The sequence below is a fragment of the uncultured Tateyamaria sp. genome, from assembly GCF_947487805.1.
In the GTDB taxonomy this organism is placed as follows: Bacteria; Pseudomonadota; Alphaproteobacteria; order Rhodobacterales; family Rhodobacteraceae; genus Tateyamaria.
In genome coordinates this window covers 166111-221630 of the sequence record NZ_CANKXW010000006.1, presented here as the reverse complement: position 1 = coordinate 221630, position 55520 = coordinate 166111, and the positions used below count along the sequence as shown (strand labels likewise).

Sequence of the window (55520 nt, the reverse complement as noted above, 5' to 3'; positions counted from 1 at the left end):
TGCGGTGCACGTGTGTCATCGGCGGCGGCGTTGCCCGTCGATGCACCACGTCGTCAAAGCATTGCAAATGCGCCTTGGCCTCGGCCACGGCAGGATCGTTGCGCAGGATCACCTGCACGTCGGACCATGTCTGGTGCGCGGGACGGTCATGGTCGGGCGTGTCAAACCGGCGGTCGTTCAGGTCAAGACCGCCGATATAAAGCGTGTCGTCATCGATCACGGCCAGCTTCTGGTGATGGGTCACGGTGTGCAGCGCGGGCAAGCGCTGGTCGAGACCAGGCGCTTCGATGCGCGCGGCGGGTTTCAAACCGGCGCGGGCGGCCTGTGCACGGCGCAGGCTTTCCGGCAGGAAGGCCAGCCATGGCAAGGCACCGGGTGTTGCAGGATGCAGCGCGGGTCGTACCTTGACATGATCCTGCGGCACCCCCGAAACCTCGACCAGAGCGGCGGCGATCTTGAGCGTCGACCACGTCTTGCGATGCAAGGCGGTGGCATAGACCGGATCAAAGTCGCTGATCGTCAGATCCAGTGTCACGCCGCGGCGCAACACGTGGTCCAGCAGGTCAAACCAGGTGTCGCCGATGGCGCGGGCCGCATCGCTGACCAGGCGCGTGCGCATGTCAAAGATGCGAAAGCCGCCGATCACCGATGTTTTCGCCTCAAGCACGGCCTGCTCGAATGCGGCAAAGGCCTCGTTGGCGGCAACAAAGACTTCGAAATCAGGCCGGCTCATGTGCACCCTGCCTTTCGGTTGCCGCATCATCGGCAAAACCCTGAATGCTGAACCGCAAGCGCAGGGCAAACGCGCCATCGGCGTCGGTGGTCTCTGCCTCGCCTTCGAGCTGGCGACAGAATGCGATCATAAGCTTGGTGCCCAGCCCGGTGCTTTCCACCTCGTCGTCTATCGGATCGATCAGTGGCGTGCCGGTGCTGTTTTCAATGCTCAGTGTTGCGGTCCCTGCCCCGTCATGTGTTGCAGTCACCTTGATATACGGTGTCTCGTCCCCATTGCGCCCGACATATTTGACGGCATTTGTCAGCGCCTCGGCGGCCCACATGGAAAGCGGCACCGCCTGGTCGGGATAGAGCAGGAAAGACGCGAGATCCTTGCGTATCTCGAGCGTCTTGCCGGGCAGGATCGCCGAGGATTCCGCCACCACGGCGTCCAGCAATTCGCGGGCATCGACTTGGGACGTGTCGGTATGCGCATAGAGCGACCGGTGCAGCGTGGCGAGGCCGCGCACCCGGCGTTGCAGCCCGCCCAGCATCTCGCGGGTTTCGGCACTGCGGGCTGTCCGGGATTGCAGGTTCATGATCGAGGCGATCATTTGCAGGTTGTTCTTCACCCGGTGATGCACCTCGCGCAGCAGGACTTCCTTGTCATGCAGGTCGGTGAGCTGACGCGCTTCGGCCTCGGTGATCAGCAACGTCATCCGGTTGAATGCGCGTTGTGCATCCTCGAATTCGTTTGGCGCGTCTTCGAGGACAAGCCCCTCGGTATTTCGTTCGCCCAGTGCGAACTGGCGCATGGCGGAGCGCAACGCCTTGAGATGGCGCAGCACAAGGCGATCGAGCCCGAAATAGGCCACAAGCATACTGGCGGCCCACATGATGACCGCGAAAAGCGCAGGCAACGCGGCCTGCACCCACAAGGCGCGTTCAAAGATCCCGGTATTGGGCCAGCTTCCGACGACAACATAGCTGTCTTCGACCGCGGACGTGACGGAAAAGATCCGCGGAGCATCTGATTTGGAGAACCCGGAGAACGTTGTTCCTGCCCGTGCAAACATGTCTTCGGGTGCGACGTCGCGTGGCAGGTGGTCGGCGGCGTCGCCGTCCAGACCAGAGATGTCGAACGCCACGCCGGATGTGCTGATCGCAACCAGCGACAGCCCTTCGACGTCGTGAGCGATGGTCCCGCGCAGGGCGTCCTGCGGCATAGACAGGGACACAAACCCCTCAAACGCGCCATCATCGCGAACGGGAACGTTCACGATGATCACAGGCGTTCCACTGACTGCGCCGGAATTGTTCACCTCGACGAAAATGGCGTCCCGTTCGATCGCTTCGGTAAAGTTCGGATAGTCAGAAAAATCGACCACCGCGTCGCCGCTGCTGCTGCACGACATAATGCCCGAGCGGGGAATGTACCCGGCAAAGGCAATCGTGTCGTCGGATTTCAGGAAATCCGCCATTGCCGAACGGCAGGTATCCGTATCTGCAACTCGCGCCATGGCCCCCAGACCAAAGCCCGCCCCCACGACGCGCTGGATCAGCCCGCGCTGGTCAACAGCCGCTGCCGCCGTGGTGTCGAGCATCATCTGTTGTGTGATCGTGCGCGTTTCCTCGACCACGCGAAACGTCTGCCACATGGCGATCAGGCCCAAGGGGAACAGGGCCAGCAGCATCAACAGCAACAGGCGGACCCGCAAACTGCCAAGGGGCGGCCCGGTCATTACGCAATACTCTGGTTCATGGTGACGATGCCCTGCGTCACTGCCTCTGTTGCTTCCATGGCTTCATCGTCGGAAATATCCATCAATTCGACCAGCTTTGCGCGGCCACGGTTGACCCGGCTCTTGATCGTGCCGACGGCGACGCCGCAGGTTTCTGCCGCTTCTTCGTAGGAAAAGCCGCCAGCCCCCACCAGCACCAATGCCTCGCGCTGTTCTTCGGGCAACAGTCCAAAGGCCGCGTTGAAATCGCGCATCTGCAAACGCCCGTCGTGATCGGGCTTTTGCGCCAGACCTGCGGACAGCTCGCCCTCGGTGTCCTCGACCTCGCGTTTGCGCTTGCGGTGGTGCGAATAATAAGTGTTGCGCAGGATGGTGAAGAGCCACGCCCGCATGTTTGTCCCGGCCTGAAAGGATCCGATATTGGTCCACGCCTTGACCAGCGCGTCCTGCACGATGTCATCGGCCAGCGCCGAATTGCGCGTCAGGCTCATGGCAAAGGCGCGCATCGCGCCCAGATGTGTGACAATTTCCTCTTTGGGATCAGTTGTCATTGGCACCGTCCTTTTTCGATCCAGCGGCGTCTTTTTCCCGCAGCTGTTCCAAAAGGTCGGTGAAGCGCGTCGGCAACTCCTGGTTGGCGACATCTTCGTAGGCCCGCTTGAGATTCTCGTCGATCTCTTTGGAGACTCTTGATGTTCGATCCGGTCGGCTCATTTATCTACCTGCCACTGTAAAATTTGCATGCACTACGGAACTAAATGATCTCGATGCGCATTGGTTCCACAGATTGGTGAAAAAAATACGGGAGTGACAGGGGATGTCGCAAACAAATGAAACGACTTTGGCGGACAAGATCGGGGCGAACCTGCCTTATCTGCGAAGGTATGCGCGTGCTTTGACCGGAAGTCAGGACCGTGGCGATGCCTATGCGGCCACGACGCTGGAGGCGATTCTGGTCGAACCCGACCAGTTCTCGCTGGACAGCGCGCCCAAGGTCGCACTGTTCAAGGTGTTTCACTCCATCTGGTCCACGAGCGGTGCCACATTCGAGGCAAGCGAAGACGGAGCAACCGGTCAGGCGCAGCGTCATCTGGCCGCTCTGACCGATGACACGCGCGAGGTTCTTCTGCTGCGCACGCTCGAGGAGTTCAGCGCACAAGATGTGGCCGAGATCATGGGACGTTCGCCCGAGGACATCGATGCCTTGCTGAACATCGCCTATGAGGAAATGGCCAAATCGGTCAGCGGCAGCGTCATGATCATCGAGGACGAGGCGATCATCGCCGTCGATCTCGAACATATCGCAACCGAGATGGGTCACCGCGTCACCGGCGTGGCCCGCACCGAAGCGGCGGCGCTGAGGCTCTTTGACACCGAACGTCCCGATCTGATCCTGTCCGACATCCAGCTGGCGGACGGCTCCAGCGGTATCGATGCCGTAAACCGCATCACCGAAAAGGCAGGCGACATCCCCGTGATCTTTATCACTGCCTTCCCCGAACGTCTTTTGACAGGCGAGGGTCCCGAGCCAGCGTTCCTGATCTCCAAGCCCTATACCGAAGATCAGGTGCGCTCTGCGGTCAGTCAGGCGATGTTCTTTGCGTCCTCGGCAGTTCTCAAGGCCTGAAACAAAAAGCCCCGCGCCTGATACCAGACGCGGGGCCACTTTTTACCCAAGTACTTGTTAAATCCTCAGCTGGTCTTGACCAGCGCGCGCAGCATCCACGCTGCTTTCTCGTGAAATGCGCTCCGTTCTGTTGCCATGTCTTCGGTGACGGGGTCCTTGCGCTTTTCCGCCATCTCGATCAGCGCGTGAAAGCGGTGGGCCAGGCGTTCGTGATCCTTGGCCAGATCGGCCACCATGTCTTCGGTTGTCAGCGCGCCGCTTTTGTCCTCGATGCTGGAGCGGCCCACGATGTCGGCCATTGCCGTCGGCGCCAGGTGACCCAGCGCACGGATGCGCTCCGCCAGTTCATCGGCGGCCTTGAACATGTTTTCGTAATGGCCTTCGGTCAGGTTGTGAACCGAGTAGAACAGCGGCCCTTCGACGTTCCAGTGATAGGCGTGGGACTTGAACACCAGGCGGTAGGTGTCGGCAAGCATGTCAGCCAGACCTTCGGCCATCGCTTCGGTGTCGCGAACACCGGTGGAGACGGAATCTTCGCTGGGAACAACGTTCAGAGCGTTCGACATGAGACATTTCCTTTCTGTCTGTTGCGGTTGGAGGGGAAACCCGTCAGGCCGCCGCATTGTTCCCCGGTCGCACAATTTCCCGGCCCGGCATGTGCCCGACCGTCTCGTAATCCACCGGCACGGACAAAAGGGTCGGTCCCTCCGCGCCTTGTGCCGCGGCCAGCAGATCGGGCAGATCCCCAAGCCCCTGCACCGCCGCATGTGTCCAGCCAAAGGCCCGCGCCAGCCGGTCCCATTCTGGATTGCCAAAGGGGAAATCGGGGCCGCCCGCGCCCTGATGCGCATCGATCAATCCCAGCCCGCCGTCCACCCAGACCATCACGGTCAGGCGCAGGCCAAGGCGGGTGATTGTCTCCATCTCCTGCACGTTCATCATCACGTCACCGTCGCCACATACGGCCAGCACGCGGCCCTCCTCTTGCAGGCGCGCGGCGGCCAGAGCACCGGGCAGGGCCAGACCCATACCGGCCAACCCATTGGGCACGATGAGTTGCCCGGCGCGGCGCGGCTGGACATGACGCGCGATCCACAGTTTGTGCAGGCCGACCCCGGACAACACCGTGTCCTCAGGACGCAGCGCATCGGTAATGACACGGCAGATGTCGGCGGGAGCAATTGGGCCCTTGTCCGCTTCGGTCAGGCGGCGTGACAGGGCGCGACGCATACCTTCGCGCGCGGCGGCGAATGCCGGGCCTTCGTCCCATTTGCGACCTGCAAGCTGCGCGTGCAGATCCGTCAGGGTCGGGGCGATATCCCCTATGGCTTCGGCGGCGATGGACAGGCCGGTATCGGCGCGGGGGGTCGTGTCGTCCAGCACACAGACCGGGACCTCGCCCTGCGTCGTCAGCGCCAGCGGCGGGTATTCCACCGCATCAAACCCCACCAGCACCACCAGATCAGCAGCGCGCAGGGCCAGATCGACCCAGTCCTCCTCGCTCTGACCTACGGTGAACAACGTGTTGGGATGATCCGCGGGCAACACCCCCTTGGCCATGAAGGTCGTGGCCAGCGGGATCCCGGTCTCTTCGGCAAAGCGGCGCAGCGCATCCGCCGCACCCGCGCGCACCACCCCTGCCCCGGCGATCAAAACGGGCCGCTTGGCCGCTGCCAACTGGTCGGCCACGTCCGCGATGTCTGCCGCCCCGGCGCGCAGCTGCGGTGGTTGGCGCACGGGCAGTGGCACTGCCGCAGTCTCCGCACCGGCCACGTCCTCGGGCAGGCACAGATGCACGGCACCCGGTCGACCCTCCAGCGCCAGCCGCATGGCTTCTGCAATACTTGGGGGAATGTCATCGGGCATCAGGATCGTGCGGCTCAGCTTGGTGATCGGGGCAAAGAGCGCTTCGAGATCGATCATCTGATGGCTCATCCGGCCAAGGCGATCTCGCGCGCCCTGCCCGGTTATGGCGATCAGCGGCACGTGATCCAGCTGGGCATCCGCCACCCCGGTGACCAGGTTCGTGGCCCCAGGGCCCAGCGTCGACAGGCAGACGCCGGGCTGCCCGGTCAACCGTCCGTGCACCGATGCCATGAAGGCGGCCCCCTGTTCGTTGCGGCACAGGACAAAGTCGATGGGTGACGCGGTAATCGCCTCCATCAAGGCGGTGGTTTCCTCACCCGGAACGCCGAAAACGGTGCGGATACCGGCCTTGACCAGGCAATCAACAAGACACTGCGCCCCACTGCGCACCGCGCGATCCGTCATCCGCGACCCTCCATGATGTTGGCCAACCAGCCATACGGCACAAAAAATCGGCCGGAACCTGCATCACAGGGTCCGGCCGACATTGGTTTTATCTTCCGCATCAGGACCGTCCACGGATCAGCCGTGCGATGACTGTCACCACGAACAGGATGAGGAACAGGACAAACAGGACCTGCGCAACACCTGCGGAGGCCGAGGCGATGCCGCCAAATCCAAAGATCGCGGCGATCAGTGCAACGGCCAAGAACAAGAGTGACCAACTTAACATGTGGCTTCCTTTCATTTGGCTTCGGTGGTTCAACGCGACGCTTCCGAGAATGTTCCGGCATCGATTGGGAACAATTTGACGCGGGCAGCGTTGGTCCAGCAACGAAACGAGACAGGAGATATCCAATGTCCAATACAACGACATCGAGCCCCGAAGCTGTGAAGAATGGCCACGACACGACGCTGTCTCAGGCCAAGGCCAAGGTCGCCGACCTCGCCGACAAGGCACGCAACGAAGCCGAGGTGATCCAGGAAACCGTCAAGGAGGTGGCCTGGGACAGCGCGGCCCGTGTGCAGCAAACTGCTGAACGCGTACAGGACCACGCCCAGTCTGCGGGGGCACAAGCTGCCGATGCCGTGCGTCGCAATCCCGGCCTTGCTGTGGCAGGTGCGCTGGGTCTGGGTGTGCTTGTGGGTCTGGCCATGGCGCGCAAGAGCTAACGGGTCAGAAGTCCAAGCGTCCGCAGCGCCTGATCAAGGTCTGTATCAATAAACGGGCGGGACAGGCTTACGACCTGCCCTGCCCGTTTCTTGCTCCCGTCACCGTTAATCACGATGACCGGGCACCCGATATGTTCGCACATGTCGATCGCCGCCGAGGTTTCGGGATCAGACTGGTTGATCAGCAGCACCGCCAGCGTGAACGGATTCGTTCGCGACCTCAGGCGTTCGACCGCGATGTGCGGCGTCTTGACCACTACCGGTTCGGGCCAGCCATGGGCGACCAGATGTTCGGCGACATCCATCACTTCGACCGAGTTCGATCCAGCGATCAATGCCCTTCCATGGGACAGGTCACGGGGGTTCATGTGATGAAACGGGCCAACATCATCCCATAATCGCACATTCCCGAACGGCGCGAATTAATCTATGACATAGCGAATGGAAAAAATGTCCACGAATTGTACCAACTGCCCGCTTCGCAAAATGGACGCCTTTCTCGACATGACAGGGTCCGAAGTTGCCTTTATGGAAAGGTTCAAGACCGGAGAGCTGGAAGCCCAGCCCGGCACCGAGATCATGGCACAGGGGCAATCCTCGACGCACTTGTTTACATGCCTCAAGGGCATGGGGCTGCGATACAAGACACTCGAAGACGGGCGGCGGCAGGTTGTGGGGTTTGTCCTGCCGGGCGATTTCATCGGCCTTCAGGCTGGCGTCATGTCCGAGATGGAACATTCCGTCGAAGCATCGACATCGATGCGGCTGTGTACCTTCAACCGGTCGGATCTGTGGTCCTTGTTCACCAGCCATCCGTCTCGCGCCTATGACCTGACCCGCATCGCCGCGTTGGAAGAAGTGTTTCTTGGCGAGGCTCTGGCGGTTGTCGGCCAGCTGGATGCGCGGGCCAAGGTGTCCTGGGCACTGCACCGCTTCTATTCGCGCCTTGCGTCGGTCAACATGGTCAAGGAGGGGCATGTCCGCTTGCCCTACCGCCAGCAGGACCTGGCCGATGCGCTCGGTCTGTCGCTCGTGCATACGAACAAGACGCTGGCCCGCCTGCGCGAGGATCAGATCGCCACATGGACCGATGAACAGCTGACCATCCACGACATGAACCGGCTGGCCAAGCTGGCGCGCGTCGACTCGTCGGATCTGCCGCGCCGCCCGCTGATCTGAGCCGGTCCCTGATCAGTTGAAACGCCCGCCTTTCTGGATGACTTCGATTTTGTAGCCATCCGGATCGGTGGCAAAAAAGAACCGCGCCACGAGATCACCGCCGGGGGCAAAATCGACGAGGTTGCCGACTTCCATGCCCTTGGCCGACATGTCAGCGTGCTGCGCATCGGCGCTCTCGACGACCACCGCGAGGTGCCCATAGCCGTCGCCCAGATCGTAGGGCGCCGTGCGGTCCTTGTTCCGCGTCAGTTCCAGCTCGAACCCCGTTCGGGCGTTCGACAGATAGGTCAGCCGGAAGCCGTCAAAGTCCAACTGGTCGGCGACGTCCAAATCGAACGCCGCCTTGTACCAGTCGATGGACCGTGCATCGTCCAGAACCCGGATGCAGGAATGCACCATCTTTGCCATTATCTGCTCCTACCTTCCCAGCCGTTCCGAAACGTCATTTGCGAAGTCTTCGTAGCGGCGCAGCGATTTGACCTCGACCTGCACGTGGTGGCCCATCTTCTGCATGATCGGCAGATCAAACAGGATCCGGTCCAAGTCATCGGGGGTTTCGACCTCGATGATGGCGAGAACCTTGCGCTCGCCCACCACTTTCCACAGATCGCGCACCACGCCTGCCGACTTGGCACCAAGCGCGGCTTCGGCCTCTTCTGCCCAGATGCCCAACAGGCCCTGCTGCTGCATCGTGCTGTCATATTCGACGGTGAAATCCAGACGGTACAACATGGCGCCTACCGTCCGCTGATCGCAGGGGCGAGCGCAGGGAACCGCACAATCCGGTAGGTGCCCAGCGACGCATCCTCGCCACCATTCAGGACCGGCGAGCGGTGAAGCTCGTTGATCGTGGCATAGACATAGCCATCCGCACCCATCGAAAACCCATCGGGCCACGGCAGATCTTCGTCCGACTGGAACAGCACTTCATATGTGCCGTCCGGCTTGGTCACGCCGATGGCGTTGTCGGTCATGGCGGTGATGTACACATTGCCGCCCGTATCCACTGTGGACCCGTCCGAAATCACCTTGTCGCCATAGCGTTCGACCTTTCCGGCAAGCGCTGCATCATCAAGGCGTTCGTCCAGCAGGTCCGCGGTGCGCACGCGGTACATGGATGTGGCCGTCATCGGCGCAAAATAGACCCACGTGTTGGTCGGATCGATGGTGATCGGGTTGATCCCGATCTTGGCCGGATTGCCGCCCAACAGCACTTCCTTGCCGTCGATGATCATGGGCGTGTCCTCGGGCACGGTAAAGGCGCTGCCCTCCAACACCCGGCGGGCGCGGCCCGTGTCCATGTCGATCACGATGATCGCCGAATTGGCCCCGTCACCGGTGTCAGAGATGTAGATCGCGCCATGTTCCCGATCGACCGCCAGATCGTTCAGGAATGACGTGGCCCGTGCTGCGGGCTGGCCCACATAATAAATCGCGTGCAGTTTTTCGGCTTTTGTGTCCCAGCCGACGACGCGCCCGGTTTGCCCTTCGCCCTGCCCGTCCAGCATCCACAGGATGCCCTCGCGATCCGCACGCAGGCCCAGCACACCACGCAGCCCGTCGCCATCCTCGCTGGGCGCGCGCGCCCAATCCTCGGTCGGATAGGGTTTGGTGGACCCGTCCTGCATCACCTCGACCACGCGCAATTCGGGGCCGTAGAATTCATGCACCGACATGAACATGCGCCCGTCCGGGCCAATGGCTAGGTTGCCGGGCGGCATCTCCTTTGGGAACTCCAGATAGACCTCGGGGCTTTGCGCCAGGGCCGCGCCAGACAGCGTCAGCGCTGTCGTGATGGCAAGCAATGTGCGTGTCATGATGTCTCCTCCACTTGACGCGGATAGAGGTAATCGATTGAAAAATTCAGGTATATCTGCTCAATTGCAAATGTATCATTCGAAAATTTCAAACGTTTGATGGGCGCATGTACAGCATCGATGACTTGAAGACCTTTGTCGCCATTGCCGAAACCGGCGGTGTCACGGCCGGCGCGCGCCGTGGGGGCGTGTCGCCTGCAACCGCCACGCACCGGGTCAAGAAACTGGAAACCGCGCTCAACCTGACGCTGTTTCACCGCAGCAACCGCGCCATGCGCCTGACGGGCGAAGGTCAGGTGTTTTTTGAACGGGTGCAGGTGATCCTGTCCGATCTGGCCCTCGCGGAACGCGACGCGGGCAGCGGCACGGCACAGTTAACGGGCACCCTGCGCGTGACCATGTCGCCCTGGATCCTGTCGCGCTTCGTGATGCCGGCCCTGCCCGCCTTTCAGGCCGCCCATCCCGGGCTGACGCTGGATTTCCTGGCCGTCGACCGCTTCGTATCGCTGGCCGCCGAAGGGCAGGATTGCGCGATCCGCGTGGGCAAGCTGATCGACAGTGCCCTGGTCGCCGCCAAACTCTGCGACAATGATCGTGTGATCTGCGCCGCACCGGAGCTGCTCAACCGCGCAGGCCACCCTAGGACCATCGCGGACGTTCTGGTGCAGCCATGGGTCTGCCTGCCATGGCAAACCCGCATCGCCTTTGCTGAACAGGGCAGCCGCAAACACGAAGCCACCGTTGCTTCCCGCGTGCTCGTCTCCAACTCCGACATGCTGACCGAAGCCGCGGTCAGCGGTCTCGGCTTTGCCGTCAAATCCCGGCTCGCGATCGAGGCGGAACTGACCGAAGGCCGCCTGATCGAGGTCCTGCCCGGTGCACTCTGGCAGCCGGAGGCGCCCATTTCCCTCGTCTATGCGCCCGAGGCCCGCTATGGCCAGAAGGCGCAGATCTTTGGGCAACTGGCACGGCAGGTCTTTGCCCGGCGCAACCGCTGATCGGACATGTCATGGCGCTTGCCCGACAGGCCCCGCGCTGGCACAGTCACAGGGAAACACCGCCCAAGGACACCACCCATGGCCCTTACCACCACCGCCGCCCAGATGGTCGCCGAGGCCCGCGCCCGCATCGCAGAGGTCGAAACCGCCGATGCCATTGCCATGGTGGACGACCCGGATGTGGTGATCGTGGACATCCGCGACATCCGCGAACGCCAGCGCAGCGGCTACATCCCCGGATCCGTTCACGCGCCGCGTGGCATGATCGAATTCTGGGTCGATCCCGACAGCCCCTATTTCAAGGAGGTGTTCGGACAGCCGGGCAAAACCTACCTCTTTCACTGCGCGTCCGGCTGGCGCTCGGCCCTGACAGTCGCAACCCTGCAAGACATGGGCTTTGACGCCGCCCACCTGCGCGAAGGGTTTTCGACCTGGGCGGATCAGGGCGGACCCGTAGAAAAGGAGACCGACACATGACACCCGATATGACACAGCACCCCATCGTCACCCCGTTCTTCGACAAACGCTCCAACACGATCTCCTACGTGGTGCAGGAACCCGACGGTTCGGGCTGCGCGGTGATCGATGCGGTGATGGACATCGACTATGCCGCGGGCGCGCTGAATTTCGACGGGGCGGACCAGATGATCGCCCATATTCGCGCCAATGACTTGCGGCTCGACTGGATTATCGAAACCCATGTGCACGCCGACCACCTCTCCGGCGCGCCCTATATCCAGCAGGCGCTGGGGGGCAGGATCGGCATCGGCGCCAAGATCACCGAGGTGCAGGACACATTCGGCAAGGTCTTCAACGAAGGCACCGAATTCCAGCGCGACGGCAGCCAGTTCGACGCACTCTTTACCGAAGGCGACAGTTATGAGGTGGGCGCGATGACCTGCTTTGCCATGCACACGCCGGGCCACACGCCCGCCTGCATGGTGCACGTGATGGGCGACGCGGCCTTTGTGGGTGACACGCTCTTCATGCCCGATGGCGGCTCGGCACGCGCCGATTTCCCCGGCGGAGATGCGGGCGAACTCTATGACAGCATCATGCGCGTGCTGTCACTGCCCGATGACATGCGCCTCTTCATCTGCCACGACTATGGCCCCGGCGGGCGCGCCATCGCCTGGGAAACCACCGTCGCCGAACAACGCGCCGCCAACATCCACGTGGGCGCGGGCAAGACCCGCGAGGATTTCATCAAGTTCCGCACCGAACGCGACGCACAGCTTGCCATGCCATCCCTCATCATCCCTGCGCTCCAGGTCAACATGCGCGCCGGCGAAATCCCCCGCGACGACGCGGGCGACATGGCGCTCAAGGTGCCATTGGGCAAGCTCTAGGTCTTCATTGTTCCGGCAAATATGCCCCCCGGAGGGCCGATCCGCCGCACGCGCGCCCTTGCCATTCGCAGCACCACGCCCGACAGTTGCGGCATGAGCCTCGCAACACGCATCGACACCGCCCGTGACGACCTGATCGCGCTGACCCAGGCGCTGATCCGCATCCCCACCCTGAACCCGCCGGGGCGGTACTATCACGACATCTGCGCGCTCGTGGGCGACCGGCTGGGCAAACACGGCTTCGAGGTGCAGATGATCCGCGCCCACGGCACGCCGGGCGACAGCGACACCTATCCGCGCTGGAACGTGGTGGCCCGGCGCGACGGCAAAACACCGGGCGACTGCGTGCATTTCAACAGTCACCACGACGTGGTCGAGGTCGGCCAGGGCTGGACCCGCGACCCGTTCGGCGCCGAGATCGACGGCGACAAGATCTATGGCCGTGGCGCCTGCGACATGAAAGGGGGCCTCGCCGCCTCCATCATCGCCGCCGAAGCCTTCGCCGCCGAACATCCCGCCTTCTCCGGTGCCGTTGAAATCAGCGCCACGGCGGACGAGGAATCGGGCGGCTATGGCGGCGTGGCCTATCTGGCGGAACAGGGATATTTCGACCCCAAACGCGTGCAGCACGTCATCATCCCCGAACCGCTGAACAAGGACCGGATCTGCCTTGGCCATCGCGGCGGCTGGTGGGCCGAGATCGAGACCAAGGGCGAGATCGCCCACGGCTCCATGCCTTTCCTGGGCGACTGCGCCGTGCGCCACATGGGGGCCGTGCTGGACACGTTCGAACGCGATCTGTTCCCGGCCATGGCCGCCCGCCACACCGAGATGCCCGTGGTCCCCGAAGGCGCACGGCACTCCACGATGAACATCAACTCCATCCACGGCGGCCAGCCGGAACAGGCCGAGGATTACAACGGCCTGCCCGCCCATTGCGTGCCCGACAGCTGCCGCATCGTGATCGACCGCCGCTTTCTGGTCGAGGAAAACGTGGACCAGGTCCGCGCCGAGGTCGTCGACCTGCTCGAAGGGCTCAAATCCTCGCGCGACCGGTTCGACTACGAGATGCGCGAGTTGAACGTGGTCCTGCCGTCCATGACCGACAAAACCGCCCCCGTGGTCGAAACCGTGCACGCCGCGATCGAGGCCGTGCTGGGCGTGGCGCCCACCTATGTCGCGTCTCCCGGATCCTACGATCAGAAACACATCGACCGCATCGGCAAGCTGCGCAACTGCATCGCCTACGGCCCGGGCGAGCTGGAACTGGCGCACAAACCCGATGAATGGATCGGTATCACCGATATGCTGGACAGCGCCAAGGTCATGGGTGCCGCCCTCGAAACGCTGCTATTGCCGCGCTAGCGCAGGCACACCGACCCCCGACCCTGTTCTCGAGCGCCGCCTGTGGACGGCCGCCATGCGCTTCACGCGGCCCCTTTGGGCCCGAGGGAACGTCCTAGGTTGCGGCCGCCTGATGTTCGGGCTGGTGTAGGCCGACGACCGCCAGAACCGTCAGGCCAAGCACAACGTAGTACCAGAAATCCAAGCCGGAAAAGCCCAGAACAATGGGCACGGCGACAAAGGCAACTCCGACAAGACCGTCAACGACAAGGTGCAGGCTGTAGGGAAGAACGCGAACGACGCCCAAATGATGATCTGTCAGGACGGTCAGCACAAAGGCCGCAACCCCGGTCACAACTGACAGCCAGAAGGCCAGGGGCCCGCTGGTGCCCAATCCGAAAAGGAAAGGCATGGCGATCAGGCCAAGGGCAACAGGATAGTCAAGATATGCGTGGATGGTCTTGGTAATGAAACGTGGGGGCATGGTTTTCCTTCCTCTGATTTGCGCTGGTTTTCAGCGTCGATAGAGGAAGGCTATCTCGAGCATTGCGACCGATACATGCTCAAGAACCCGAAAAAACGTGCAGATCGTTCAGGACTTCGAATGAGCAGCGTAATTCGTCTTTCGAAATTCTGCGGGAGTCAGCCCTGTTTCCTTTTTGAACGCGCGGGTGAAGGCGGAATCCGAGGCGTAGCCCGCGCTTTCCGCGGCATCCGTCAAGGACGTCCCCGCCTGTCGCAGAACTTTTTTGGCGATCTCCATCCGCCACGTCGTCACGTATTCCATCGGCGACATCAGCATCAGCTTTTGAAACTGAACTGCAAAACCCGTGCGCGACATTCCGGCTGCACTGGCAAGGGACTCGACTGTCCACCGCGCTGCAGGGGCTTTGTGAAAGGCATCTATGGCGCGGCTCAAATTCTTGTCCGCGAACGCGCCCAAAGCGAACTCCTGCGCATCATCACTTTCGATATAGCTGCGAATGGCCTGCGCCAGGATCGCTTCGGACATCTTCAGGGCGATCAGATCGCCTCCCATCTTTCGCCCGCCCGCCTCTTCGCCGATGACCCGCAGCGTGGCTTCCATCCATCGCCCGGCGCTTTCGCCGTAATTCTTGAGATGAATGAACGGCGGCAGACGCTCCATCAGGATATGCCGTGAACCGGGCTCAAACGAAAAATGGCCGCAGATAAGTTGGGTTTCGCTTTGCTGTTCGTCGCCACCGTAGACAAGCACACCGGACCCATCAAATCCGGACTGCGCCAGAACGACGTCAAGCGGCATGACCGTGTGTTCGGGTTCATGTCCACAATAAAGATCATGGGATGCGCCATGTGGAACGATGACAAGGTCGCCTTGCGCAAGTGAAATGGGGTCCGAGACGCCATCAACGCGCACCAGGCAACTGCCTCGGTGCGCAAAGTGGAACCGGGCGACATTTTCATAATTGGGAACAGCGACGCCCCAGGGTTTTGTGAAAGACGTGCGAAAGTACAACGTCCCTCGCATCGACATGTTCGTAAGAATATCACTCAGAAGATCAAGCATGGTCCTACTTTAGACCCCAAACTGCGTCTGTACATATATCTGAACGATCTGCACGAAACTTGGAACGTTCACGCATGTATCCGATGCAGAGCCCGGGATTATCCATAGTGCATCGAAACACAACCCGGAGTTCCCGAAATGAGAAAACTGATTTCCGCCCTTGCCCTGACAGTGGCCCTGACCGGCACACAGGCAACCGCACAAGACGTTGCTGACATGAGCGATCTTGAATATGCGCACATCGCCTATACTGCCGACAACATCGACATCCGGTATGCGCATCTGGCCCTCGCGCTGTCGACAAATCCCGACATCCACGCCTTCGCCAATACCATGATCCGCGATCATACGGCGGTGAACGAGGCGGCTTTGGGGTTGTTGGACAAACTTGGGGCCAGTGCGCAGGACAATGCATTCAGCCAGACCCTGAACGCAAATGCAGAAGAAATCATCGACGGCTTCGTCAAGCTGCGCGGCGCGGAATTCGATGCCGCTTATGCCGCCAACGAATTGGCCTATCATCAGGCGGTGAATGATCTTGTTGAAAATACGATGATCCCCAACATCGACAATGCCGAGGTCAAGGCCCTGTTCGAGCAAGGTCTCGAAATCTTCAAAGCGCACGAGGGCCACGCCGAGATGATGGTCGAGGCGTTGAACTGATGGGACAAACCCTTTCACGCCGCGACGTGATTGGTGGGGCGGCTGCATCTGCAGCCGTCCTGATCACCACTCCGCTTCGCGCCGCCGCGCCTGTGGTGCACGACGTCGCCATCAAGTCGTTCGCATACGAACCGGCAGTAGTGAGGGTTCATGTGGGTGACATGATCCGCTGGACCAACCATGATGTTGCCCCGCATACCGCCTCCGCAGACGAATTTGGTTGGGATACCGGGGAAATCGTCAAAGGCGGCACAGGCAAAATCACCGTCACCGAAGACATGAAAAAATCGTATTTCTGCGCCTTCCATCCGCACATGAGGGGCTCAATCGAGATTTTGTGACCCCCCAACGACAGGAGACCCCCAACGAATGCGAACTTTCTTGGCACGCTCTTCCTTGATGGATACGGGGCGTGAACGGATCCGGGTCGCCGACGATCAGAGCGTGAAAGAGATATCGGGTCCGAAAGGTCACCAAAGCCGACACCCGTGTGAAGTGCTGCGTCCGGCCGCGCCCGCCCACAGCGGACGTCCGCAGTATTCCGCTCAAATGAACTCGGGGGCATCAGCAGACCACCGCGCCCCGGACAGAAAGGGGCGGGCCGCCCCTCAGGCCGCGGTCGCGAGGGCCAGCCCTTCGACAATAGCCGTCATCGCGGCACCGCGATGGATCCGCGCTTGCGGCACCTGCCGCGCCACCGCGGCCTCCACCACCTGCATCAGGCTCGATCCCCCGACCGCGATCACGCAGCTGACCGCGGCGGGTTCCACGCCACCCAGCCGCAGGGTCTCTGCCGCCTCGGCCCCGATCCGGTCTGCCATGCGGGCCAGCGTCGCCGCCATCGCCACCGGATAAAGCGGCAGGCGCAGGCCCCGCTCGACCGCGCCCAGATCGATCTCGGGCACCGCCACCGCCCCGTCATTGGCCGCGATCTTGGCCGCCTCCACCGCAAAGGCCACGTCATGGCCCAGCTCGTCCTCCAGCACCCGGACCAACCGATCCAGCTTGTCCCGCTCCACCGCGTATTGCGCCAACTCGCGGGCCGCACGGCGGCTGTCGGGGGCATAAAGGAACGGGATCTTCTGCCACGTCGCCAGATCCGCAAACAGCGCATTGGGCGCCACATGGGTCTGATCGCCAAAGGCATGGCGGATCCGCGTGCCCATGCCGAAACCGGGCATCACATGTTCAAGGCTCAGCGCGCGGTCGAAATCCGTGCCACCCAGCCGCAGACCATGGCTGGCCACGATGTCGATCTGACCCGCCGTGCCCTGCCGGAACAGGGTGAAATCGGACGTGCCCCCGCCAATGTCGACAACCAGCCCCAGATCACCGGGGCTGAGCACGTCGCGGCTGGCCAGGGCGGCGGCCTCGGGTTCGGGCATGAAATCCACCGCGTCGAATCCCGCCGCCAAATAGCATTCGGTCAGATCCACCAGCGCCTGCGCATTGCGCGCCGCATCGCCCGAATGGAACAGAACGGGGCGCCCGGACAGCGCCCGGTCGAACCGTGCGCCGGTCGCCGCCTCGGCCCGCGCTTTCAGCGTGGCCAGAAACCGCGCGATGATGGTGATGAAATCGATCCGCTCGTTCAGGATCATCCGGCTCTCGCGCATCAGCGAGGTGCCCAGCAGGGATTTGAGCGCGCGCATGTACCGCCCCTCGTCCCCGCCGATCAGCGCGGCATTGGCGGGCCGGCCATAGACCGCGCGCCGGGTGTCGAAATCAAAGAACACTGCCGTGGGCAGCGTCGTCTGCCCGGGCTCCAGCGGGATCAGATGCGCGGCCCCGTCACGGGCAATTCCCACGGCCGAATTCGACGTGCCGAAATCCACTCCCAAAACTGCCATCCTGCCCGCCTTCCGCTGCGAAAGGGGGCCGACGTACCCGAGGGAACCCGCGCATTCAAGGCAGTTACGCTGGTCAAGCCGCAGAGATTTGTCTAGCCTTTCGCCCAAGCAACAAAGGGAGACCCCCATGACCCATTTCCGCACCCTCTGCCTCGGCACGGCCACGGCCGCCCTGCTGGCAGGCACCGCCATCGCCCAGACCGACATCACCGTCGCGATGCAGCTTGAGCCGCCGCACCTCGATCCGACCTCTGCCGCTGCCGGGGCCATCGATTCCGTGCTTTATTCCAACGTGTTCGAGGGGCTGACCCGGTTCATGGGCGACGGTTCGGTCGTGCCGGGGCTGGCCTCCAGCTGGGAAATCTCGGATGACGGGCTGACATATACATTCACCCTGCGGGATGGCGTGACCTTCCACGATGGCACCACGATGGACGCCGAGGACGTGAAATTCACCCTCGACCGCATCCTCGCCGATGACAGCGCCAACGCGCAAAAGGCGCTCTATGCCGCGATCAGCACCGTCGAGGTGGTGGACGCGCAAACCGTGCGCCTGACCCTGTCCGAGCCCAATGGCAACATGCTCTTCAACCTCGCCTGGGGTGATGCCGTGATCGTGGCCCCCGAAAGCATCGAGAACATCAAACAGCAGCCCATCGGCACCGGCCCGTTCAAATTCGACAGCTGGACCCAGGGCGACAGCATCCAGATCAGCCAATATGACGGCTATTGGGGTGACGCACCTGCCCTGACGCAGGCGACGTTCAAGTTCATCTCGGACCCGACGGCGGCCTTTGCCGCGATGATGGCCGAGGATGTGGACGTCTTCACCGGCTTCCCTGCGCCGGAAAACCTGCCGCAATTCGACGCCGATCCGCGGTTTCAGGTGCTCGTCGGCTCGACCGAGGGCGAGACGATCCTGTCCACCAACAACAAGCAGCCGCCCTTTGACGATGTCCGCGTACGGCAGGCCGTGGCCCATGCCATCGACCGGCAGGCGATCATCGACGGGGCCATGTTCGGCTATGGCACACCCATCGGTACCCACTTTGCGCCGCACAACCCGGCCTATGTGGACCTGACGGGCGGATCGTCCTTTGACCCCGACAAGGCCCGCGCGCTGCTGGCCGAGGCCGGCATGGCCGACGGGTTCGAAACCACCCTGCACCTGCCGCCCCCGTCCTATGCCCGCCGCGGCGGAGAGATCATTGCGGCCCAGCTGGCCGAGGTCGGCATCAAGGCCGAGATCATCAATGTCGAATGGGCGCAGTGGCTGGAAACAGTGTTCCGTGGCAAGAACTTTGGCCTCACCATCGTGTCGCATACCGAACCGATGGATATCGGCATCTACGCGAATCCGGACTACTACTTCCAGTACGACAACCCCGCGTTTCAGGAGCTGATCACCACGCTGAACAGCACGACAGACCCCGACACGCGCACCAACCTGATGGCCAAGGCGCAGGAGATCATCGCCGGTGACGCGGTGAACGGATACCTGTTCCAGCTGGCGCAACTGTCCGTGGCCAAGGCCGGTGTGCAGGGTCTGTGGACCAACGCGCCGACGCAGGCTACTGACCTGACCGGCGTGAGCTGGGCGGAATGATCCTGCACCGGGCGGGCAGCCGCCCGAGCCTGCGCGCCAATCCGGAGTATTTCACCGGGGAGGTCTGGCAGGATCCGATCATATCGGCCCCTGCGCCGGGGCGGCTCAATGCACTGAGCGTGCATTTTGCACCCGGCGCGCGCACGGCCTGGCACACGCATCCGCTGGGCCAGACACTGCATGTGACCCAGGGGGCCGGGCTGGTCTGTTTGCGCGGGGAGGCCCCGCAGCCGATCCGCGCGGGCGACACGGTATGGATCCCTGCGGGGGTCGAACACTGGCATGGGGCAGGCCCCGAGACAGCGATGACCCACATCGCCATGCAGGAGATGCAGGACGGGTCGGCGGCCACCTGGTTGGAGCATGTGAGCGACGCCAATTACGGTGGATAGTGCGGAGGGGGGCCAGCCCCCGCCCTGCGGGCTCCCCCGGAGTTTATTTGGCAAGATGACAGGGATCAGAGCTGCGACAGGTGTGATCTGATCTCGTCCCGGACGGGGCCTGTTCGGGCTGTATCGGCGAGGGTGGTGAACCAGTGGTCGGGTGGGTTCTTGCCACGCCGGTTGCCGTCAAAGCGCAGGGCGCGCAGCACGGCTTCGGCCTCTGGCGTGACGCGGTCGGGGATGGTGTGGCCGTTGAGCGTGGCCCAAATCCCGGTCCAGAGCCGCCCCACCGACCACGGATTGTAGCCGCCTCCGCCCAGCACCAGCAGGCGCGGGGCCATGCCGATCAGGGCGCGGGCGATGGCCCAGTGGGCCTGATTGGACAGGGACAGGTGGGCCTGGGGGTCTTCCTCCACCCCGTCGGCGCCGCATTGCAGGACAATCGCATCCGGGCGGAACGCGGCCACGCGCGGCAGGATCAGATCCTCGCGGATCAGCGCCATTTCATCATCGTTCAGCCCGCGCGGCACGGGCAGGTTCATCAGCGTATCTGTCGCACCCAACGCACCGGTGCGCGGCCACAGCCCGTCCTCGTGCACCGAGATCATCAGCACGTCCGGATCGGTGGCAAAGGCGACCTCGACCCCGTCGGGATGATGCGCGTCGATGTCGATATAGGCCACGCGCGCGGCCCCGTTGCGGCGCAGCGACAGGATCGCCAGCACCGGGTCGTTGAAATAGCAGAACCCCCCCGCCCGGTCCGGCATCCCGTGATGGGTGCCACCCGCCGGGTGGTAGACGATGCCGCCATCGCGCAGCAGTTCCCCGGCCAGCAGCGACCCGCCTGCCGCGGTGGCCGGGCGGCGGTACATCTCGGGAAAGACGGGGTTGTTGGGCGTGCCAAGCGCGTGGCGGGCGCGGACGGCATCGCTCACCTCTTGGGCGGCTTCGGCGGCGTGCAGGGCCGCAACATATTCCGGTGTATGCCAGATGGTCAGCGCGTGGGGTTTGACCGGTGGGCTGGGCACATAGACCTTGCCCGGCAACCAGCCCATCGCGCGGCTCAGGTCGATCACGGTAGACACCCGCGGCACCCGCAAGGGGTGCCACGTGCCATAGCTTGATCCGCGATAGATGTCGGATCCGATGAACAGGGGCCGTTCCATGCCCCTGTTGTAGCGGTTGGCGCGCGGCTGGCGAGGGGTCAGGCCGCCGCAGCCCCCATTGCCTCGGCCTGCTGCAACCAGCGGTCCAGCTTTTCCGGCTTGGCCAGCTTGACCGACCCAAGCTGGACCACCCGGCGCGGTTTGACGCCCACAAACTTCATCACCTGATTGCGCATCACCCGACGGCCCGGACTGCGATAGAGCAGCGTGTCGATCCAAGGCGGCGTGTCAGAGGTGATGATCGCATCCCCCGTGCGCCCGGTCAGCAGCTTGTCCCAGGCCACGCCCCGTGCCTTGTATTTGTAGGCAAAGCCCGATTGCAGGCCCGCATCCATCACCGCCTTGGCCTGTGCGGGCATGGCCCCCCACCAGTAAGGGTGCACGATCATCACGTGTTCGGCCCAGCGGATATTGTCCTGCCACGCCACCACATCCGGGGACAGCGTGGCCCCGTCGGCATAGCCGGTTTCGGTCTGCATCTCGGCCAGATGCATGATGCGCACCTCGGCGCCCCGCGCCCGCGCGCCGATGGCATAGCGTTCGGCCAAGGCCGCGTTCAGTGATCCGGGTTTCGGGTGTGCCACCCAGATGAAAATACGTTTGGTCATATGAGGTCTCCTGAAGCCAAGTCGCTTGACACAGTGTCAATTGACAGTTTGTCAAGTAAGTGGTACTTTACAGCATGTCAAGCACAACAATCGATACCCCGACAAAAATCCTGACCGCCACGCTGGCCCTTCTGGAACGGCCCGGTGCCAAATTGCCGACGATGTCCGACATTGCGCGCGCCAGCGGTGTCAGCCGGCAGGCGGTCTATCTGCACTTTCCGGGCCGCACCGACCTGCTGATCGCGGCGACGCGGTTCCAGGACATGCAGAACGACGTCAACGCCGCGCTCACCGCCAGCCGCAGCGCCACGTCGGGCACCGAACGGCTCGATGCTTTCGTGACCGCCTGGGGGAACTACATCCCCAAGATCTATGGCGTGGCGCGCGCCATCCTTGCGGTCGTCGACACGGACGCAGAGGCCGCCGCTGCGTGGAACACCCGCATGGCCGACATGCGCGAAGGCTGTGCCGCTGCGGTGCAAGCGCTGGCGCACGAAGGCACCCTGCCCGCAAACGTCGATCCGGAACAGGCGACCGACTTGCTGTGGACAATCCTGTCGGTGCGCACGTGGGAGAACCTGACGCAGACCTGCGGCTGGGATCAGGCCTGTTACATCGACACCGTGCGCGGGCTGGCACTGGCCGCGCTGGCGCAGGATGTCGGCGCGCTCACAGACGTGCTTGCCTGTCCCGACCCCCCCGCCTAACGTCGGCGCACCATGCTGCGCTATGCCCTCAAACGCCTGACCTCCCTGCTGATCAGCCTCGCTATCGCGTCGCTCGTGATCTTTGCGGTGATCGAGGTGGCGCCGGGCGATCCAGCGTCCTTTATGTTGGGGGTGAACGCCCAAGAGGACACGCTCGCCGCCCTGCGCGCCGAGCTGGGTCTGGATCAGAGCAAGGTGCAGCGGTATCTCGCCTGGGTCAGTGGCATGGTGCAGGGTGATTTCGGCACTTCGTACCAGTACCGCACGCCCGTGTCCGACATGATTGCCCAACGGCTCTGGGTGTCGCTGCCTCTGGCGCTCTATGCGCTGGCGCTGTCGACGCTGATCGCCTTTCCCGCCGGGATCTATGCCGCGTCGCGCCGGGGCAAGGCAGGGGATGTGGGCGTCATGGGGGCCACGCAGATCGGCATCGCCATCCCCAATTTCTGGTTCGCGATGATGCTGGTGCTGGTATTTGCCATCAACCTGCGTTGGTTCAGCGCGGGCGGTTTCGCCGGGTGGGACAAGGGCGTGTTCGCCGCGCTCAAATCCCTGACCCTGCCCGCCATCGCACTGGCCCTGCCGCAGGCGGCGATCCTCGCGCGCGTCATGCGGTCGTCGCTGCTCGATATCATGGGCGAAGATTTCATGCGCACCGCACGGGCCAAGGGGTTGACCCGCGCACAGGCCCTGCGCCGCCACGGGCTGCGCAATGCGCTGATCCCGGTGCTGACCATCCTCGGCCTGCAATTTTCGTTCCTGCTGGCGGGGGGGATCATCATCGAACAGGTGTTCTACCTGCCCGGCCTCGGACGGCTGATTTTTCAGAGCATCTCGGCCCGTGACCTGATCGTGGTGGAATCGGTGACGATGCTGCTGGTCTTTGCCGTCATCGTGGTGAATTTCGCCGTCGATCTGGCCTATGCCGCCGTCGATCCGCGCCTGCGGGGTCGGACATGAGCCGCGCGCTGTGGCTGGGCGGGGCGCTGTCGGCGCTGGTGCTGGTGGCGGCGGGCCTGTCCTTCTTTTGGACGCCGTTCGACCACAGCGCGATGAACATCCCCGACAAGCTGCAAACACCGGGCGCCACCCACTGGTTCGGCACCGACCACTTTGGCCGCGACCTGTTTTCGATGATCATGGTGGGCGCGCGCACCTCTATCGCCGTGGCGCTGGTCGCAGTGGGGATCGGCATCGGGCTGGGCGTGCCGCTGGGCCTCTGGGCCGCCGCGCGTCAGGGCGGCTGGGCGGACGAGGTCATCATGCGCGGCAACGACCTGATCTTTGCGTTCCCCAGCCTCGTCATTGCCATCCTGATCACCGCCATCTTCGGCGCGGGCGCGGTCAACGCGATCATCGCCATCGGCATTTTCAACATCCCCGTCTTTGCCCGTGTGACGCGCGGCGGGGCGCTGCCGCTCTGGGCGCGGGAGTTCATCCTCGCCGCGCGCGTGTCGGGCAAGGGGGCCGCCCGGATCAGCGTCGAACACATCCTGCCAAACATCGCCAACCTCCTGATCGTGCAGGCCACGATCCAGTTCTCTTTGGGCATCCTGGCTGAGGCGGCCCTGTCCTATGTCGGCCTCGGCGCGCAGCCCCCCACCCCCAGTTGGGGCCGTATGCTCGCCGACGCGCAAACGCTGGTCAGCATCGCACCGCATATGGCGCTGGTGCCGGGCGTTGCGATCATCCTCACCGTGCTGGGGCTGAACCTGCTGGGCGACGGGCTGCGCGACGCGCTCGACCCCAAACTGCGGGTGGCGCGCGCATGACCCTGCTGCGGATCGATGCCCTGAATGTGCAGATAGGCGGCACCCCGATCCTGCGCGACGTGTCGCTCAGCGTTAGCGCGGGCGAGGTCGTGGCCGTCACCGGCGAAAGCGGCTCGGGCAAGTCCATGACCGCCCTGTCGGTGATGCAGCTTTTGCCCGACGGCGCGCAGGCCACGGGGTCGGTCACACTGGATGGCCACGACCTCTTGCAACTGGACGAGCCAACGCTCTGCACCCTGCGCGGCAATACGGTCGGCATGGTGTTTCAGGAACCCATGACCGCGCTCAACCCGGTGATGACCATCGGCGCGCAGGTGGCCGAAACCCTGCGCCTGCACCGCCCCGACCTGAACGCCGACGCCCAGGCCCGCGCCGTGCTCGACCGCGTCGAGCTGCACGATATCCCCATGGCCCGTTTCCCGCACGAGCTGTCCGGCGGCCAGCGCCAGCGCGTCGTCATCGCCATCGCCATTGCCTGCGGGCCCAAACTCCTGATCGCAGATGAACCGACCACCGCGCTGGATGTGACGACTCAGGCGCAGATCCTCGCCCTACTGAAACGCCTCGCCGCCGAGGACGGCATGGGCCTTTTGATGATCACCCACGACCTCGCCGTCGTGGCGCAAATGGCCGACCGCATCACCGTCATGCGCCACGGCGAGGTGGTAGAGGACGGCACCACCGCCCCCCTGCTGACCAACCCCGCGCATGACTACACCCGCGCCCTGCTCGCCGCCTCGACCCACCGCGTCGTCCTGCCAGAGGCGTCGTCCGACGCACCGCTCCTCCGGGTCGACAGCGTCGTGCGCGACTACGCCCTGCCCCGCACCCGCCTCTTTGCGCCCCCGCGCCACCACCGCGCCGTGGATGGGGTCAGCTTTGACATCCCCCGCGGCGGACGCATCGGCCTTGTCGGCGAAAGCGGCTGCGGCAAATCCACCCTCACCCGCGCCATCCTCGGGCTGGAACCGGTGCAGGCAGGGTCCATCACACTGGACGGCACCCCCGTCACCGACCCCGGCGTGCGGCGCAAGATGCAGGTGGTGTTCCAGGACCCCTACGGCAGCTTCAACCCCCGCCACCGGGTGTCGCGCCTGATCACCGAACCCTTCCACCTGCTGCCCGAACCGCCCCCCGACCGCGCCGACCGCATCGCCACCGCGCTGACGGATGTGGGCCTGTCACCCGGCGACGCGGACAAGTACCCGCACCAGTTCTCCGGCGGCCAGCGCCAGCGCCTCGCCATCGCCCGCGCCCTGATCATCCGCCCCGAGCTTGTGATCTTTGACGAGGCGGTCAGCGCGCTCGACGTGTCCGTGCGCGCCCAGATCCTCGACCTGATCGCAGGGCTGTGTAAGCAGTACAACCTCACCTATCTCTTTATCTCCCACGACCTCAGCGTGGTGCGCACGATCACCGACCGTGTGCTGGTGATGCAGGCGGGCAAGATCGTCGAGGACCGCCCGACCGAGACCGTGTTCACCGCCCCCACACACCCCTACACCCGCACCCTGATCGACGCAGCCCCCACCCTGCCCCAACTGGAAATGACCCCATGACAGACGCCCTCTGGTTCGACCCGTCACTGATGCTGATCGGCGGGGAATGGCGCGCCGCCCAAGCGACCCTGCCCCTCACCAACCCCTCCGACGGCAGCCCGCTGGCGCAGATCGCGCGCGGACAGGCGAACGACATCGACGCCGCCGTGACCGCCGCCCATGCCGCGCGCGCGGGCGACTGGGGCCGCATGACCGCCACCGAACGGGGCCGCATCCTCACTGACATCGGCCGTGCCGTCCTGGCCCGCGTCGATGACCTGGCCGAGATCGAGGCGCACGACGTCGGCAAACCGCTGACCCAGGCGCGCGCCGACGCCGTGGCGCTGGCCCGCTACATGGAATTTTACGGCGGCGCGGCGGACAAGATCACCGGCCAGACCATCCCCTACCTCGACGGCTACACCGTCTATACCCTGCGCGAACCGCACGGGGTGACAGGCCATATCGTGCCGTGGAACTACCCCATGCAGATCATCGGGCGCAGCGTGGGTGCAGCCCTTGCCATGGGCAACGCCTGTGTCCTCAAACCGGCGGAAGAGGCCTGCCTGACAGCCCTCGCCTTTGCCCATATCTGCCGTGATGCGGGCCTGCCCAATGGCGCGCTGAACGTGGTGCCGGGGCTGGGGGCCGAGGCAGGGGCCGCGCTGGCCGGTCACCCCCGCGTCCAGCACATCAGCTTTACCGGATCGGTTCGCACCGGCGCGCTGGTCCAGCAGGCGGCCGGGGCCAACGTGGTGCCCGTCACGCTGGAACTGGGCGGCAAATCCCCGCAGATCGTGTTCGACGACGCCGACCTTGATGCCGCCCTGCCCTTCCTCGTGAACGCAGGCATCCAGAACGCGGGCCAGACCTGCTCCGCCTCCTCCCGCATCCTCGTCCAGCGCGGCGCTTATGACGCGGTGCGCGAACGCATGGCCGACGCCTACACTGCCCTGTCCGTGGGCCCCGCCATGGATGACCTGCGCGTGGGCCCCCTGATCTCGACCCGGCAACAGCAGATCGTGAACGACTTCCTTTCCCAAGGCGCGGACCTGACCATCGCCGCGCAGGGCCACCTGCAAAATGCGCCGGAACACGGGGCCTATGTCGTCCCGACCCTCTTTGCCGACGTGCCCCCGGGTCACGTGCTGGCACGGGACGAAATCTTTGGCCCCGTGCAGGTGCTGATTCCCTTCGACACCGAGGACGAGGCCATCGCCATCGCCAACAGCACCGATTATGGCCTCGTGGCCAGCGTCTGGACGGCCCACGGCGCGCGGCAAATGCGGCTGGCCCGCGCCCTGCACGCAGGTCAGGTGTTCATCAACAACTACGGCGCGGGTGGCGGGGTCGAACTGCCCTTTGGCGGGGTCGGCAAATCCGGCCATGGCCGCGAAAAAGGGTTCGAGGCGCTCTTCGGCTTTTCGACCCTGAAAACCGTTGCCGCCCATCATGGCTGAGATCGTGCCGCTGACATGGCCCACCGACGGCGACCGTGTCCTGCACCTGTGCCTGCGCGCCCGCGACTATATCGCACTGGAAACCGGGACCGGGCCGGACATAGCCTATGTCGAAGAGGCAATGACCGACGCGCCCCCCATCGTCCCGCCTAACCAGATCTGGATCTGGGGCGCGCAGGCGGGCGGCACGCTCACTGGCATCGCCACCTGCCTCAAGGGGTACTATGCGCCCGACGACTGGTATCTCGGCCTGTTGCTGCTGGACCCTGCTGCGCGCGGTCGCGGCCTTGGCGCGCAAATGGTCGCGCACGTGTCGGACCAGGCCCGCGCCGATGGCGGCACCTGCCTGCGCATCTCCGTGCTTGACGCCAACCCACGCGGTCGGGCCTTCTGGGTCCGGCAGGGCTTTGCCCACGAAAAATCCACAACCGCAGGCGACGGACAGCTGCGGCACGTGCACAGATACGACTTGAGGGACGACACAGAATGATTTTCGAAAACCGGTTCAAAGGGCGCAGCGCCGTCGTGACAGGCGGGGCCGCCGGCCTCGGCGCAGGCATCGCGGGCCGCATCGTCGCCGAAGGAGGCACGGCCGAGGTCTGGGACATCAACCCCGACGCGCTCGCAGCCATCGACACCCCCGGCATGACCACCCGCCAGATCGACGTCACCGACGCCACCGCCGTGGCCGACGCAATGGCCCAGACCAACCCGGATATCCTCGTCTGCTCCGCCGGGATCACCGGGCCCAACACCACCACATGGGACTACCCGGTCGAAGACTGGCTGGCCGTGCACAACCTCAACGTCAATGCGGTCTTCTACTGCTGCCGCGCCGCCGCGCCGCTGATGGCCGCCAAGGGCTGGGGCCGGATCGTCAACATCGCCTCCATCGCAGGCAAGGAAGGCAACCCAAACGCCCCCGCCTATTCGTCCTCCAAGGCCGCCGTGATCGGTCTGACCAAATCGCTGGGCAAGGAACTGGCCACCACCGGCGTGACCTGCAACGCCATCGCCCCCGCCGCGGTGCGCACCGCGATCTTTGACCAAATGACGCAGGAACATATCGACTTTATGCAATCCAAGATCCCCATGGGCCGGTTCGGCACGGTCGAGGAGATTGCCGCCATGGCCTGCTGGCTGGCCTCCGACGAGGCGAGCTTTTCCACCGGTTTCTGCTTTGACCAATCAGGCGGCCGCGCGACGGCCTGACACATAGCGCTGGAAACGACCATGCCGCACAGACCCGCCTCCCCCCGTCCGCTTCTCGTGGCCCTGTGCCTGCTTGCTGCGACGCCCACCCACGCGCAGGACATCGAACTGGACTGGCCCGCGATGGAGCTTGGCTTTTTCCAGCAGGCGCAGGACGATGGCCCGCCCGTCGCCGGATTGACCGTCTATGTGCCCACCAACCGCCTCGCCACCGAAGCGGATTTCCAAGCGCTTGTCCCTGCGTTCTGCGCCTCCAACGTCAAGCCGCTGCTCGAATTCGCCGCCACGATCGACGACGCGCCGGACGTGTCGCTCCTGAAACTGCAACTGGATTTTTACGGCCCCAAGGTCGGGGGCCAGGACACCTACATCGCGCGCTCCGCCATTATCGACCTCGAAAACGGCGCCTGCGCGCCCTAAACCTGCGCCGGACCAAGGCGCAAACTGATGGTCGACTTTTGACCCGAACGGACGTTCAATGGCCGGACACCAAACGGCGGTAAAGGGGGATCCAATGCAACTCGAAGGCAAAACCGCACTGGTCACCGGGGCCGCATCCGGCTTTGGCGATGGCATCGCCCGCGCATTCGCCGCCGCAGGCGCGCGCGTCATGGTGGCCGACCTGAACGGCGACGGCGCACAGGTCGTGGCGGATGACATCGGCGGCCATGCGGTGCAGGTCGACGTGGCCAATGGTGCCTCCGTCCAGGCCATGGCCGACGCCACGCTTGCCGCCTTCGGGCACCTCGATATCCTCGTGAACAACGCGGGCATCACGCACTTACCCCAAGCCCTTGAGGACGTGACCGAAGACGACTTTGACCGCGTCCTCGCGGTGAATGCCAAGTCCGTCTACCTCACCGCCCGCGCGCTGGTCCCGCACTTCAAATCCCGCAACACGGGCGCAATCCTCAACGTCGCCTCCACCGCAGGCGTGTCGCCCCGCCCCCGGCTCAACTGGTACAACGCGTCCAAAGGCTGGATGATCACCGCGACCAAGGCCATGGCGGTCGAACTGGCCCCCCACGGCATCCGCGTGAACGCCATCAACCCGGTGGCGGGCGAAACCCCCCTGCTTAAATCGTTCATGGGCGAGGACACCCCCGAAATCCGCGAGAAATTCCTCTCCACCATCCCCCTGGGCCGCTTCTCCACCCCGCAGGACATGGGCGCGGCCGCCACCTTCCTCTGCTCCGACGCCGCCTCGATGATCACGGGCGTGGCGATGGAAATCGACGGCGGGCGGTGCATCTGAACAAACGGGTCCAGTTTTCCATTCCCTTCCCGGTCGCAGGCCCTTTCTCCCAACAATCGAACAAGGGAAATCAAACGCGATTTTGCGCGAATTGCATATGGATTGACGGATACTGCGCAAACCTCTCTTATACTCGGCAGTAAAAAAGAGGTTTTCATGACCGGCAATTTGCCCGAATATCTCGTACAAGGCGAGCAAGCGCGCCTGTTTCCAGTGCTTTCAACGACCTCCAAAGAAGGTCGGACGACATCAATCGTGCTTGCATGCATGGCGAAAGTATCAGAACTCGCAACCGCGCTTTTGGCCAGCATCGATCAAAAAGTCGGGGTCCGTTCACAAATCGACACTTACACGGAAGTGGTGTGCAAAAACCAAACCGAGAAACTGAAGGACAGGCCAGATGGCTTGATCGTTTTGCGCACCGGCAGCCGTGAATGGCGCGCTTTGGTCGAAACCAAGATTGGAAATAACGAACTCAGTGCCGAGCAAATAGAAAGATATCGGCAGCTGGCCAAAAACAATGGAATTGATTGCGTTATCACAATCTCAAATCAATTCGCGACAACACCACAGGCACATCCTTTACCGGACGTTACAAAGAGCCGTTCCAAAATTCCCGTGTACCACTGGTCATGGATGTACATCCTGACCGAAGCTGACCTTCTTCTGACCCAGGACAATGTGGCGGACAAGGATCAGCGGATACTGCTGAATGAAATGCGACGGTTTCTGTCTCACGACAGTGCGGGCGTCAAAGGCTTTGACCGGATGCCAAAGGAATGGACGGAACTGAACAAACTGGTGTCAAGCGGCGGCACCATATCAGCAAGATCAGCAGATGCGCAGGTCGTGCTTTCTTCTTGGCATCAGGAAACCCGTGATCTTGCGCTCATTCTCAGTCGTTTGACTGAAACAGGTGTGATTGAGCGCCTAAGCCGAAAAAACCGGAACGAACCCGCACAGCGGCTGAAAGATGAATTGACACACCTTTGCGAACGACAGCAGCTCACCGCCGTCCTCGAAGTGCCAGATGCGGCGGCACCGATCGATATTACCGTGGACATCATGCGGCGCAGCATCGACGTCGGCATGACCCTGCGCGCGCCCGAAGACAAGGTTTCGACAAAGGCACGGGTCAACTGGATGCTGCGTCAGGTCAAGACATCGAATGTGGACGGGGTTTTCCTAAGACTTCTTTGGCCGGGAAAGAATGACCCGACCCAGCACAGCCTCGCCGAGATCCGAGAAGACATCGACATCGTCACGTCGGGCAAGGAACATCTGGCACCCCATAGTTTCCACATTTTTCGTTCTCAACGGTTGGGTGGGCGTTTCACGCAACAGACAAACTTCATCGCCGATCTCGAGGACTGCGTACCGGTCTTCTATCGCGACGTGGGAAGCAACCTGTCCGCGTGGAAACGAAGCGCGCCAAAGATCAAGGATGATCGACCGACGGCTGGCGAAGTGTCAGCGATCGCGGTGGATTCGGAAGGTTTCGACCCGGCATAGGCGCGCAGGCCCACGGCACACTCGTAAGGTCACGCCCCCTTGCCGCCCCTCCCAATACCGGCATGATGGCGCCACAACAGGAGACGCCCATGCAGCCCATCAACCTCGCCGCCAAACTGGCGCAATTCGACAGCCACTGGGACCCGCACGTCATCGCCGACTACAACAACAACGAGGTGATGGTGGTCAAATTCCAGGGCGCGTTCCCCTACCACCTGCACCAGGACACCGACGACTTCTTCCTCGTGCTCGAAGGCGAAATGGTCATGGACCTCGACACCACCAGCCACACGGTCAAGGCGGGCGAGCTGTTCATCGTGCCCAAGGGCGTCACCCACCGCCCCCGTGCCGACCACGAATGCAAGGTCCTGCTGATCGAACCCGCAGGCGAGCCCAACACCGGCGACCCCGCGACCGCCGCCGCAAAACCGCGCATCTGACCCTTCATTGTTCCCGAAAATATGCCCGCCGGAGGCGCAAAAATGATCCCAGGCCCGCACAATGCGATCACCGATATCTCCGGGCTCCGCGTCGGCAACGCACAAGACGACGCGCTGAAATCCGGCGTGACCGTGCTGACCGCCGATGCGCCGTTCACCGCCTCGGTCTCCGTCATGGGCGGCGCGCCCGGCACCCGCGAAACCGACCTGTTGGCGCCTGACAAATCCGTGGCACAGGTCGACGCGCTGGTCCTGTCCGGCGGCAGCGCTTACGGCCTCGACGCCTGCTCCGGTGTGGTCGCGGGTCTGCGCGCGCAAGGGCGGGGCTTTCGCGTGGGCGACGCGATCATCCCGCTGGTGCCGGGGGCGATCATCTTCGATCTGCTGTCGGGCGGTGACAAGGACTGGGCCGACACGCCCTATCCCGCCCTCGGGCGTGCGGCGTTTGACGCGGCCACGGATCACACGGATATCGGCACAGTGGGGGCAGGCACCGGGGCGATGACCGCGATGATGAAAGGCGGGCTCGGCACCGCGTCCCTGCGCCTCGACACCGGGGCAACGGTCGCGGCGCTTGTCGTCGCCAACCCGATGGGCAGCGTCACAACACCCGGCGACCGCCATTTCTGGGCCGCCCCGTTCGAGATCGACGGCGAGTTTGGCGGGCTGGGGCCTGACCCAGCGTCAGGGCTTGGCCGCAGCATGGACAGCCGTAAACTGACCGCCATGCTGGAACGCGCCAACACCACCATCGCCATCGTCGCCACCGACGCGACTCTCGACAAGGCCCAGTGCCAGCGGGTCGCGATTGCCGCCCATGACGGGATCGGCCGCGCCTGCGTGCCCGCGCACAGCCCCGGCGACGGCGATCTGGTCTTTGCCGTCTCCACCGGGGCCATGGCGCTGACCGCACCCACTGATCTGGGCCTCATCGGCCACGCGGCGGCCCTGTGCCTGACGCGCGCCATCGCGCGCGGGGTCCATGCGGCCACACCCGCACCGGATGACCTCTTGCCCACATGGGGACAGCTCAATGCCGACATTTGACCGACCCGACATTGCCCTGCACTACGAGGTGACGGGCAAAGGCCCGCCGCTTTTGATGCTCGCGGGGTTCATGTCCGACCACGCCAGCTGGACGCCGCTGGTGCCCCGGCTCAGCGACCAGTTCACCTGCATCACGCCCGACAACCGCACGACGGGGCGCACTGCCCCCTGGGATGCGCCGGTGTCGATTGACCTGATGTGCAAGGACGCGCTGGCGCTGATGACCCACCTGGGCCACGACCGGTTCCACGTGATCGGGCACTCCATGGGCGGGATCATCGCGCTGCACATGGCCCAAGAGGTGCCGGGGCGCATGGCCTCGACCCATATTGCGGCCTCGGCGCCGGTGCGCCTGCCGCGCAACACGGCGCTTTTTGCCAACCTCATCGCGATCCGGCGCAGCGACGCGCCGCCCGACACATGGCTGCGCGCGCTGTTTCCGTGGCTGTTCAATCCGGGCATCTACCACGACCCGGACGCGGTGGATCAGGCCGTCGCCGACAGCCTCGCCTACCCGCACGCCCAGACGGCGGACGCGATGGAACACCAGCTGACCGCCTTGCGCGGGTTTGACGGCACGGCGCTGGCCAGCCCCACCTGCCCCACGCAGGTGCTGATCGGGGCGCTTGACCTGATCGTGCCGCCCGATCACATCCTCGCCGTGCTCAGCCACCTGCCGCACCATATCATCCAGACCGCCGGGCATTCGATCCACTGGGACGCGCCCGACGCGGTGGCCGATCTGCTGCTGGCCTATGCCGCCAAACACCCGATCTGAGGGGGGACATCATGCACGACCTCTACGGCCTGCCCATCACCTGCACCGATGCCGCCACACGCCAGGGCATTGACGACTTTGTGCACGGGTTCATCAGCTTTCAGCCCAAGGCCGCCAACGTGCTGAAGGCGGCAAAGAACGATCCCGCCAACGGACTGGCCAATGCCTATGCCGCGATCCTCTACATGCTGCTCGAGGCCCCCGTGGCCCCGAAACTGGCGCAGCCGTTTCTCGACAACGCGCTGGCCGCCACGGGCCTGACCCCGCGTGAGGACGCCGCCGTCGAGGCCGCGCGCCTTTTTGTCGCCGGTGAGATCCCCAAGCTGATCCAGCTCTGCGAGGCCACGGTCAGCGCCCATCCCCGCGACATGGTGATGCTGAAACTGGGCCAGTACCACACGTTCAACGCGGGCGACTTTCCGGCCATGCTGCGCGTCGCGCAAAAGGCGCAGCCGGGGGCCGCGGACATCGCCTATGCCCATGGGATGCTCGCCTTTGGCTTTGAGGAATGCCACCTGCTGGACGATGCGGAAGCCGCGGCGCGCCACGCCCTGTCCATCGACGCCAGCGAGCCCTGGGCGCATCACGCGCTGGCGCATGTCTACCTCACCCGCGGGCAGGTGGCCGAAGGCACCGCGTTTCTGGAATCCGTGGCCCATCACTGGGCTGACCTCAACAGCTTCATGCACACACACAACTGGTGGCACCTGGCGCTGTTCTACATCTCTGCGGGGCGGACGGATGACCTGCTGGCGGCGTATGATACCCATGTCTGGGGCCTGTCCAAGGACTACAGCCAGGACCAGGTCGGCGCGGTGTCACTGCTGGCGCGGATGGAGTTCGCGGGCGTCAATGTGGGCGACCGCTGGGCCGACGTGGCCGATCACGTGGCCAAACGCGGCGCGGACACGACAAGCCCGTTCCTGACGCTGCAATACCTCTACGCCCTTGGGCGCACCGGCCGGCCCGAGGGCGAGGACCTGCTCAAAGCCATCGAGGCGCGCGCCGAGGACGAAAGCCGCCACGACTGCGCGGTCTGGCGGGACGTGGCGCTCTGGGCCGCGCACGGGATCGCGGCCCACGCGGCAGAGGATTACGAGGACTGCATCCGCTTTCTGGGCAAGGCCCTGCCCCGTCTGGCCGAGGGCGGCGGCAGCCACGCGCAGCGCGACCTCTTTGAACAGATCCATCTGGACGCGCTGATCCGGTCGGGACGCACGTCGCAGGCGCAGCAAGTGCTGGAGATGCGCCGCACCTTCGACCCGGATGGCGTACCGCTCAATGCGATGCTGGCCGAGGTTTATGACCGGTCCGGCCTGCCGGATCAGGCGGCGGCGGCGCGCGCGCGGATTGGGGCGTCTGGGTGATTTTTACCGGCGGAGCGAGGGGCCAGCCCCTCGCGCTCCCCGGCATATTTTCAGAACAATGAAGGGCTCAGGCGCCGGGTTTCAGGTCGATCACATTTGTGGCGGTCTGGCCCATGGCGTCGCGGACAGTGTTTGCGATGTCGTCCGCCGTGAGGCCCGCATCGGCGTACATCTCGTCCGGGCTGGCCTGGTCGATGAAGCGGTCGGGCAGGTGCATCGTGCGCAGCTTGAGCCCGTGATCCAGCAGCCCTTCGGCGGCCATCGCTTGCAGGACCATCGCGCCAAACCCGCCCATGGCCCCTTGTTCGACCGTGACCAACAACTGGTGGCGGGCGGCGAGATCACGGATCAGGTCCATGTCCAGCGGCTTGGCAAAGCGCGCATCGGCGATGGACACCGACAACCCGTCCGCCTCGAGCCGTGCGGCGGCGCGTTCGCAGGCGTCAAGATGCGTGCCCAGCGACAGGAGCGCCACATCCGTGCCCTCCTGGATCATCCGGCCCTTGCCGATCTCCAGCACCTCGCCCCGTTCCGGCATCTCGACCCCGCGCCCATTGCCGCGCGGATAGCGGAAGGCGATGGGGCCGCTGTCATGGGCGGCGGCGGTTGTGACCATATGCACCAGCTCCGCCTCGTCGGCGGCGGCCATGACCACGATGCCCGGCAGCGACGCGAGGTAGCCGATGTCAAAGGACCCGGCATGGGTCGCGCCATCGGCCCCCACGAGGCCCGCCCGGTCGATGGCAAAGCGCACCGGCAGACCCTGTAGCACCACGTCATGCACCACCTGATCGTATCCGCGTTGCAGGAAGGTCGAATAGATTGCGCAGAAGGGTTTCAGCCCGCTGGCCGCCATCCCGGCGGCAAAGGTCACGCCGTGCTGTTCGGCGATGCCCACATCAAAGACGCGGCCCGGAAACCGGTCGGCCATCTTGTTCACGCCGGTGCCCCCCGGCATCGCCGCCGTCACCGCCACGATGGCCGGATCGCGCGCGGCCAGATCGGCCAGCGTCTCTCCGAACACGGAGGTGTAGGCAGGTGCGTTGCTTTTGCCTTTGGACTGTTCGCCGGTTTCAACGTCGAATTTCGACACGCCGTGATACTTGTCCGCCGACCCTTCGGCGGGGGCATAGCCCTTGCCCTTGACCGTGCAGGCGTGGATCAACACCGGACCCGTCGCCCGCGCGCGCGCACCGCGCAGAACGCTCAGCACCTGATCCATGTCGTGCCCGTCGATGGGGCCGATATAGTCGAACCCCAACTCCTCGAAAAACGTGCCCTTGCTCTCCACACCGGTCACCATCTCGCGGGCGCGGCGCGCGCCGTCGCGCATCGGTTTGGGCAGGGCCTGTTCCATCCCTTCGGCGATGGCGTGCAGCGGGGCAAAGGGCGAATTGCGGCTGAGGTTCGACAGATATGTGCTCATCGCGCCGGTGGGGGGCGCGATGGACATCTCGTTGTCGTTCAGGATCACGAACAGGCGGCGGCCCTCGTGGCCTGCGTTGTTCAGCGCCTCATAAGCCATGCCCGCGCTGATCGACCCGTCGCCGATCACGGCGATCGCGTCGCCCGTGGGCATGCCCATGTCGCGGCCGACGGTGAACCCCAGAGCGGCGGAGATCGAGGTCGAGGAATGCGCCGCGCCAAAGGGGTCGTAATCGCTCTCTGACCGTTTGGTGAACCCGCTCAACCCGTCCTTCTGGCGCAGGGTGCCCATGCGGTGGCGGCGCCCGGTCAGGATCTTGTGCGGGTAACACTGGTGGCCCACGTCCCAGATCACCTTGTCGCGCGGCGTGTCGAACACGGCGTGGATGCCCACGGTCAGCTCGACCACTCCCAGCGAGGATCCCAGATGTCCGCCGGTGCGGCTGACCGCTTCGACGACGTCGCTGCGCAGCTCATGCGCCAGCGTGGACAATTCGCCATCCGACAGGCGTTTAAGGTCGGCGGGGCCCGCTACGGTGTCCAACAGGGGTGTCTTGCTTTTGTGGTCAGTCATCGGCGCACATCCTTTCATCGCGTGCCCCGCCCGCCTTGCCAACGGACCCTTGGGGCAAAAAGGCGCCGTGCCTGAGGGAATCACGCACGACGCCAGGGTTCCTGTAGCCAACAGGAAGGGAACCGGGACCCGATGGATCCCGTGCCCGGACCAAGGAAGCCAATGGTCCGCGCCTGGCGGTGCGGGGCACGGTCGGCACCCGGCACCATCTTGGTGCAGGGCGGGGTCGCCCCCGCCGCTACGGTTACTCGTAGACCGGCGCGTCGCTCGAGGTCAGTTCGGGCCAATCGGCGGTCATGTTCATACCTTGCAAGGGCCGCTGATAGCCCTTGTGGCAGGTCCGGCAGGCCGCCTTGGGCGCATCGGCATAGATCGGGCCAAGGCGGTTTTCGGGATAGGTGTCCTTGAGCGGGATCAGGTATTCCTGATTCATCTCGATCACCATCTGGCGGCCCTGCTGGGCGATGCCCCACTGCGGCGTGTATTGCGCCGCGTCATAGAACGCCCGGCTGTTGTGACAGAACACGCAGTTCACCCCCAGCGAGTTCGAGAAATAGTTCATCAGGGAGAACGTCATCTCGGTCTTCTGGATCGTGTGCACATCCTCGGTCAGCCCCGGCACACCGGCCACGCGGCTTTCCAGATCGTGCACGTTCACCTCGCTGTCATAATCGGTCAGATAGACCTCGAGCGCGGAGGACGGCAGCGATGTCGATGTGCTCATCGGGGTGGCGCGGTTCTGAACCGCGGCCCAGCCCCCTGCCGCCTCGTTCACAGGGGTGACGTTGAACCAGATGTCGCTGGGCACGTTCTGACCCCGGTGACAGGTGTAACAGTTCACCCCGACCTCGGCGACGGCGTTCACATGCCCATCCCAGTTCTCGTTGATGTTCTGGGTCATCTGGATCATGCGACGGCTGACCACCTTGGTGTACAGATCATCAGACCCGTATTCCGAGATGTCGACATCCCCGTGACAATAGGCGCACCCCTCTTCGGGACTGACCCACTGGGTCATGGCCAGCATCACGCGGTTGAAATTGTCATCCGTCAGATCGCCCAGCACCTGGACATTCTCATAGATGTCCTTGGCCAGTTCTTCGCCCCCCTCGGGGATGTATGGCTCTTCGGTGTAATACGCCTCGATCGTCGGATCGGCGGCGGTGCGGGCCACGTTGTATTCCGGCACCGACATGCCCGTGCCACGCGGACCGGTCTGCATGCTCTCCGTCTGGTACGGATTGCCCCAGGTCACGATCAGTGCCGCGGCAAAGATCGCCCCGCCAACCACACCCACCGCAATGGCAGGACCAAAGATGTTGGTCGGATTGTCCGCGTTCCATTTGTCAAACCACTTGGGAAACATATCAGTTCTCCTTCCCAATGAAGGCTTCGTACGAGCCGTAATCTTCGTAGCCGTAAGCCCCGTCATACATCGGCGCGAAATTGTGCTCCTGCGCCCAGATGAACCAGTTGTCCACGACCGTGCCGGTCAGCAGGATGCCAATGCCACCGGTGATCGGGGTCAGCACCGCAAACCACCAGGCCCAGCGGTGAATGCCCTCCATCGTGGCGTTGAACCCCATGGTCCAGCGCCAGAACAGGGCCGCACGTTCCGTCGCCGTGCCACGGTCATAGATCTGCTCCAACTCGCGGTCGCCGCCATAGCGGGTCACCGCCAGAATGGTGCCGCCATGCATACAGAACAGCAGGACAGACCCATAAAGGAACACGATGCTCAGACAGTGGAACGGGTTGTAGTAAAGGTTGCCGTAGCGGATCGAAAACGCCGTGGTCCAGTCAAGGTGCGGGAAGATACCGTAAGGCACCGCCTCGCTCCACGATCCCATCAGAACCGGGCGCAACAGACCCAGCACAAGGAACAGCCACACGGCCGAGGCGAACGCCCAGAACACGTGCTTGCCCATCTTGTGCTCGGCCGCCAGCAGATAGCTGCGCAACAGCCACGTCATCACCGACACCAGCAGGAACAGCGAGGCGATGATGTACCACCCCCCCTCGTCCAAGGGCGGCATCGACAGACCGTATTCAGGCGATGGCGGCTCCAGCGCCAGCCAGAACAGCTGCCGGATGAACTCGGGGATCGAATAGCCGACCTGCGCCAGCATGTTCAGACCCACGATCACGAACCAGATCAGACCCGTGGCCAGCGACACCATCCCGGTCCAACCCAGATAGATCGGCCCGATCTGCGCGTTGCCCACAAACCCCGCGAGGGTCGAGAAAAACGGCTTGCCCACGCGCTCCTGCAGCATCTCGCCGCTGTCATCCATGCCCCATTCAGGATTGCCCTGAACCTGCACCTGCGTGAAAATGTTTTGATACTCGATCATCTGATCACCCCCCAAAACCGGATTGATAGACAGGCAACGGATCGGTGCCCCAGATCGGCAGGTTCAGCCACCAGTTCCACCACTCGGGCCAGCCGGACGTCCAGATCGGGCCAGAGATGATGATGCAGACCGCGGAAAAGAACACCGCGTTGATCGCCAAGAGCCAGCCCAGACGGTGAATGCCGAGCGGCCCGATGGAATAGCCGATGAAGTCGCGGAAGAACGTATCTTCGTGATCCGGCGTCAGGGCCGTGGTGCCCTCTTCGGGATTGGCCGCCGACAGGATCAGCGCCCCGTGCAGCGCCAGCGCCAGCGTCGTGGTAAAGAACAACGTGACCGCCAGCATATGCGCCGGATTGTAGTGGAAGTGCAGATAGGCGTAGCCCGTGTTGCTCACCCAATCGAGGTGGCTGAAGATCCCGTAAGGGAACCCATGACCCCACGCACCCATCAGCAGCGGGCGGAAGATGACCAGCGTAACATAGGCCAGAATGGCAAAACTGAAGCCGATGGGCACGTGGTATCCCATGCCCAGCTTGCGGCAAATCTCGACCTCGCGCAGCGCCCAAGAGATGAACGCGCCCGTCGCACAGAAGGTGATGATCTGCCACAGACCCCCTTCAAGCAGCGGCGCCATGCCCAGACCATAGCTCAGGTCGGGTGGTGCGATGTTGATGAGCCAGGGATTGAACGTGCCTTGCTGGGACGCGCCCCAGAAAATCAGCACCGTGCCCAGCAGGGTGAAAAAGGCGGTCGTGACCCCGAAGAACCCCACATAGAAAGGGCCCACCCAAAAGTCGAACAAATCACCGCCGATCAGCGTCCCGCCACGGACGCGATACTTTCTCTCGAAGGACAGCAAGGCCATCTTCTCAATCTCCGCAGTTGGCGGCGCGGCACCGCCATGGCGCCAACGACCGTCTTAGAAAAATCGGTTGGTTTGTTGCGGGCAGGCGAGGACGCACTGTTCGCCCCGCCCGCAACTTTGCTTGTGATCCGCTTCGCGCGGGTCTTACTGGGCGCTTTGCGCGGCCAGCTCGAACCAGTTGAAGTGGTCCGTGCTCAGCAGGACGAGGTGAATCATCGCCGCCAGCAGGAACAGGAAAACGCCTTGTGCGACAAACACACGACGGGGATCAAAGATGAGCCAGATCTTGTAGAACTTTGCCATTTGCTAATCCCTCCTCAGAACCACGGACGCCAGATGAACACTGCCAAGTGAGCGACGACGGCCACGGCTGAAAACAGCCAGAGCCCGCTCATATAGACAGCGTGCAGCTCTTGCGCCTGCTCGTCTGTGAGACCTGTGAAAGACAGGTTGTCAGCCATAAGAATTCCTCCGGAATTGCATGCTGAAGCCGCGCACCCCGCGGCCGGGTCCATTGGGGTCACCCCCTCCGGGCTCTGTCCACCTGAGATCAGGCGTCCAGTCTTGGGTCACAGCAGGCGCACACAGGCTGGGACATTCGGTGGCGCGGCCCGAGGGGCCGGCGCAGATATGCAGGTCGTCGCGGATCACGCGTTAAAGATCATCGGCGTGATGATCCGGGCCTGGGTCCACGCGCGGGCCATCGGGCCCTTGTCGGTGAACGACCGCGACTTGATCGCGGCCAGCGCCCATGTCAGGCACGCCAGCGGCAGCGTCGCCACAAAGATGATCGCGAAATAGACCATGAACTCGGTCTTTTCTCCGCTGCGTTTCTTCGGCGCGTCGGTGCTCAGGTTCGACGTCATGTCAGTCATGGTGTTCCTCCCTCGGAAACGTTGTCTGACGACCCGGCCAATGCAGGGTCCTTGTCCTCTGTCGATCCGGCCAGAGCCGGATCGAGAGCGCGCACGGTTTCAATCACAACCCGGTCCGCACCGCTTGCGAGGGCTGCTTGCTCAGCCGCATCGCGTAGGGTCTTTGCCGCGGAAATTCGGGTCAGGATGGGGTGCTGGGCGACAATGCGGTCCAGCATGGCCTGCGCGTCGTCATCCCAGGGGAAATCGCGGCGCAGGGTCGTCGGTGTGGCCTCGGCGGCATCCATGTCGGTGGCCAGAGGCAAAATGTGGAACAGCGCATCAAAAAGCCCGTTGCAGACTTCCTGAATGAGGTAGGTCGCGCCGGCATAGCCCATGAACGGCGTACCCGTCGCCCGCCGGATCGCGGCACCGGGGAAAGACGCCGGGATGAACGCCGGGCTCGGCCCATGCCCGCCCTTCAGCTCGGCCAGATACATCTTTTCATTGATCGACCCGAACACCACCAACGGGCGCTTCTGGCCCATCCAGGCCCGCACTTCCTCGTTGTTGGTCTTCTTGCCCGCCACCCGCGCGGTGGCAAAGGCGCAAGGCAAGCCCATGTCGTCCTCAAGAAACAGGCGCAGCCCACGGGCATAGGTCTCGTTCGCCACCACCGCGAAACTGGCGGTGGCAAAGAAATCCTGCGTCACGGACCGCCATAGATCCCACACAGGCTTGAGCGTCGAATGCTTCTCGCGCTGGATAAAAGGTTCGGGGTCGAGGCCCACCAAGGTCCCCAGTGCGCGCAGGAACTTGGTGGTACTCTCGACCCCTATCGGGGCTTGTAGATACGGCTTGGCAAGAAGCTCGCACAACCCGCGCCCGAACTCGCGGTACATGCAGATGTTCACATCCGCATTTACCAGATCTCTCATTTCGGCCACATGCGCGCCCAGAGGCATCACCATGTTGACCTCGCAGCCGATCCCTTCGACCAGCCTGCGGATCTCGGCCAGATCGGATGGCATGTTGAACGTGCCATACATCGGACCGAGGATATTCACGCGAGGACGCGCACCTTCCTCGCGTTTCTTCTCGGGCGGCATCCGACCCTTGGTCATACCGAACTCGGTAAAGATCCAGGTCATCGCCCGATCCGCCGCTTCCCACTGATCCTCATCAATGGTGCGCGGCAGGAATCTCTGAATATTCGTGCCCATGGGGGTCACACCCCCGCCAATCATCTCGGCAATCGACCCGGTCACAACGACCGCAGGCAGCGCCGGATCCAGCGTACCCCAGGCCCGCTTCATCGCGCCCTCGGTGCCGTCCCGTCCCAGCTCTTCCTCGCCCAGACCAGTGGTCACAATCGGCAACTCATGCGGCGGCAACGCATCGGTGTAGTGCAACACAGACGTCACCGGCAGGTTCTCGCAGCCCACAGGGCCATCAATCACACACTGCAACCCCTTCACGGCACAGAACGCATAAACAGCGCCCCAATAGCCCCCGGCCCGATCGTGATCCATGATCAGCATGAGGCACCGCCAGTGGTGGGCAACATTGCCCACCCTACGTAGGGTGGGCAGTTTCTGCCCACCGTCCGCGCGTATGTCACCCGCGCCAGCATCAGATCATCTCCGCGGCCTTCGCCGCCTTGGCCTGACGCTCCAGCTTCTTGGCATTCTGCGCCCGGAAATCAGGCCGCAGGTTGGGCGCGCCTTCCCAGACGCCCGCCGTGTCACCGGTCCCCACACCTTCAAAAAACGCTTTCATGTGATCCATGCGCCCCTTGTTGGCGATCGCCGCATTGATCACCTCGGCCAGCGACCCGGCGCCCGCCACACCCATCAGGGGCCGCGCAGAAATCAGGTTGGTGAAATACAATCCCGGAATGCCCAGCTCCTTGGCCTTCTGCACCACGGGCGTCGTGCCAATGGCCAGATCGGGCTGCACCGCCTCCATCGCCGCACAATCATCTTCCAGCGACGCGCGGAATTTCACCTTCACGCCCTTGGCCTCCAGCCACGCCTGATCGTCGGCGTTCCACGGCGTGCGCGGACAGGCCGTGCCCACATAAGGCACCTCCGCCCCGCTCTCGATCAACAGGCGTGCCACCAGCAACTCGGACCCTTCATAGCCCGACAGCGTGATCGTCCCCTTGATCGGTGTCGCAGCCAAGGCACCAGAAATCGCCGGGAGGATGGCGTTCTGCGCCTCGGCCACTTGCTCGGCGCTGCACCCATAGGCCGCGCCGATATTCTTGAGCCATTCCGCCGTGCCATCCCGGCCCACAGGCGCGGACCCGACCACGGGACGCCCCGCCGCCTGAAACTCGCGCACCGCCGCCGTATAGAACGGATGCACCGCCGCCACGACGGCACTGTCCAAAGCGGCATAAAGCTCACGCCACTCCCGACACGGCACCACAGGCCCCGCAGCAAGGCCCAAAGGCGCCAGCATCTGCCCGATCATCATGGGATCCGCCGGGAACATCTCTCCCAACAAAGCCACGGTCGGGCGATCAGACTTCCCACCCACCGGAGCAGCCACCGGCCCCGCCTCTACTTCGGCGCGGGCATAGTTCAACATCGCTCCAGCCAGAACATCCTTGGCTTCAGCATGCGTGGGAATACCAAATCCGGGCACGTCGATCCCGACGATCCGGACACCATTGATCTCGTCCGGCAACAGCCGGAGCGGCACGCCCGAGGCTGTGGGAACACACAGGTTCGTCACGACAATGGCGTCGTATTTCTCAGGGTCGGCCAGATCGTGAACAGACTCTCGAATGTCCTCGAACAGCTTGCCAGTCACCAGCGTTTCGGAATTGAACGGCACATAGCCGACCGACCGCCGCGCACCATAAAAATGGGACACGAATGTCAGCCCATAGACACAACAGGCCGACCCGCTCAGCACAGTCGCCACCCGGCGCATCCGCAAGCCCACACGCAGCGACCCAAAGGCGGGGCACATCGACTGCGGCTTGTCATGGGGGCCCTGCGGATAGTCGGCGGCAAACTGGTCCAGCATCTCGGAATTGCCCGCCATACGCGCGGCCTTTTCCATCTCAGACCCGGAATGACAGCCCAGACCGTCCACACCCGTGGCGGTTGGCATCTCTGCCTCGCGCGGGTGTCCTTGGGTCACCTCCACCGCGTCTGCGGCGTCATATGTCACCTTGGGGCTCACGACAGGACGTCCTTGCTCATCTCCGCCAGCGCGCGCGCACGGGCACAGGCCTCCATCGTCCGGCGCAGCCGCTCCTGCGCCAGGCGCAGCCGCTCCTGCGCCTGGCGCAGCGATTGGCGTCCGTTCTGGGTGATCTCCTGACTGTGCTCCGCGCGGTGCACGGTGCTCAGGATCCGTACCTCGAGGTCAAGGGAGTCATGCCTGGTCATAAATGACCTCCAGGCTCTCTTTGGGCGCCGCGTTCTTGCCGCGCATGTCCATATCCGTGGCCGGTTGCAGCTCGATGCCCGCGCCGGTTTCCGACCCGTCAAACAGTTCCAGCAACCCGTCCTGGCTCAGCGGCGCAGGCCGCACAGGCGGAGCCACAGCCACGTTCATGCCCAGCTCGGCAAAGAGCGCACCCCACTCGGATTCGGCTGTGCCGACGATCTGGTAGTTGGCGGATTTCTTGCGCAGGTCATCATTTTGCGGGATCGACGCCAGGATCGGAATGTCCACCGCCTCGGCAAAGGCCTGCGCCTCACCCGACCCGTCATCCTTGTTGATGACCAGACCGGCGACACCGACATTGCCGCCCAGCTTGCGGAAATACTCCACAGCAGAACAGACGTTGTTCGCCACATAGAGCGACTGCAAATCGTTGGACGCCACCAGGATCACCTTCTGCGCCATGTCCCGCGCAATCGGCAGGCCAAAGCCGCCGCAGACCACGTCGCCCAGGAAATCGAGCAGGACGTAGTCAAAGTCCCAATCGTGGAACCCCAGCTTCTCCAGCAACTCGAACCCGTGGATGATCCCACGGCCGCCACAGCCGCGCCCAACCTCGGGCCCGCCCAGCTCCATCGCGAACACGCCGCCGCGCTTGAAACACACGTCGCCGATGGCGACCTCTTCGCCCGCCAGCTTCTTGCGGGTCGAGGTCTCGATGATCGTGGGGCACGCCTTGCCACCAAAGAGCAGCGACGTGGTGTCGGATTTGGGATCGCACCCGATCAGCAACACGCGCTTGCCCTGCTCGGCCATCATGTGGCTGAGGTTGGCGAGCGTGAACGACTTGCCGATGCCGCCCTTGCCATAGATCGCGATGATCTGCGTGTCCTTCGTCGCCTCGGCAGGCAGCACATCGGCCAGATCTTCGTTCGCCTCGTCGCGCAGACGCTGATCGAAATCCTTGAGGTTCGGTACTTCGTCTTTCACGGCTAGTGCTCCCAGTCCAAAATCATCTTCAAACAGTCGCCATCGCTGAACGCCTGCTTATAGGCCGCGCGCGCATCTGCCGCCGCCCGTGTATGTGTGATCAATCCCGCAAGGCTCAGCGCCCCGCATTCGACCAGCGCCCGCGTCGCGGCGAGGTCTTCGCGCGTCCACTCGGCGGCCACGCGGAACCGCGCCTCCTTCATGAAGGCGGGCGGAAAGGCAAAGGACAGAGGCGCGGAATAGAACCCGGCCAGCACGATCTCACCACCCTTGGCGATGCGCCCCACCAGATCGTTCAGCAAGGCGCCCTGCCCCGATGCGTCATAGATCGACGTGTAATCGCGGCGCGGATCGCTCTCGGGATCCACCACCTCGTAACCCTGCGCACCGCTGCGGCGGGCGGGGTCAATCTCCCAAACGGTGGGCGCAGGCGCACCGGCGGCAATCGTCAGCCGCGCCAGCAACCGGCCCAGCACACCATGACCCACGATCAGGTCCGGCACCGCCTTGTTCATCCCGGCCATCGCATGACGCGCCGTCGCGGCCAGCGCGAGCAGCGCACCCTCAGGCCCCATGCCCGCATCAATCCGCGTCACCCGCTCGCTGTCACTCACCAGCAAACGCGACGCACCGCCAAAGAGGCCAAAGGCCCCCTCATAGCAATTCGCCCCCGGCACGAACACACGGTCGCCCGGCTTGAACCCGGTCAGCACACCGGCCTCGACCACCTCGCCCGCAGCCTCGTAGCCCGGCACCAGCGGATACCCCATCCCCGGAAAGGGCGGCATCTCGCCCGACCAGAACAGCTTTTCCGTCCCCGTCGAAATCCCGGAGTGAGACACCTCGACAACTAGATCGCCCGCGCCCGGCGCGGTCAGCGCCAGCGTGTCCACATCCAGATCCCGAGGACCCTTGAGAAGGACGGCGGTGGTGTCCAAGACTGTCTCCTTGTTGGCGCGCCGCTCTTTGGTCCTGTGCATCAGAGACTCAGACGGGTGCGACATTTTGTTAAGTGTCATTCTAGATGGACATTCCAATGTGTCAATCAGATTAGACACATTCCCGTGAATCAACCTTGACGCACCGCCGTCAACACGCGGGTCACATAGGCGCGCGCAGGCGCCGGGCTGCGGATCTGGCCGAATCCCGCCTCGCGCAACAGCGCCTCGATCTCGGCGGCGGACCGGGCGCGGCCCGTCTGCATCGCCATAGTGTAGAACGCAAAATACACGTCACCGGCCCGATCAGGCCGCGCGCCACCCCCCATCGGCTCGGACACAATCAACCGCCCGCCTTCGGGCAACGCATCATGCACCCGCGCCAGCAGCGCACGCACCGTGTCATCGGAATGATCATAAAGCACACGGATCAAGGACACCGCATCGGCCCCGCCGGGCAAGGCATCCTCGCGGAACGACCCCGGCACAATGGACACCCGGCCCGCCATGCCGGCGGCATCAAACCGCGCCTGCGCATCCGGCACGACAGCGGGCAAATCAAACAGGGTCATCTGCATGGACGGCGCGGCACGCCCCGCCGCCTCCAGAAACGCGCCGGTGCCACCACCAACGTCCAGCAAATGCCGCACACCTTTCAACGACACCGCGCGCAGCGTGTCCTCGGCCACCAGCCTCTGCGACTGCGCCATCAGGTCGGAATAGATCGCGGCCTCGGGCGCAGGCACGTCGCCGCCAAACACATAGGGCCAGAACTGGCTCAACCGCGTCTCCTCCGGTCCGCGCAGCAACGCCACCGGATCGCGCAGATCATCATAGAACGCCTTGTGGTGACGAATCATCGCCTCCAGCCCCGGCACGCCCATCAACGCCGCCCCCTTGCGGGCCAGACCAAACCGGTCGCGCTTGCGCCGTAACAACCCAAGCGCAGCACCCGCCTGCAACAGCACCTGCATCCGGTCCGCGGGCACATCACAGGCCCGCGCCAGCGCCTCGGCACTTTGCGGCCCCGCGCGCAACCGGCGCAACAGGTCCAACTCGACCACGGCCATCAACACCTGGCTCTGCACAAACCCCTGCACCACATCGAACAGCGCCGCACCGTCGGCGCGCGCTTGACCACGGGTCAGGGGAAACTTGCTGGCCCAGCTCTGGAACCCCGGCCGCGCAATCAGCCGGTTCAACCAGCCGCTCACCCGGTACTTGGGCCACGCGGGAAGGTCATGGGCCTCGACACTCATTCGCCGGGCACGCGGCTCGGTGCGACCACGGGCGTCAGACGCTCCGCATACATGCGCACCATCTCGGCCAGCTGCGCCTCACCGGGGCAGCTTGGGATCGACGCAATCGCACCGCCCAGAATATCCTTGAGGCGACTGATCGCCCCCTGCACGCCCAACAGCGTCACCGCATTGGGCCGCCCATGCAGATCGTCCTGACCCGCAGGCTTGCCCAGCGTGTCCGCGTCGTACAACGCGTCGCGCAGATCATCGGCCACCTGAAACGCCTCACCAATCCGGTCGCCCAGCTCGAACCACGGCTCGGCCTCCTGCCCTGCGGCAATGGCCCCCATCTGCGTGGCCGCGATAAACAGCGCGCCGGTCTTGGCCTGATGATAGGCCGACAGGTCCACCTGCGTTTCACTTTCCCATCCCTGCCCGGCACAGATGCCACCGGGCATGCCCGTGCGCTGCGCCAGCGTGATGATCAGTTGTGCCACCCGGTCGGGCGCCAGACCCGACTGCCGCGCCAGCGTTTCAAAGGCCAGCACGATCAGGCTATCGCCCGCCAGCACGGCCAGAGGTTCGGAATAGGCTTTGTGCACGCTCGGCTTGCCGCGCCGCACATCCGCATCGTCAAAACAGGGCAGGTCGTCATGGACAAGGCTGGCACAGTGGATCATCTCCAGCGCCGAGGCGGCGGCATTGGCAATCCTGGGCTGGTCGTCCCCGCAGGCCATCGCGACCGACATCAGGATAGTGGGCCGGATCCGTGCCCCGCCGGGTGCAGTGGCGTATTGCAGCGCGCTGGCCAACCGTGGCGGCGTCGCGCGCCCCTTGCCCTGCCCGACGGCAACCGCCTCTGCGATGGCCGCTTCGATTCGTGTGTTCAGGCCCATGGCAAGGCTCCCCAAGATGCAGGATGTCACACATTCGAGACACCAAAGTGTAAATCATACTGGACACATTGCGATCACGAGTCAACAATCGCGCCATGTACGAACGCCCGGCCTCTTTCGCATGACTCACGTGTCTGCCCCCGCACCGCTGCGCGCGGTGATCATCGGCGCGGGCATCGCGGGGCTCGCCTGTGCCGTGCGCCTGCGCGCGGCGGGCTATGCGGTGACGCTGCTGGAACGGCACGACGCGGTGGGGGGCAAGATCCGCACGATCCCGTCGCCCGCCGGGCCCATCGATGCCGGGCCAACCGTGCTGACGATGCGGCACGTCTTCGATGACCTCTTTGCCCAGCTTGGCGCGTCCCTCGACGATCACGTGACGCTGATCAAACAGGACACGCTGGAGCGGCACTTCTGGCCCGACGGGTCACAGCTTGACCTCTACGCCGATCACGAACGCAGTATCGGGGCCGTCCGCGCCTTTGCCGGGGCCAAGGCGGCGGCACAGTTCACCCAGTTCTGCGCGCGCACCCGGTCGCTCTTCAGCGCCTTTGACGCGCCCATGATGCAAACCGCCGATCCCCGGATCACGACGCTCGTCGCCAAGGTGCTGGCCCAGCCCGCGCTGATCCCCGCCATGGCGCCTCTGTCCACCCTGCGCGGCCTCCTGCGACACAGCTTTGACGACCCCCGCCTGCGCCAGCTCTTTGGCCGCTACGCCACCTATGTCGGCGGCAGCCCAACCCACGCCCCCGCCCTCCTGTCACTGATCTGGCAGGCCGAGGCGCAAGGCGTCTGGGTGGTCGAGGGCGGCATGCACAAACTCACGCAAGCACTGGCCGCATTGCTGGACCAGCACGGCGTCGACACCCGCACCGGCGCCCATGTCGACCGGATCGAAGTGCAACAAGGCCGCGCGTCTGCTGTCCACCTGTCGGGCGGCGCGCGCCTGCCCTGCGACGTGCTGGTGCACGCAGGCGACCCGCGCGCGCTGGCGACCGGGGCACTTGGCCCCTCCACGGCACACGTCGCACCACAAACCACCCGCGCAAAACGCAGCTTTTCCGCCCGCGTGCTCAGCTTTGCCGCCACGCCCCACGGCCCGGACCTCGCCCACCACAACGTGTTCTTCGCCGCCGATGCCGAGGCCGAGTTCCGCGACCTCATGGCGGGCCGCATCCCCGCCACCCCGTCCTTCTACATCTGCGCCCTCGACCGCGGCCAGACAGGCACGCCACCGCCGCTCGAACGGTTCGAGATCATCACCAACGCCCCGGCCACTGCCGCCGACACTACGCCCGATTCCGGGCCCGAGGACCTCTCCCCATGGCTTCATCAGATCACGCAACAGATGACACAGGCGGGCATCACTTTCAGCCCGACCCCGACGACGGACGCCGTGACACCCCCACACGTGTTCGCACAGATGTTTCCGGCAAGCTTGGGCGCACTCTACGGCCAGACGCCGCACGGGCTGACGGCGGCGCTGAACCGGCCGCGCGCGCGTACGCAGATCCCGAACCTCTACCTCGCGGGGGGCGGGACCCATCCGGGGGCCGGTGTCCCGATGGCGACACTCTCCGCCCGGCACGCGGCCGAGGCGATCTTGAACGACCAAACTTCAATATCGACGTCTGCCCGAACGGCTATGCGTGGTGGTATGTCGACGGCCTGAGCGATTGCGGCACCCGCGCGGTGTCCGTCATCGGCTTTATCGGCTCGGTCTTCTCACCCTGGTACAAATGGTCCGGGCGCAAGAACCCGCAAAACCACGTTTGCATCAACGTCGCCACTTACGGGCCGGGGGGCCGGTTCACCATGACCGACCGGGGCCAATCCGCCCTGCGCCAAACCGCGTCCCGGTTCGAGGTCGGCCCCTCCCGCATGCGCTGGCAGGGCGGGCAGCTGATCATCGACATCAACGAGGTGTCCTCACCCCCCCTGATCTCGCGCATCACCGGCCAGATCACGATCACCCCGTCCGCGCTCACCTCGGTCGAACTGCCACTGACCCCGGACGGCGCGCATATCTGGCGCCCCTTTGCGCCAAGATCGCGGATCGACGTCCAGATCGACCGCAAAGGCTGGCAATGGCAGGGCGAAGGCTACTTCGACGCCAATTTCGGCACCCGCGCGCTCGAGGAGGACTTCAGCTACTGGACCTGGGGCCGCTACCCCACGGGCAACGGGGCCACCTGTTTCTACGACGCCACGCGCCTCGACGGATCGGAACTGGCCGCAGGGTTCGCATTTGACGACACGGGCGCTGCCACCGAAATCCCCCTGCCGCCCAAATCGCCAATGCGCCGATCCCTCTGGGCAGTCCGGCGCGAGACCCGTGGTGACGCAGGCACGCGCGCGCGGCAGGTCCAGAACATGCTGGACGCGCCCTTCTATTCCCGTTCAGCCGTCGAAACCACGCTGAACGGCACCCGTACGACAGGCGTGCACGAAGCGCTCGACCTCACGCGCTTCCGCTCACCCCTGATCAAACCGATGCTCGCCGTGCGCGTGCCACGGCGGCGGACCTGGACCTTCTCCTGACACGTCATCTTGCCCCATAAACTCTCCCCGAAGGGCCGGGACGCAATTCGGCCGTTCGCCTGCAATGGCAAAACGACCCTTCGGGGAGAGTTTTCCTGGCAAGATGACAACGGAGCGTGGCGCGATGGCCCTGCGGTCAGGCGCTGCCCTTGGCGGCCTCATCGGGGTTCAGCCGCCAGACGGCCGCATTCAGGGCGGCGGCGATGGTCACCCACACGAGGTATGGTACGAAAAGCGCGCCCGCGATCCAGTCGATCTGCCACATCGCCAGCAGGCCGCATAGCACCGTCAGCCACAGGATCACGATGATCCCCAGCCCAAGGCGGATGTTGCGCAATCCGAAAAACACCGGCGTCCACAGCCCGTTGAACGCGATCTGCATCGCCCAGAACGCCATGGCGATGCCATTGCCCTCTGCCATCGCGGCGCGCGCGCCCGCGGTGGCCATGCAGACATAGAGGATCATCCACGTGACCGGAAACACCCAGTCCGGCGGTGTCCAGGACGGCTTGTTCAGCGCCCGGTACCATGGCCCCGGCGGGAACAGCCCCCCGGTGATCCCTGCCCCGAGGCAGGCGGCGAAAAAGATGCAGAACAACAGCCAGAACATGAGCGTCACATAGCCCGCGCGCGCTGTGCGACCAGCGAGGCGCGGTCCGACTGGCGTTTGGCCTCAAGCGCCGCCAGGGCCTCGAACAGGCTGTCACTGCGCGGCGCCTGTGTGCCTGTGGACGCGGCATCGACCAGAAACTGCACCTCCGGCAAGGCGCCGGCATAAAGGACGGGCGACCGCGGCGTGACCATGCTCAGCCCCGACATCATCACCGATTGGGCGAGCCAGCCCAGTTTTTGCGGTTTGGAGGTGCGCGCGCGGGCCGAGATGCTGTCATAGCCCATGGCCGTCAGCTGCCCGCCGATGCCCGCATAGATGTAGCGTGCCGCATAGATCCCCGGACGGCAGCCGCGCGGCAAAGCGCCCAGCCCGGCTTCGGACCGGTAATAAAGACGGTTCGCCTCGACGATCAGACGTTTCACCATGGCCCGCACGGCCTTGGTCGGGCGCGGGTCGGCAAAGAACGCATCCCGGTCGATCCCCGCCTCGTCCAGCCAGTCCGTCGGCAGGTACAGCCGCGCCTCGCCCGCATCCTCGCCTACATCGCGGGCAATATTGGTCAGTTGCATCGCCACGCCAAGATCACAGGCCCGCGCCAGCGCATCCGCGTCACGCACCTGCATCAGCACGCACATCATCGCGCCCACGGCGGATGCGACACGGGCGGAGTAATCCTTGACCCCCGAGAGCGTGGCGTAGGTGCGCGCCTCCGCGTCCCAAGCGAGCCCTTCCAACAGCGCATCCGGCAGCGCGCGCGGCATGTCGAACTGCTCCACCACCGCGGCAAAGGCCCGGTCCGGCGCGGCATCCTTGGGCGTCCCCGCATAGACCAGATCCAGCCGGTCCCGCAGCCGCAGCACCGCCTCGACCTTCTCCGCCTTCAGATCGACCTCGTCATCGGCCAGACGGCAAAACGCATAAAGCGCCAGCGCCGGATCCCGCACCCGTTTGGGCAACAGTTTCGAGGCCGCGTGAAACGACAGCGACCCATGGCGAATTGCCTCGGTGCAGGCCTCAAGATCACGTGGGTCAATCATGGCGTCCCCGTAGGGTGGGCAATATGCCCACCACCCTCATGTGACCGCATCCGGAACCAGCTGTCCCAGAACCTCGGCCGTGGAAATCACGCCGGGCACACCTGCCCCCGGATGCGTCCCCGCCCCGGTCAGGTACAGCCCTTCCGCCTCTTCGCTCACATTGTGCGGCCGGAACCACGCCGACTGCAAAATCCGCGGCTCGATCGAGAACCCGGCCCCATAGGGCGACAGGTACCGGTCGCGGAACGTCTCTGGCGTGAACACCTGCTCGGTGCTGACCTTCGACCCCAATCCGGGCAAAAGCTGATCCTCCAGCACCTTGAGCATCCTGGCCTTGTAGACCTCCGCCTCCGTCTCCCAATCCACGCCGCCATGGCCCAGATGCGGCACCGGGCTGAGGACATAGAACGTATCATCGCCCTCGGGCGCCACACTCGGGTCAGTTACAGACGGGCGATGCACATAAAGGCTCATGTCATCCGACAGCGTCCCCTTCATGAAAATATCGCGCAACAGCCCGGTATAGCGCGGCCCGTTCAGGATGGTGTGATGCCCCACATCCGCCCACTCGCCCCGCGTCCCCTTGGTCCCGAAATACCACACGAACAGGCTCATCGAATACCGCGTCCGCTTCAGCCGCGAAGGCGTCCACCGCCGCTTGGGCGCATCGCGCATCAGGTGGTTATACGTATGCCCCGCATCCGCATTGGACACGACCACATCCGCCCCCAGCTCGAGGCCCGAGGCCAGCCGCACACCCCGCGCACGCCCGCCTTCAACGACGATCTCGTCCACCTCCGTGTCCATCAGCAGCGTACCGCCCTGATCCTCGATCACATCGGCCATCTTGCGCGCCATGCCCGCAAGACCGCCCATGGCGTAATGCACCCCGAACTCCTTCTCGAGGTAGCTCACGAGGATATACATGCTGGTCACATGGGTCGGATCGCCCCCGATAAAAAGCGGATGAAAGGAAAACGCCATGCGCAGCTTTTCATTCCGGAACCGACGCGCCGCATGGGCATAAACCGACCGGTCCGCCCGCAGCATCCCGAATGTCGGCAAGACCAGCACCAGATCCCACAGCTTGTGCATCGACCGGCGGCCCAGATCTTCAAAGCCGAACCAATACCGCTTGGCCGAATCCTGTAGGAACTTGTCAAACCCCGCCACGTCGCGCGGCTCGATCTTGGCCACCTCGGCGCGCATCGCCTCCGTATCGTGCTGGGCCACAAACCTGGTCCCGTCCGGCCACCGGATCTCATAGAACGGGTCAAGCGACCGCAGCTCCACATCATCTTCAAACCGCCGCCCGCAGGCCGCCCACAGCTCTCGGTACAACTGCGGCACCGTCACAATCGTCGGCCCCAGATCAAACCGATGCCCGTCCTGCCAAATCGCAGACCCACGGCCCCCCGGCACATCCAGCTTGTCAATCACGGTGACGGTATACCCCTTGGCCCCCAGCCGCATGGCCGAGGCCAAACCACCAAGGCCCGCGCCAATCACAATGGCGCGGTTGCCCACACGGGTCTTTGATTCGAGAGGATCAAGGCGTGTCATCTGCCAAGAACAATAGATGTGTCTAGTTTAGTTGACAATTTCTTTTCCACGCGACAGGCTTATTCCGTGCCCGGCGGCACACTGCCAGTGCGAAATGATGAACCAGACCACCACCATAACCTTCTTCCGCTTTGCGCGGTGGCGCGACAGGGCTTGGGCGCTGACGATGATGGGCGGCGCACGCCTGGCCATGGCGCGCGTCCCCGATCTGGGCTTCTGGAAACTTTGCGGCTCCGGCACGGGCGAGGGGTTCACACCCACCATGAACCCCGCCGTCTACGCCATCCTCTGCACATGGCCCGACGCCGACACCGCGCGCCACCGGCTGGAAACCACCCGCATCTTCCAACGCTACCGCGCCCGCGCCGCCGAACACTGGACGGTCTTTCTGGCCCCCACATCGTCCCGTGGCGCCTGGAGCGGTCAGACCCCCTTTTCCCCGGTATCAGAGCCGCAATCCGGCCCCCTCGCTGCCCTCACCCGCGCCACAATCAAACCCCGCATCCTGACAAAATTCTGGGGCCGCGTGCCCGACATCTCCGCCATGATCGGCTCTGACCCCAATGTCGTGTTCAAGATCGGCATCGGCGAGGTGCCCATGCTGCACCAAGTCACATTCTCGATCTGGCCGGGCGCGCAGGAAATGGCCCAATTCGCCCGCACCAACGGCCCCCACGCCGCCGCCATTCAGGCCGTGCGCGACGGCGCGTGGTTCCGCGAAGAACTCTATGCCCGCTTCGCCATCCTCGGCGACAGCGGCACCTGGAACGGCACCAGCCCACTGGACAAGTTGAAATGACGAAAACACCCTTCCCCTTTTCGGCCATCGTGGGCCAGGACGACATGAAACGCGCCATGATCCTCACGGCGATCGATCCGGGCATCGGCGGCGTTCTGGTCTTTGGCGATCGCGGCACCGGCAAATCGACCGCCGTGCGTGCGCTGGCCGCCCTCCTGCCCCCGATCACCGCCGTTCAGGGCTGTCCGATCAACGCGGCCAGTCACGACGACTGTCCCGATTGGGCCAATGTAGAGACGAAAAAGACCCACAAGGTCCCCACCCCCGTCATCGACCTGCCCCTTGGCGCGACCGAGGACCGCGTGGTCGGTGCGCTCGACATCGAACGCGCCCTGACCCGCGGGGAAAAGGCGTTCGAACCCGGCCTGCTCGCCCGCGCCAATCGCGGCTACCTCTATATTGATGAGGTCAATCTGCTCGAGGATCACATCGTCGATCTCCTGCTCGACGTCGCCCAATCCGGTGAAAACGTCGTCGAACGCGAAGGGCTCAGCATCCGCCACCCCGCCCGCTTCGTACTGGTGGGCAGCGGTAACCCGGAGGAAGGCGAACTGCGCCCCCAACTCCTCGACCGTTTCGGCCTGTCGGTCGAGGTGCGCAGCCCGCAGGACGTCGCCCAACGGATCGAAGTCATCAAACGCCGCGACGCCTTCGATACGGATTTCGACGCCTTCATGGATGTCTACACAAAAGAAGACGCCAAGATCCGGCGCAAGATCCTCGCCGCGCGCAAGCTCCTGCCCCAGATCGAAACCCC

At 64.2% G+C, this 55520-nt stretch carries 62 protein-coding genes (2 of these 62 only partly in view); 29 read left to right on the top strand and 33 right to left on the bottom strand.

The annotated features are described in order from the left end of the window. The 4 genes in view from Q0949_RS15715 to Q0949_RS15700 are tightly spaced (each overlapping or abutting the next) and all read right to left on the bottom strand, a layout consistent with a single transcriptional unit that may run on beyond the window. On the bottom strand, nt 1-733 hold the 5' end (the start) of the coding sequence (locus tag Q0949_RS15715; protein WP_299374304.1) for a phospholipase D-like domain-containing protein. Its footprint begins 749 nt before the window's first position; 733 of the gene's 1482 nt are visible here — the first part of the coding sequence; it begins with the start codon at nt 731-733; its stop codon lies beyond the left edge, outside the window. Beyond that, nucleotides 720-2456, bottom strand: coding sequence for a histidine kinase dimerization/phosphoacceptor domain -containing protein (locus Q0949_RS15710; protein ID WP_299374301.1), 1737 nt, complete (start codon nt 2454-2456; stop codon nt 720-722). The genes Q0949_RS15715 and Q0949_RS15710 overlap by 14 nt, the downstream gene beginning before the upstream one ends. Then, nucleotides 2456-3007: an RNA polymerase sigma factor gene (locus Q0949_RS15705; protein ID WP_299374298.1), complete on the bottom strand. Its 552-nt coding sequence runs from the start codon at nt 3005-3007 to the stop codon at nt 2456-2458. Before Q0949_RS15705 ends, Q0949_RS15710 begins: the two co-directional genes overlap by 1 nt. Further along, nucleotides 2997-3170 (bottom strand): NepR family anti-sigma factor, encoded by a 174-nt coding sequence (locus Q0949_RS15700; protein WP_299374295.1) that lies wholly within the window; start codon nt 3168-3170, stop codon nt 2997-2999. Before Q0949_RS15700 ends, Q0949_RS15705 begins: the two co-directional genes overlap by 11 nt. A gap of 103 nt (nt 3171-3273) precedes the next feature. On the opposite strand from Q0949_RS15700, the gene Q0949_RS15695 reads away from it, so the two are divergent. Continuing rightward, nucleotides 3274-4083 carry a response regulator gene (locus tag Q0949_RS15695; protein ID WP_299374292.1) on the top strand — a complete coding sequence of 270 codons (810 nt, stop codon included), beginning with the start codon at nt 3274-3276 and terminating at the stop codon, nt 4081-4083. Nucleotides 4084-4148: 65 nt separating this feature from the next. On the opposite strand, the gene Q0949_RS15690 is transcribed toward Q0949_RS15695, so the two are convergent. From Q0949_RS15690 to Q0949_RS15680, 3 genes are all read right to left on the bottom strand, one after another. Then, nucleotides 4149-4649 (bottom strand): DNA starvation/stationary phase protection protein, encoded by a 501-nt coding sequence (locus Q0949_RS15690; RefSeq protein WP_299374289.1) that lies wholly within the window; start codon nt 4647-4649, stop codon nt 4149-4151. 43 nt (nt 4650-4692) lie between these two features. Further along, complete coding sequence (locus Q0949_RS15685; protein ID WP_299374286.1) at nt 4693-6354, bottom strand: acetolactate synthase large subunit; 1662 nt, start codon at nt 6352-6354, stop codon at nt 4693-4695. Nucleotides 6355-6454: 100 nt separating this feature from the next. Then, the gene (locus Q0949_RS15680; RefSeq protein ID WP_299374283.1) at nt 6455-6622 is read right to left on the bottom strand and encodes a DUF1328 domain-containing protein; all 168 of its coding nucleotides are present in this window, start codon (nt 6620-6622) and stop codon (nt 6455-6457) included. A 125-nt stretch (nt 6623-6747) separates the two neighbouring features. On the opposite strand from Q0949_RS15680, the gene Q0949_RS15675 reads away from it, so the two are divergent. Then, complete coding sequence (locus Q0949_RS15675; RefSeq protein ID WP_299374280.1) at nt 6748-7062, top strand: hypothetical protein; 315 nt, start codon at nt 6748-6750, stop codon at nt 7060-7062. Here the strand turns inward: Q0949_RS15675 and Q0949_RS15670 are convergent. Continuing rightward, on the bottom strand, nt 7059-7397 hold the full coding sequence (locus Q0949_RS15670) for a hypothetical protein (RefSeq protein WP_299374277.1): 339 nt from the start codon (nt 7395-7397) through the stop codon (nt 7059-7061). The genes Q0949_RS15675 and Q0949_RS15670 overlap by 4 nt on opposite strands. A gap of 115 nt (nt 7398-7512) precedes the next feature. Between Q0949_RS15670 and Q0949_RS15665 the strand changes: the two genes are divergently transcribed. After that, the gene (locus tag Q0949_RS15665) at nt 7513-8241 is read left to right on the top strand and encodes a Crp/Fnr family transcriptional regulator (protein ID WP_299374274.1); all 729 of its coding nucleotides are present in this window, start codon (nt 7513-7515) and stop codon (nt 8239-8241) included. A 12-nt stretch (nt 8242-8253) separates the two neighbouring features. Here the strand turns inward: Q0949_RS15665 and Q0949_RS15660 are convergent, their stop codons facing one another. The 3 genes from Q0949_RS15660 to Q0949_RS15650 are packed head-to-tail and all read right to left on the bottom strand — an operon-like array spanning nt 8254 to nt 10058. Beyond that, nucleotides 8254-8649 (bottom strand): VOC family protein, encoded by a 396-nt coding sequence (locus Q0949_RS15660; protein ID WP_299374271.1) that lies wholly within the window; start codon nt 8647-8649, stop codon nt 8254-8256. A 9-nt stretch (nt 8650-8658) separates the two neighbouring features. Then, the gene (locus Q0949_RS15655; protein WP_299374269.1) at nt 8659-8973 is read right to left on the bottom strand and encodes a muconolactone Delta-isomerase family protein; all 315 of its coding nucleotides are present in this window, start codon (nt 8971-8973) and stop codon (nt 8659-8661) included. A gap of 5 nt (nt 8974-8978) precedes the next feature. Next, entirely contained in the window at nt 8979-10058 is a 1080-nt protein-coding gene (locus Q0949_RS15650; protein WP_299374267.1) for an L-dopachrome tautomerase-related protein, read from the bottom strand. 107 nt (nt 10059-10165) lie between these two features. Here Q0949_RS15650 and Q0949_RS15645 point away from each other — a divergent pair, with 107 nt between their 5' ends. The 4 genes from Q0949_RS15645 (at nt 10166) to Q0949_RS15630 (ending at nt 13770) form a co-directional block, all read left to right on the top strand. Then, nucleotides 10166-11056, top strand: coding sequence for a LysR family transcriptional regulator (locus tag Q0949_RS15645; protein ID WP_299374265.1), 891 nt, complete (start codon nt 10166-10168; stop codon nt 11054-11056). A gap of 78 nt (nt 11057-11134) precedes the next feature. Continuing rightward, complete coding sequence (locus Q0949_RS15640; RefSeq protein WP_299374262.1) at nt 11135-11533, top strand: rhodanese-like domain-containing protein; 399 nt, start codon at nt 11135-11137, stop codon at nt 11531-11533. Beyond that, nucleotides 11530-12405: an MBL fold metallo-hydrolase gene (locus Q0949_RS15635; protein ID WP_299374259.1), complete on the top strand. Its 876-nt coding sequence runs from the start codon at nt 11530-11532 to the stop codon at nt 12403-12405. Before Q0949_RS15640 ends, Q0949_RS15635 begins: the two co-directional genes overlap by 4 nt. Nucleotides 12406-12498: 93 nt before the next feature. Further along, nucleotides 12499-13770, top strand: coding sequence for an acetylornithine deacetylase/succinyl-diaminopimelate desuccinylase family protein (locus Q0949_RS15630; RefSeq protein WP_299374256.1), 1272 nt, complete (start codon nt 12499-12501; stop codon nt 13768-13770). 94 nt (nt 13771-13864) lie between these two features. Here the strand turns inward: Q0949_RS15630 and Q0949_RS15625 are convergent, their stop codons facing one another. Both Q0949_RS15625 and Q0949_RS15620 read right to left on the bottom strand, forming a co-directional pair. Further along, complete coding sequence (locus Q0949_RS15625; protein WP_299374253.1) at nt 13865-14233, bottom strand: hypothetical protein; 369 nt, start codon at nt 14231-14233, stop codon at nt 13865-13867. Nucleotides 14234-14341: 108 nt separating this feature from the next. Next, nucleotides 14342-15298: an AraC family transcriptional regulator gene (locus Q0949_RS15620; protein WP_299374250.1), complete on the bottom strand. Its 957-nt coding sequence runs from the start codon at nt 15296-15298 to the stop codon at nt 14342-14344. Between the two features lie 138 nt (nt 15299-15436). On the opposite strand from Q0949_RS15620, the gene Q0949_RS15615 reads away from it, so the two are divergent. After that, nucleotides 15437-15961, top strand: coding sequence for a DUF4142 domain-containing protein (locus Q0949_RS15615; RefSeq protein WP_299374248.1), 525 nt, complete (start codon nt 15437-15439; stop codon nt 15959-15961). Then, entirely contained in the window at nt 15961-16302 is a 342-nt protein-coding gene (locus tag Q0949_RS15610; protein WP_299374245.1) for a cupredoxin domain-containing protein, read from the top strand. Before Q0949_RS15615 ends, Q0949_RS15610 begins: the two co-directional genes overlap by 1 nt. 267 nt (nt 16303-16569) lie before the next feature. On the opposite strand, the gene Q0949_RS15605 is transcribed toward Q0949_RS15610, so the two are convergent. Next, nucleotides 16570-17811, bottom strand: coding sequence for an Hsp70 family protein (locus Q0949_RS15605; protein WP_299374242.1), 1242 nt, complete (start codon nt 17809-17811; stop codon nt 16570-16572). 127 nt (nt 17812-17938) lie between these two features. Between Q0949_RS15605 and Q0949_RS15600 the strand changes: the two genes are divergently transcribed. Beyond that, nucleotides 17939-19417: an ABC transporter substrate-binding protein gene (locus tag Q0949_RS15600; RefSeq protein ID WP_299374240.1), complete on the top strand. Its 1479-nt coding sequence runs from the start codon at nt 17939-17941 to the stop codon at nt 19415-19417. Continuing rightward, complete coding sequence (locus tag Q0949_RS15595) at nt 19414-19809, top strand: cupin domain-containing protein (RefSeq protein WP_299374237.1); 396 nt, start codon at nt 19414-19416, stop codon at nt 19807-19809. Before Q0949_RS15600 ends, Q0949_RS15595 begins: the two co-directional genes overlap by 4 nt. Before the next feature lie 65 nt (nt 19810-19874). On the opposite strand, the gene Q0949_RS15590 is transcribed toward Q0949_RS15595, so the two are convergent. Next, the gene (locus tag Q0949_RS15590) at nt 19875-20966 is read right to left on the bottom strand and encodes an acetoin utilization protein AcuC (protein WP_299374234.1); all 1092 of its coding nucleotides are present in this window, start codon (nt 20964-20966) and stop codon (nt 19875-19877) included. 38 nt (nt 20967-21004) lie between these two features. Continuing rightward, nucleotides 21005-21574 (bottom strand): NAD(P)H-dependent oxidoreductase, encoded by a 570-nt coding sequence (locus Q0949_RS15585; protein WP_299374231.1) that lies wholly within the window; start codon nt 21572-21574, stop codon nt 21005-21007. A 74-nt stretch (nt 21575-21648) separates the two neighbouring features. Between Q0949_RS15585 and Q0949_RS15580 the strand changes: the two genes are divergently transcribed. The 14 genes from Q0949_RS15580 (at nt 21649) to Q0949_RS15515 (ending at nt 34662) form a co-directional block, all read left to right on the top strand. Then, nucleotides 21649-22281, top strand: a complete 633-nt coding sequence (locus Q0949_RS15580; RefSeq protein ID WP_299374228.1) for a TetR/AcrR family transcriptional regulator — start codon at nt 21649-21651, stop codon at nt 22279-22281. Nucleotides 22282-22293: 12 nt separating this feature from the next. Beyond that, nucleotides 22294-23241 (top strand): ABC transporter permease, encoded by a 948-nt coding sequence (locus Q0949_RS15575; protein ID WP_299374227.1) that lies wholly within the window; start codon nt 22294-22296, stop codon nt 23239-23241. Then, complete coding sequence (locus Q0949_RS15570) at nt 23238-24053, top strand: ABC transporter permease (protein WP_299374224.1); 816 nt, start codon at nt 23238-23240, stop codon at nt 24051-24053. The genes Q0949_RS15575 and Q0949_RS15570 overlap by 4 nt, the downstream gene beginning before the upstream one ends. Then, the gene (locus Q0949_RS15565; RefSeq protein ID WP_299374221.1) at nt 24050-25612 is read left to right on the top strand and encodes a dipeptide ABC transporter ATP-binding protein; all 1563 of its coding nucleotides are present in this window, start codon (nt 24050-24052) and stop codon (nt 25610-25612) included. The genes Q0949_RS15570 and Q0949_RS15565 overlap by 4 nt, the downstream gene beginning before the upstream one ends. Continuing rightward, nucleotides 25609-27051 (top strand): aldehyde dehydrogenase family protein, encoded by a 1443-nt coding sequence (locus Q0949_RS15560; protein WP_299374218.1) that lies wholly within the window; start codon nt 25609-25611, stop codon nt 27049-27051. Before Q0949_RS15565 ends, Q0949_RS15560 begins: the two co-directional genes overlap by 4 nt. Then, entirely contained in the window at nt 27044-27541 is a 498-nt protein-coding gene (locus Q0949_RS15555) for a GNAT family N-acetyltransferase (protein ID WP_299374216.1), read from the top strand. The genes Q0949_RS15560 and Q0949_RS15555 overlap by 8 nt, the downstream gene beginning before the upstream one ends. Then, entirely contained in the window at nt 27538-28263 is a 726-nt protein-coding gene (locus Q0949_RS15550) for an SDR family NAD(P)-dependent oxidoreductase (RefSeq protein WP_299374213.1), read from the top strand. Before Q0949_RS15555 ends, Q0949_RS15550 begins: the two co-directional genes overlap by 4 nt. 21 nt (nt 28264-28284) lie before the next feature. Next, nucleotides 28285-28683, top strand: coding sequence for a hypothetical protein (locus Q0949_RS15545; protein ID WP_299374211.1), 399 nt, complete (start codon nt 28285-28287; stop codon nt 28681-28683). A gap of 94 nt (nt 28684-28777) precedes the next feature. Further along, nucleotides 28778-29518 (top strand): SDR family oxidoreductase, encoded by a 741-nt coding sequence (locus tag Q0949_RS15540; protein ID WP_299374209.1) that lies wholly within the window; start codon nt 28778-28780, stop codon nt 29516-29518. A gap of 156 nt (nt 29519-29674) precedes the next feature. Then, on the top strand, nt 29675-31030 hold the full coding sequence (locus tag Q0949_RS15535) for a hypothetical protein (protein ID WP_299374207.1): 1356 nt from the start codon (nt 29675-29677) through the stop codon (nt 31028-31030). A gap of 89 nt (nt 31031-31119) precedes the next feature. Next, complete coding sequence (locus Q0949_RS15530; RefSeq protein WP_299374205.1) at nt 31120-31470, top strand: cupin domain-containing protein; 351 nt, start codon at nt 31120-31122, stop codon at nt 31468-31470. A gap of 42 nt (nt 31471-31512) precedes the next feature. Further along, on the top strand, nt 31513-32517 hold the full coding sequence (locus tag Q0949_RS15525) for a P1 family peptidase (RefSeq protein WP_299374202.1): 1005 nt from the start codon (nt 31513-31515) through the stop codon (nt 32515-32517). Beyond that, entirely contained in the window at nt 32504-33295 is a 792-nt protein-coding gene (locus Q0949_RS15520; RefSeq protein ID WP_299374199.1) for an alpha/beta fold hydrolase, read from the top strand. Before Q0949_RS15525 ends, Q0949_RS15520 begins: the two co-directional genes overlap by 14 nt. Nucleotides 33296-33306: 11 nt before the next feature. Continuing rightward, entirely contained in the window at nt 33307-34662 is a 1356-nt protein-coding gene (locus Q0949_RS15515; protein WP_299374197.1) for a tetratricopeptide repeat protein, read from the top strand. 67 nt (nt 34663-34729) lie between these two features. Here Q0949_RS15515 and dxs read toward each other — a convergent pair whose 3' ends face one another. The 14 genes from dxs to Q0949_RS15445 all read right to left on the bottom strand — a co-directional run bounded on the left by dxs (nt 34730) and on the right by Q0949_RS15445 (nt 48207). Continuing rightward, nucleotides 34730-36661: a 1-deoxy-D-xylulose-5-phosphate synthase gene (gene dxs, locus Q0949_RS15510; protein WP_299374194.1), complete on the bottom strand. Its 1932-nt coding sequence runs from the start codon at nt 36659-36661 to the stop codon at nt 34730-34732. A 244-nt stretch (nt 36662-36905) separates the two neighbouring features. After that, a complete protein-coding gene (pufC, locus tag Q0949_RS15505) occupies nt 36906-38027 on the bottom strand; it encodes a photosynthetic reaction center cytochrome PufC (protein ID WP_299374192.1) in 1122 nt (373 codons plus the stop codon). Nucleotide 38028: 1 nt separating this feature from the next. Further along, nucleotides 38029-39015: a photosynthetic reaction center subunit M gene (pufM, locus tag Q0949_RS15500; RefSeq protein ID WP_299292977.1), complete on the bottom strand. Its 987-nt coding sequence runs from the start codon at nt 39013-39015 to the stop codon at nt 38029-38031. A 4-nt stretch (nt 39016-39019) separates the two neighbouring features. After that, nucleotides 39020-39883, bottom strand: a complete 864-nt coding sequence (gene pufL / locus Q0949_RS15495; RefSeq protein ID WP_299374189.1) for a photosynthetic reaction center subunit L — start codon at nt 39881-39883, stop codon at nt 39020-39022. A gap of 144 nt (nt 39884-40027) precedes the next feature. Then, entirely contained in the window at nt 40028-40186 is a 159-nt protein-coding gene (gene pufA, locus Q0949_RS15490; protein WP_159975336.1) for a light-harvesting antenna LH1, alpha subunit, read from the bottom strand. A 14-nt stretch (nt 40187-40200) separates the two neighbouring features. After that, nucleotides 40201-40344 carry a light-harvesting antenna LH1, beta subunit gene (pufB, locus tag Q0949_RS15485; RefSeq protein WP_299146378.1) on the bottom strand — a complete coding sequence of 48 codons (144 nt, stop codon included), beginning with the start codon at nt 40342-40344 and terminating at the stop codon, nt 40201-40203. A gap of 186 nt (nt 40345-40530) precedes the next feature. Then, nucleotides 40531-40758 carry a cytochrome PufQ gene (pufQ, locus tag Q0949_RS15480; protein ID WP_299374186.1) on the bottom strand — a complete coding sequence of 76 codons (228 nt, stop codon included), beginning with the start codon at nt 40756-40758 and terminating at the stop codon, nt 40531-40533. After that, nucleotides 40755-42278 (bottom strand): chlorophyllide a reductase subunit Z, encoded by a 1524-nt coding sequence (gene bchZ, locus Q0949_RS15475; RefSeq protein WP_299374183.1) that lies wholly within the window; start codon nt 42276-42278, stop codon nt 40755-40757. Before bchZ ends, pufQ begins: the two co-directional genes overlap by 4 nt. 91 nt (nt 42279-42369) lie before the next feature. Beyond that, complete coding sequence (bchY, locus tag Q0949_RS15470) at nt 42370-43935, bottom strand: chlorophyllide a reductase subunit Y (RefSeq protein ID WP_299374181.1); 1566 nt, start codon at nt 43933-43935, stop codon at nt 42370-42372. Next, nucleotides 43932-44144: a hypothetical protein gene (locus Q0949_RS15465; RefSeq protein WP_299374179.1), complete on the bottom strand. Its 213-nt coding sequence runs from the start codon at nt 44142-44144 to the stop codon at nt 43932-43934. Before Q0949_RS15465 ends, bchY begins: the two co-directional genes overlap by 4 nt. Then, nucleotides 44131-45132 carry a chlorophyllide a reductase iron protein subunit X gene (locus Q0949_RS15460; protein ID WP_299374177.1) on the bottom strand — a complete coding sequence of 334 codons (1002 nt, stop codon included), beginning with the start codon at nt 45130-45132 and terminating at the stop codon, nt 44131-44133. The genes Q0949_RS15465 and Q0949_RS15460 overlap by 14 nt, the downstream gene beginning before the upstream one ends. A gap of 2 nt (nt 45133-45134) precedes the next feature. Next, complete coding sequence (gene bchC, locus Q0949_RS15455; RefSeq protein WP_299374174.1) at nt 45135-46070, bottom strand: chlorophyll synthesis pathway protein BchC; 936 nt, start codon at nt 46068-46070, stop codon at nt 45135-45137. 131 nt (nt 46071-46201) lie between these two features. After that, nucleotides 46202-47329 (bottom strand): methyltransferase, encoded by a 1128-nt coding sequence (locus Q0949_RS15450; RefSeq protein ID WP_299374172.1) that lies wholly within the window; start codon nt 47327-47329, stop codon nt 46202-46204. Further along, nucleotides 47326-48207, bottom strand: coding sequence for a polyprenyl synthetase family protein (locus tag Q0949_RS15445; protein WP_299374169.1), 882 nt, complete (start codon nt 48205-48207; stop codon nt 47326-47328). The genes Q0949_RS15450 and Q0949_RS15445 overlap by 4 nt, the downstream gene beginning before the upstream one ends. Nucleotides 48208-48328: 121 nt before the next feature. On the opposite strand from Q0949_RS15445, the gene crtD reads away from it, so the two are divergent. Both crtD and crtC read left to right on the top strand, forming a co-directional pair. Further along, entirely contained in the window at nt 48329-49882 is a 1554-nt protein-coding gene (gene crtD / locus Q0949_RS15440) for a 1-hydroxycarotenoid 3,4-desaturase CrtD (protein WP_299374166.1), read from the top strand. Continuing rightward, complete coding sequence (gene crtC, locus Q0949_RS15435) at nt 49879-50751, top strand: carotenoid 1,2-hydratase (RefSeq protein ID WP_299374320.1); 873 nt, start codon at nt 49879-49881, stop codon at nt 50749-50751. Before crtD ends, crtC begins: the two co-directional genes overlap by 4 nt. Before the next feature lie 136 nt (nt 50752-50887). On the opposite strand, the gene Q0949_RS15430 is transcribed toward crtC, so the two are convergent. Genes Q0949_RS15430 through Q0949_RS15420 form a run of 3 tightly spaced genes read right to left on the bottom strand, consistent with a single transcriptional unit; the run spans nt 50888 to nt 53964 of the window. Beyond that, nucleotides 50888-51361, bottom strand: coding sequence for a TspO/MBR family protein (locus tag Q0949_RS15430; protein ID WP_299374163.1), 474 nt, complete (start codon nt 51359-51361; stop codon nt 50888-50890). A 5-nt stretch (nt 51362-51366) separates the two neighbouring features. Continuing rightward, on the bottom strand, nt 51367-52401 hold the full coding sequence (gene crtB, locus Q0949_RS15425; protein WP_299374160.1) for a 15-cis-phytoene synthase: 1035 nt from the start codon (nt 52399-52401) through the stop codon (nt 51367-51369). Nucleotides 52402-52437: 36 nt separating this feature from the next. Further along, nucleotides 52438-53964, bottom strand: coding sequence for a phytoene desaturase (locus Q0949_RS15420; protein WP_299374157.1), 1527 nt, complete (start codon nt 53962-53964; stop codon nt 52438-52440). A 97-nt stretch (nt 53965-54061) separates the two neighbouring features. Here Q0949_RS15420 and crtA point away from each other — a divergent pair, with 97 nt between their 5' ends. Together crtA and bchI are read left to right on the top strand one after the other, a co-directional pair. After that, nucleotides 54062-54763: a spheroidene monooxygenase gene (gene crtA / locus Q0949_RS15415; protein ID WP_299374154.1), complete on the top strand. Its 702-nt coding sequence runs from the start codon at nt 54062-54064 to the stop codon at nt 54761-54763. Next, nucleotides 54760-55520, top strand: partial view of a magnesium chelatase ATPase subunit I gene (bchI, locus tag Q0949_RS15410; RefSeq protein WP_299374152.1) — the 5' portion only. 247 nt of this gene lie beyond the right edge of the window; only the first 761 of its 1008 coding nucleotides appear in the window; its start codon is at nt 54760-54762; its stop codon lies off the right edge, out of view. Before crtA ends, bchI begins: the two co-directional genes overlap by 4 nt.

Coding starts and splice junctions, on each gene's coding strand:
- Q0949_RS15710 (WP_299374301.1), bottom strand. CDS start 2,456: ATGACCGGGCCGCCCCTTGGCAGTTTGCGGGTCCGCCTGTTGCTGTTG.
- Q0949_RS15705 (WP_299374298.1), bottom strand. CDS start 3,007: ATGACAACTGATCCCAAAGAGGAAATTGTCACACATCTGGGCGCGATG.
- Q0949_RS15700 (WP_299374295.1), bottom strand. CDS start 3,170: ATGAGCCGACCGGATCGAACATCAAGAGTCTCCAAAGAGATCGACGAG.
- Q0949_RS15695 (WP_299374292.1), top strand. CDS start 3,274: ATGTCGCAAACAAATGAAACGACTTTGGCGGACAAGATCGGGGCGAAC.
- Q0949_RS15690 (WP_299374289.1), bottom strand. CDS start 4,649: ATGTCGAACGCTCTGAACGTTGTTCCCAGCGAAGATTCCGTCTCCACC.
- Q0949_RS15685 (WP_299374286.1), bottom strand. CDS start 6,354: ATGACGGATCGCGCGGTGCGCAGTGGGGCGCAGTGTCTTGTTGATTGC.
- Q0949_RS15680 (WP_299374283.1), bottom strand. CDS start 6,622: ATGTTAAGTTGGTCACTCTTGTTCTTGGCCGTTGCACTGATCGCCGCG.
- Q0949_RS15675 (WP_299374280.1), top strand. CDS start 6,748: ATGTCCAATACAACGACATCGAGCCCCGAAGCTGTGAAGAATGGCCAC.
- Q0949_RS15665 (WP_299374274.1), top strand. CDS start 7,513: ATGTCCACGAATTGTACCAACTGCCCGCTTCGCAAAATGGACGCCTTT.
- Q0949_RS15660 (WP_299374271.1), bottom strand. CDS start 8,649: ATGGCAAAGATGGTGCATTCCTGCATCCGGGTTCTGGACGATGCACGG.
- Q0949_RS15655 (WP_299374269.1), bottom strand. CDS start 8,973: ATGTTGTACCGTCTGGATTTCACCGTCGAATATGACAGCACGATGCAG.
- Q0949_RS15650 (WP_299374267.1), bottom strand. CDS start 10,058: ATGACACGCACATTGCTTGCCATCACGACAGCGCTGACGCTGTCTGGC.
- Q0949_RS15645 (WP_299374265.1), top strand. CDS start 10,166: ATGTACAGCATCGATGACTTGAAGACCTTTGTCGCCATTGCCGAAACC.
- Q0949_RS15640 (WP_299374262.1), top strand. CDS start 11,135: ATGGCCCTTACCACCACCGCCGCCCAGATGGTCGCCGAGGCCCGCGCC.
- Q0949_RS15635 (WP_299374259.1), top strand. CDS start 11,530: ATGACACCCGATATGACACAGCACCCCATCGTCACCCCGTTCTTCGAC.
- Q0949_RS15630 (WP_299374256.1), top strand. CDS start 12,499: ATGAGCCTCGCAACACGCATCGACACCGCCCGTGACGACCTGATCGCG.
- Q0949_RS15625 (WP_299374253.1), bottom strand. CDS start 14,233: ATGCCCCCACGTTTCATTACCAAGACCATCCACGCATATCTTGACTAT.
- Q0949_RS15620 (WP_299374250.1), bottom strand. CDS start 15,298: ATGCTTGATCTTCTGAGTGATATTCTTACGAACATGTCGATGCGAGGG.
- Q0949_RS15615 (WP_299374248.1), top strand. CDS start 15,437: ATGAGAAAACTGATTTCCGCCCTTGCCCTGACAGTGGCCCTGACCGGC.
- Q0949_RS15610 (WP_299374245.1), top strand. CDS start 15,961: ATGGGACAAACCCTTTCACGCCGCGACGTGATTGGTGGGGCGGCTGCA.
- Q0949_RS15605 (WP_299374242.1), bottom strand. CDS start 17,811: ATGGCAGTTTTGGGAGTGGATTTCGGCACGTCGAATTCGGCCGTGGGA.
- Q0949_RS15600 (WP_299374240.1), top strand. CDS start 17,939: ATGACCCATTTCCGCACCCTCTGCCTCGGCACGGCCACGGCCGCCCTG.
- Q0949_RS15595 (WP_299374237.1), top strand. CDS start 19,414: ATGATCCTGCACCGGGCGGGCAGCCGCCCGAGCCTGCGCGCCAATCCG.
- Q0949_RS15590 (WP_299374234.1), bottom strand. CDS start 20,966: ATGGAACGGCCCCTGTTCATCGGATCCGACATCTATCGCGGATCAAGC.
- Q0949_RS15585 (WP_299374231.1), bottom strand. CDS start 21,574: ATGACCAAACGTATTTTCATCTGGGTGGCACACCCGAAACCCGGATCA.
- Q0949_RS15580 (WP_299374228.1), top strand. CDS start 21,649: ATGTCAAGCACAACAATCGATACCCCGACAAAAATCCTGACCGCCACG.
- Q0949_RS15575 (WP_299374227.1), top strand. CDS start 22,294: ATGCTGCGCTATGCCCTCAAACGCCTGACCTCCCTGCTGATCAGCCTC.
- Q0949_RS15570 (WP_299374224.1), top strand. CDS start 23,238: ATGAGCCGCGCGCTGTGGCTGGGCGGGGCGCTGTCGGCGCTGGTGCTG.
- Q0949_RS15565 (WP_299374221.1), top strand. CDS start 24,050: ATGACCCTGCTGCGGATCGATGCCCTGAATGTGCAGATAGGCGGCACC.
- Q0949_RS15560 (WP_299374218.1), top strand. CDS start 25,609: ATGACAGACGCCCTCTGGTTCGACCCGTCACTGATGCTGATCGGCGGG.
- Q0949_RS15555 (WP_299374216.1), top strand. CDS start 27,044: ATGGCTGAGATCGTGCCGCTGACATGGCCCACCGACGGCGACCGTGTC.
- Q0949_RS15550 (WP_299374213.1), top strand. CDS start 27,538: ATGATTTTCGAAAACCGGTTCAAAGGGCGCAGCGCCGTCGTGACAGGC.
- Q0949_RS15545 (WP_299374211.1), top strand. CDS start 28,285: ATGCCGCACAGACCCGCCTCCCCCCGTCCGCTTCTCGTGGCCCTGTGC.
- Q0949_RS15540 (WP_299374209.1), top strand. CDS start 28,778: ATGCAACTCGAAGGCAAAACCGCACTGGTCACCGGGGCCGCATCCGGC.
- Q0949_RS15535 (WP_299374207.1), top strand. CDS start 29,675: ATGACCGGCAATTTGCCCGAATATCTCGTACAAGGCGAGCAAGCGCGC.
- Q0949_RS15530 (WP_299374205.1), top strand. CDS start 31,120: ATGCAGCCCATCAACCTCGCCGCCAAACTGGCGCAATTCGACAGCCAC.
- Q0949_RS15525 (WP_299374202.1), top strand. CDS start 31,513: ATGATCCCAGGCCCGCACAATGCGATCACCGATATCTCCGGGCTCCGC.
- Q0949_RS15520 (WP_299374199.1), top strand. CDS start 32,504: ATGCCGACATTTGACCGACCCGACATTGCCCTGCACTACGAGGTGACG.
- Q0949_RS15515 (WP_299374197.1), top strand. CDS start 33,307: ATGCACGACCTCTACGGCCTGCCCATCACCTGCACCGATGCCGCCACA.
- dxs (WP_299374194.1), bottom strand. CDS start 36,661: ATGACTGACCACAAAAGCAAGACACCCCTGTTGGACACCGTAGCGGGC.
- pufC (WP_299374192.1), bottom strand. CDS start 38,027: ATGTTTCCCAAGTGGTTTGACAAATGGAACGCGGACAATCCGACCAAC.
- pufM (WP_299292977.1), bottom strand. CDS start 39,015: ATGATCGAGTATCAAAACATTTTCACGCAGGTGCAGGTTCAGGGCAAT.
- pufL (WP_299374189.1), bottom strand. CDS start 39,883: ATGGCCTTGCTGTCCTTCGAGAGAAAGTATCGCGTCCGTGGCGGGACG.
- pufA (WP_159975336.1), bottom strand. CDS start 40,186: ATGGCAAAGTTCTACAAGATCTGGCTCATCTTTGATCCCCGTCGTGTG.
- pufB (WP_299146378.1), bottom strand. CDS start 40,344: ATGGCTGACAACCTGTCTTTCACAGGTCTCACAGACGAGCAGGCGCAA.
- pufQ (WP_299374186.1), bottom strand. CDS start 40,758: ATGACTGACATGACGTCGAACCTGAGCACCGACGCGCCGAAGAAACGC.
- bchZ (WP_299374183.1), bottom strand. CDS start 42,278: ATGCTGATCATGGATCACGATCGGGCCGGGGGCTATTGGGGCGCTGTT.
- Q0949_RS15465 (WP_299374179.1), bottom strand. CDS start 44,144: ATGACCAGGCATGACTCCCTTGACCTCGAGGTACGGATCCTGAGCACC.
- Q0949_RS15450 (WP_299374172.1), bottom strand. CDS start 47,329: ATGAGTGTCGAGGCCCATGACCTTCCCGCGTGGCCCAAGTACCGGGTG.
- Q0949_RS15445 (WP_299374169.1), bottom strand. CDS start 48,207: ATGGGCCTGAACACACGAATCGAAGCGGCCATCGCAGAGGCGGTTGCC.
- crtD (WP_299374166.1), top strand. CDS start 48,329: ATGACTCACGTGTCTGCCCCCGCACCGCTGCGCGCGGTGATCATCGGC.
- Q0949_RS15430 (WP_299374163.1), bottom strand. CDS start 51,361: ATGTTCTGGCTGTTGTTCTGCATCTTTTTCGCCGCCTGCCTCGGGGCA.
- crtB (WP_299374160.1), bottom strand. CDS start 52,401: ATGATTGACCCACGTGATCTTGAGGCCTGCACCGAGGCAATTCGCCAT.
- Q0949_RS15420 (WP_299374157.1), bottom strand. CDS start 53,964: ATGACACGCCTTGATCCTCTCGAATCAAAGACCCGTGTGGGCAACCGC.
- crtA (WP_299374154.1), top strand. CDS start 54,062: ATGAACCAGACCACCACCATAACCTTCTTCCGCTTTGCGCGGTGGCGC.